Source organism: Herbaspirillum lusitanum (genome assembly GCF_026127345.1).
Taxonomy (GTDB): Bacteria; Pseudomonadota; Gammaproteobacteria; order Burkholderiales; family Burkholderiaceae_D; genus Herbaspirillum; species Herbaspirillum lusitanum.
In genome coordinates this window covers 226989-284252 of record NZ_QXFG01000008.1, presented here as the reverse complement: position 1 = coordinate 284252, position 57264 = coordinate 226989, and the positions used below count along the sequence as shown (strand labels likewise).

Annotated in this window: 57 protein-coding genes (2 of these 57 running past the window's edge); 15 read left to right on the top strand and 42 right to left on the bottom strand. The window is 58.4% G+C overall.

Annotated features, from left to right (window positions below; genetic code table 11):
* The 16 genes from DXT88_RS09785 to DXT88_RS09710 all read right to left on the bottom strand — a co-directional run.
* Window positions 1-731, bottom strand: the 5' portion of a protein-coding gene (locus tag DXT88_RS09785; RefSeq protein WP_265213042.1) for a protein-L-isoaspartate(D-aspartate) O-methyltransferase. 184 nt of this gene lie to the left of the window's left edge; the window shows 731 of its 915 coding nt (coding positions 1-731); it begins with the start codon at window positions 729-731; the stop codon falls past the left edge of the window.
* Window positions 728-1465: a 5'/3'-nucleotidase SurE gene (gene surE / locus DXT88_RS09780; protein WP_265213040.1), complete on the bottom strand. Its 738-nt coding sequence runs from the start codon at window positions 1463-1465 to the stop codon at window positions 728-730. The genes DXT88_RS09785 and surE overlap by 4 nt, the downstream gene beginning before the upstream one ends.
* Window positions 1466-1664: 199 nt before the next feature.
* Window positions 1665-3686 (bottom strand): ATP-dependent DNA helicase, encoded by a 2022-nt coding sequence (locus DXT88_RS09775; protein ID WP_265213038.1) that lies wholly within the window; start codon window positions 3684-3686, stop codon window positions 1665-1667.
* A gap of 152 nt (window positions 3687-3838) precedes the next feature.
* Window positions 3839-4045, bottom strand: coding sequence for a YdcH family protein (locus DXT88_RS09770; protein WP_081768826.1), 207 nt, complete (start codon window positions 4043-4045; stop codon window positions 3839-3841).
* Window positions 4046-4213: 168 nt separating this feature from the next.
* On the bottom strand, window positions 4214-4993 hold the full coding sequence (locus tag DXT88_RS09765) for a hypothetical protein (RefSeq protein WP_265213036.1): 780 nt from the start codon (window positions 4991-4993) through the stop codon (window positions 4214-4216).
* 17 nt (window positions 4994-5010) lie between these two features.
* Window positions 5011-6108: a cell division protein ZapE gene (gene zapE, locus DXT88_RS09760; protein ID WP_029363605.1), complete on the bottom strand. Its 1098-nt coding sequence runs from the start codon at window positions 6106-6108 to the stop codon at window positions 5011-5013.
* Window positions 6109-6256: 148 nt separating this feature from the next.
* Window positions 6257-7684, bottom strand: coding sequence for a dihydrolipoyl dehydrogenase (gene lpdA, locus DXT88_RS09755; RefSeq protein ID WP_265213032.1), 1428 nt, complete (start codon window positions 7682-7684; stop codon window positions 6257-6259).
* Window positions 7685-7904: 220 nt separating this feature from the next.
* Window positions 7905-9152 (bottom strand): 2-oxoglutarate dehydrogenase complex dihydrolipoyllysine-residue succinyltransferase, encoded by a 1248-nt coding sequence (odhB, locus tag DXT88_RS09750; RefSeq protein WP_265213030.1) that lies wholly within the window; start codon window positions 9150-9152, stop codon window positions 7905-7907.
* A 76-nt stretch (window positions 9153-9228) separates the two neighbouring features.
* On the bottom strand, window positions 9229-12093 hold the full coding sequence (locus DXT88_RS09745) for a 2-oxoglutarate dehydrogenase E1 component (RefSeq protein WP_265213028.1): 2865 nt from the start codon (window positions 12091-12093) through the stop codon (window positions 9229-9231).
* Window positions 12094-12425: 332 nt separating this feature from the next.
* The gene (gene gltA / locus DXT88_RS09740; RefSeq protein WP_016833002.1) at window positions 12426-13730 is read right to left on the bottom strand and encodes a citrate synthase; all 1305 of its coding nucleotides are present in this window, start codon (window positions 13728-13730) and stop codon (window positions 12426-12428) included.
* Window positions 13731-13928: 198 nt separating this feature from the next.
* Window positions 13929-14198: an FAD assembly factor SdhE gene (locus DXT88_RS09735; RefSeq protein WP_016833001.1), complete on the bottom strand. Its 270-nt coding sequence runs from the start codon at window positions 14196-14198 to the stop codon at window positions 13929-13931.
* Window positions 14199-14336: 138 nt separating this feature from the next.
* A complete protein-coding gene (locus tag DXT88_RS09730; RefSeq protein WP_016833000.1) occupies window positions 14337-15047 on the bottom strand; it encodes a succinate dehydrogenase iron-sulfur subunit in 711 nt (236 codons plus the stop codon).
* Window positions 15048-15058: 11 nt separating this feature from the next.
* Window positions 15059-16837: a succinate dehydrogenase flavoprotein subunit gene (gene sdhA / locus DXT88_RS09725; RefSeq protein WP_029363160.1), complete on the bottom strand. Its 1779-nt coding sequence runs from the start codon at window positions 16835-16837 to the stop codon at window positions 15059-15061.
* A 2-nt stretch (window positions 16838-16839) separates the two neighbouring features.
* On the bottom strand, window positions 16840-17205 hold the full coding sequence (gene sdhD / locus DXT88_RS09720) for a succinate dehydrogenase, hydrophobic membrane anchor protein (protein ID WP_029363159.1): 366 nt from the start codon (window positions 17203-17205) through the stop codon (window positions 16840-16842).
* Window positions 17206-17207: 2 nt separating this feature from the next.
* On the bottom strand, window positions 17208-17618 hold the full coding sequence (gene sdhC / locus DXT88_RS09715) for a succinate dehydrogenase, cytochrome b556 subunit (protein WP_265213023.1): 411 nt from the start codon (window positions 17616-17618) through the stop codon (window positions 17208-17210).
* A 142-nt stretch (window positions 17619-17760) separates the two neighbouring features.
* Window positions 17761-18546 carry a GntR family transcriptional regulator gene (locus tag DXT88_RS09710; RefSeq protein ID WP_265213021.1) on the bottom strand — a complete coding sequence of 262 codons (786 nt, stop codon included), beginning with the start codon at window positions 18544-18546 and terminating at the stop codon, window positions 17761-17763.
* A gap of 429 nt (window positions 18547-18975) precedes the next feature.
* On the opposite strand from DXT88_RS09710, the gene DXT88_RS09705 reads away from it, so the two are divergent.
* The 5 genes from DXT88_RS09705 (at window position 18976) to DXT88_RS09685 (ending at window position 25868) form a co-directional block, all read left to right on the top strand.
* Window positions 18976-19965, top strand: a complete 990-nt coding sequence (locus DXT88_RS09705; protein ID WP_016832996.1) for a malate dehydrogenase — start codon at window positions 18976-18978, stop codon at window positions 19963-19965.
* Window positions 19966-20032: 67 nt separating this feature from the next.
* Window positions 20033-21052, top strand: a complete 1020-nt coding sequence (locus DXT88_RS09700; protein WP_265213018.1) for an HpcH/HpaI aldolase/citrate lyase family protein — start codon at window positions 20033-20035, stop codon at window positions 21050-21052.
* 17 nt (window positions 21053-21069) lie between these two features.
* Window positions 21070-21588 (top strand): hypothetical protein, encoded by a 519-nt coding sequence (locus tag DXT88_RS09695; protein ID WP_265213015.1) that lies wholly within the window; start codon window positions 21070-21072, stop codon window positions 21586-21588.
* Between the two features lie 147 nt (window positions 21589-21735).
* The gene (acnA, locus tag DXT88_RS09690; RefSeq protein ID WP_265213013.1) at window positions 21736-24429 is read left to right on the top strand and encodes an aconitate hydratase AcnA; all 2694 of its coding nucleotides are present in this window, start codon (window positions 21736-21738) and stop codon (window positions 24427-24429) included.
* A gap of 212 nt (window positions 24430-24641) precedes the next feature.
* The gene (locus DXT88_RS09685; protein WP_265213012.1) at window positions 24642-25868 is read left to right on the top strand and encodes a DUF2863 family protein; all 1227 of its coding nucleotides are present in this window, start codon (window positions 24642-24644) and stop codon (window positions 25866-25868) included.
* Window positions 25869-26014: 146 nt separating this feature from the next.
* On the opposite strand, the gene DXT88_RS09680 is transcribed toward DXT88_RS09685, so the two are convergent.
* From DXT88_RS09680 to phaC, 15 genes are all read right to left on the bottom strand, one after another.
* Window positions 26015-26521: a chemotaxis protein CheW gene (locus DXT88_RS09680; RefSeq protein ID WP_016832990.1), complete on the bottom strand. Its 507-nt coding sequence runs from the start codon at window positions 26519-26521 to the stop codon at window positions 26015-26017.
* A 21-nt stretch (window positions 26522-26542) separates the two neighbouring features.
* Window positions 26543-28672 carry a chemotaxis protein CheA gene (gene cheA, locus DXT88_RS09675; RefSeq protein ID WP_265213010.1) on the bottom strand — a complete coding sequence of 710 codons (2130 nt, stop codon included), beginning with the start codon at window positions 28670-28672 and terminating at the stop codon, window positions 26543-26545.
* A gap of 55 nt (window positions 28673-28727) precedes the next feature.
* On the bottom strand, window positions 28728-29093 hold the full coding sequence (locus DXT88_RS09670; protein WP_029363157.1) for a response regulator: 366 nt from the start codon (window positions 29091-29093) through the stop codon (window positions 28728-28730).
* Between the two features lie 150 nt (window positions 29094-29243).
* Window positions 29244-29798, bottom strand: coding sequence for a hypothetical protein (locus tag DXT88_RS09665; protein WP_029363156.1), 555 nt, complete (start codon window positions 29796-29798; stop codon window positions 29244-29246).
* Window positions 29799-29842: 44 nt separating this feature from the next.
* Window positions 29843-30772 carry a flagellar motor protein MotB gene (gene motB, locus DXT88_RS09660; RefSeq protein ID WP_016832986.1) on the bottom strand — a complete coding sequence of 310 codons (930 nt, stop codon included), beginning with the start codon at window positions 30770-30772 and terminating at the stop codon, window positions 29843-29845.
* A gap of 33 nt (window positions 30773-30805) precedes the next feature.
* On the bottom strand, window positions 30806-31666 hold the full coding sequence (gene motA / locus DXT88_RS09655; RefSeq protein WP_265213007.1) for a flagellar motor stator protein MotA: 861 nt from the start codon (window positions 31664-31666) through the stop codon (window positions 30806-30808).
* A 174-nt stretch (window positions 31667-31840) separates the two neighbouring features.
* Window positions 31841-32617 (bottom strand): class I SAM-dependent methyltransferase, encoded by a 777-nt coding sequence (locus tag DXT88_RS09650; protein WP_265213006.1) that lies wholly within the window; start codon window positions 32615-32617, stop codon window positions 31841-31843.
* 65 nt (window positions 32618-32682) lie between these two features.
* A complete protein-coding gene (gene flhC, locus DXT88_RS09645; protein ID WP_265213005.1) occupies window positions 32683-33285 on the bottom strand; it encodes a flagellar transcriptional regulator FlhC in 603 nt (200 codons plus the stop codon).
* A gap of 127 nt (window positions 33286-33412) precedes the next feature.
* Window positions 33413-33730, bottom strand: a complete 318-nt coding sequence (flhD, locus tag DXT88_RS09640) for a flagellar transcriptional regulator FlhD (RefSeq protein WP_007876449.1) — start codon at window positions 33728-33730, stop codon at window positions 33413-33415.
* 470 nt (window positions 33731-34200) lie between these two features.
* The gene (locus tag DXT88_RS09635; RefSeq protein WP_265213002.1) at window positions 34201-35379 is read right to left on the bottom strand and encodes a cystathionine beta-lyase; all 1179 of its coding nucleotides are present in this window, start codon (window positions 35377-35379) and stop codon (window positions 34201-34203) included.
* Between the two features lie 73 nt (window positions 35380-35452).
* Window positions 35453-35917: a hypothetical protein gene (locus DXT88_RS09630; RefSeq protein ID WP_238533923.1), complete on the bottom strand. Its 465-nt coding sequence runs from the start codon at window positions 35915-35917 to the stop codon at window positions 35453-35455.
* On the bottom strand, window positions 35899-37275 hold the full coding sequence (gene rimO / locus DXT88_RS09625; protein ID WP_029363151.1) for a 30S ribosomal protein S12 methylthiotransferase RimO: 1377 nt from the start codon (window positions 37273-37275) through the stop codon (window positions 35899-35901). The genes DXT88_RS09630 and rimO overlap by 19 nt, the downstream gene beginning before the upstream one ends.
* A 108-nt stretch (window positions 37276-37383) precedes the next feature.
* Entirely contained in the window at window positions 37384-37941 is a 558-nt protein-coding gene (gene phaR / locus DXT88_RS09620) for a polyhydroxyalkanoate synthesis repressor PhaR (RefSeq protein ID WP_029363150.1), read from the bottom strand.
* Between the two features lie 172 nt (window positions 37942-38113).
* Window positions 38114-38854, bottom strand: a complete 741-nt coding sequence (locus DXT88_RS09615; RefSeq protein WP_016832978.1) for a 3-ketoacyl-ACP reductase — start codon at window positions 38852-38854, stop codon at window positions 38114-38116.
* A gap of 162 nt (window positions 38855-39016) precedes the next feature.
* Complete coding sequence (gene phaC, locus DXT88_RS09610; RefSeq protein ID WP_265212997.1) at window positions 39017-40768, bottom strand: class I poly(R)-hydroxyalkanoic acid synthase; 1752 nt, start codon at window positions 40766-40768, stop codon at window positions 39017-39019.
* 66 nt (window positions 40769-40834) lie between these two features.
* On the opposite strand from phaC, the gene DXT88_RS09605 reads away from it, so the two are divergent.
* Window positions 40835-41080 carry a hypothetical protein gene (locus DXT88_RS09605; protein ID WP_265212995.1) on the top strand — a complete coding sequence of 82 codons (246 nt, stop codon included), beginning with the start codon at window positions 40835-40837 and terminating at the stop codon, window positions 41078-41080.
* A gap of 100 nt (window positions 41081-41180) precedes the next feature.
* Here DXT88_RS09605 and DXT88_RS09600 read toward each other — a convergent pair whose 3' ends face one another.
* Both DXT88_RS09600 and DXT88_RS09595 read right to left on the bottom strand, forming a co-directional pair.
* Window positions 41181-41423 (bottom strand): hypothetical protein, encoded by a 243-nt coding sequence (locus DXT88_RS09600; RefSeq protein WP_265212993.1) that lies wholly within the window; start codon window positions 41421-41423, stop codon window positions 41181-41183.
* Complete coding sequence (locus DXT88_RS09595) at window positions 41414-42181, bottom strand: sulfite exporter TauE/SafE family protein (RefSeq protein ID WP_407649299.1); 768 nt, start codon at window positions 42179-42181, stop codon at window positions 41414-41416. Before DXT88_RS09595 ends, DXT88_RS09600 begins: the two co-directional genes overlap by 10 nt.
* Before the next feature lie 136 nt (window positions 42182-42317).
* On the opposite strand from DXT88_RS09595, the gene DXT88_RS09590 reads away from it, so the two are divergent.
* Window positions 42318-43223 carry a LysR substrate-binding domain-containing protein gene (locus DXT88_RS09590; protein WP_265212991.1) on the top strand — a complete coding sequence of 302 codons (906 nt, stop codon included), beginning with the start codon at window positions 42318-42320 and terminating at the stop codon, window positions 43221-43223.
* Here the strand turns inward: DXT88_RS09590 and pgeF are convergent.
* Together pgeF and DXT88_RS09580 are read right to left on the bottom strand one after the other, a co-directional pair.
* Window positions 43216-43965 (bottom strand): peptidoglycan editing factor PgeF, encoded by a 750-nt coding sequence (gene pgeF / locus DXT88_RS09585; protein WP_265212989.1) that lies wholly within the window; start codon window positions 43963-43965, stop codon window positions 43216-43218. The two genes, DXT88_RS09590 and pgeF, sit on opposite strands and share 8 nt — an antisense overlap.
* A gap of 6 nt (window positions 43966-43971) precedes the next feature.
* Window positions 43972-45030, bottom strand: a complete 1059-nt coding sequence (locus tag DXT88_RS09580) for an RluA family pseudouridine synthase (RefSeq protein WP_265212987.1) — start codon at window positions 45028-45030, stop codon at window positions 43972-43974.
* Between the two features lie 63 nt (window positions 45031-45093).
* Here DXT88_RS09580 and DXT88_RS09575 point away from each other — a divergent pair, with 63 nt between their 5' ends.
* Window positions 45094-45894 (top strand): outer membrane protein assembly factor BamD, encoded by an 801-nt coding sequence (locus DXT88_RS09575; protein ID WP_265212985.1) that lies wholly within the window; start codon window positions 45094-45096, stop codon window positions 45892-45894.
* 75 nt (window positions 45895-45969) lie between these two features.
* On the opposite strand, the gene yaaA is transcribed toward DXT88_RS09575, so the two are convergent.
* Window positions 45970-46746 (bottom strand): peroxide stress protein YaaA, encoded by a 777-nt coding sequence (yaaA, locus tag DXT88_RS09570; RefSeq protein ID WP_265212983.1) that lies wholly within the window; start codon window positions 46744-46746, stop codon window positions 45970-45972.
* Window positions 46747-47087: 341 nt separating this feature from the next.
* On the opposite strand from yaaA, the gene DXT88_RS09565 reads away from it, so the two are divergent.
* From DXT88_RS09565 to DXT88_RS09535, 7 genes are all read left to right on the top strand, one after another.
* The gene (locus DXT88_RS09565) at window positions 47088-48806 is read left to right on the top strand and encodes a methyl-accepting chemotaxis protein (protein WP_265212981.1); all 1719 of its coding nucleotides are present in this window, start codon (window positions 47088-47090) and stop codon (window positions 48804-48806) included.
* 317 nt (window positions 48807-49123) lie between these two features.
* Window positions 49124-49411 carry a hypothetical protein gene (locus tag DXT88_RS09560; protein ID WP_016832962.1) on the top strand — a complete coding sequence of 96 codons (288 nt, stop codon included), beginning with the start codon at window positions 49124-49126 and terminating at the stop codon, window positions 49409-49411.
* Window positions 49401-49937 (top strand): putative toxin-antitoxin system toxin component, PIN family, encoded by a 537-nt coding sequence (locus DXT88_RS09555; protein ID WP_265212978.1) that lies wholly within the window; start codon window positions 49401-49403, stop codon window positions 49935-49937. The genes DXT88_RS09560 and DXT88_RS09555 overlap by 11 nt, the downstream gene beginning before the upstream one ends.
* A gap of 115 nt (window positions 49938-50052) precedes the next feature.
* The gene (locus DXT88_RS09550) at window positions 50053-51213 is read left to right on the top strand and encodes a pyridoxal phosphate-dependent aminotransferase (protein WP_265212976.1); all 1161 of its coding nucleotides are present in this window, start codon (window positions 50053-50055) and stop codon (window positions 51211-51213) included.
* 28 nt (window positions 51214-51241) lie between these two features.
* On the top strand, window positions 51242-51949 hold the full coding sequence (locus DXT88_RS09545; protein WP_265212974.1) for an enoyl-CoA hydratase-related protein: 708 nt from the start codon (window positions 51242-51244) through the stop codon (window positions 51947-51949).
* 282 nt (window positions 51950-52231) lie between these two features.
* Window positions 52232-52924: a glutathione binding-like protein gene (locus DXT88_RS09540; protein ID WP_016832958.1), complete on the top strand. Its 693-nt coding sequence runs from the start codon at window positions 52232-52234 to the stop codon at window positions 52922-52924.
* A gap of 172 nt (window positions 52925-53096) precedes the next feature.
* A complete protein-coding gene (locus DXT88_RS09535; RefSeq protein ID WP_265212970.1) occupies window positions 53097-53840 on the top strand; it encodes an NAD-dependent epimerase/dehydratase family protein in 744 nt (247 codons plus the stop codon).
* Window positions 53841-53871: 31 nt separating this feature from the next.
* Here the strand turns inward: DXT88_RS09535 and DXT88_RS09530 are convergent, their stop codons facing one another.
* From DXT88_RS09530 to mfd, 6 genes are all read right to left on the bottom strand, one after another.
* Window positions 53872-54324 (bottom strand): MaoC family dehydratase, encoded by a 453-nt coding sequence (locus DXT88_RS09530; RefSeq protein WP_265212968.1) that lies wholly within the window; start codon window positions 54322-54324, stop codon window positions 53872-53874.
* A gap of 114 nt (window positions 54325-54438) precedes the next feature.
* A complete protein-coding gene (locus tag DXT88_RS09525) occupies window positions 54439-55089 on the bottom strand; it encodes a CoA transferase subunit B (RefSeq protein WP_265212967.1) in 651 nt (216 codons plus the stop codon).
* Window positions 55090-55101: 12 nt separating this feature from the next.
* Entirely contained in the window at window positions 55102-55806 is a 705-nt protein-coding gene (locus DXT88_RS09520; RefSeq protein ID WP_265212966.1) for a CoA transferase subunit A, read from the bottom strand.
* Window positions 55807-55908: 102 nt separating this feature from the next.
* Window positions 55909-56289 carry a DUF4870 family protein gene (locus tag DXT88_RS09515; protein ID WP_016833822.1) on the bottom strand — a complete coding sequence of 127 codons (381 nt, stop codon included), beginning with the start codon at window positions 56287-56289 and terminating at the stop codon, window positions 55909-55911.
* Between the two features lie 34 nt (window positions 56290-56323).
* Entirely contained in the window at window positions 56324-57166 is an 843-nt protein-coding gene (gene serB / locus DXT88_RS09510; RefSeq protein WP_265212963.1) for a phosphoserine phosphatase SerB, read from the bottom strand.
* A gap of 29 nt (window positions 57167-57195) precedes the next feature.
* Window positions 57196-57264: the end of a transcription-repair coupling factor gene (mfd, locus tag DXT88_RS09505; RefSeq protein WP_265212962.1), read on the bottom strand. 3387 nt of this gene lie beyond the right edge of the window; only the last 69 of its 3456 coding nucleotides appear in the window; the start codon falls outside the window, past its right edge — the gene reads right to left on this strand; it ends in the stop codon at window positions 57196-57198.

Sequence of the window (57264 nt, the reverse complement as noted above, 5' to 3'; positions counted from 1 at the left end):
GCCAGAATGATACCGTCGAACGGCGCCACCTGCGGCAGGCCTAGCATACCATCTCCGTAATGCAAGCGGATGTTGGCGATACGAAGCGGCCGCAAATTGGTCTTGGCCAGTTCATGCAAGGGCTTGATGCGTTCGATGGAGTACACCTCTTTGGCGACCAGCGACAGTACGGCCGCCTGATAGCCGCAGCCGGTGCCGATTTCCAGCACGCGCTCGAGCGCCTTGCCCTTGTTGTTGTCGCGCATGATCTCGATCATGCGCGCCACGATGTAGGGCTGGGAAATGGTCTGGTGATGTCCGATCGGCAACGAGGCGTCGATGTAGGCCTGGCTCGACAATCCCGGCTCCATGAACATGTGGCGCGGCACAGCCTCCATCGCCGCCAATACCTTTTGATCGCTGACGCCCTGCTTGGCCACGCGCGCCACCATGGCCTTGCGGACCGCTTCGGACACCAGCGGCGCCGAGCGATTGGCAGTGGCAATCGGCGTCGGCAATGCAGTGCGAGAGACGGGCGTGGCCGGCTTTCCGGCTGACGAGGATGGCGCCGGATGTTGTGCAGCGCGTGCGGCTTGCGCCTTCGCGGCCAGGCGACCGGAGTCCAGTGCAGCATTGCGCGTTGCCGTTTGCGGCGTCACCACGGTGCGCGCAGGTGCGCCGGAGGCGGCCTTGCCCTTCTCCACCACCACGGAGGACAAGGACAGCGGGAAGCGGCTGGATTTACCGGTCATGCGAGCGCCTTCTTCAGGTCGGCCAGCTGACTGGTGTGCGTCAAGTCAATCCGCAAGGGAGTGATCGACACGTGGCCGTTTGCGGTCGCATGGAAGTCGGTGCCTTCGCCGGCATCCTTGACGCCGCCCGGCGGGCCGATCCAGTAGATGTCCTTGCCGTGCGGATCGCGCATCTTGTAGACCGGCTCCGACATGTGGCGCTTGCCCAGTCGCGTCGCTACGCAGGACTTGAGTTCGGCATACGGCAGGTTGGGAATATTGACGTTCAGCAGGTACGGTTTGGCGATGGCGTCGAACTGGCGCTCGACCACTTCACGGGCAACGCGCGCGGCGCTGTCGAGATGCTCCCAGCCTTTGTGCAATTGCGAAAACGCGATGGCCGGGATGCCAAACAGGAAACCTTCGGTTGCCGCGGCAACCGTGCCGGAATACAAGGTATCGTCGCCCATGTTCTGGCCTTGGTTGATGCCGGAAACGATCAGGTCGGGACGGTCCGGCAGCAAACCGGTCAGCGCGACGTGCACGCAGTCGGACGGCGTGCCGTTGAGGTAGTAAAAGCCGTTGCCGGCACGCTCGACCCACAGAGGCCGATCCAGCGTCAGCGAGTTGGAACTGCCGGAGCGGTTGCTGTCGGGCGCGACCACGGTGATGTCGGCGATGGCGGACAAGACGTCGGCCAGCGCAATGATGCCCGGAGCCAGGTAACCGTCGTCGTTGCTGATGAGAATTTTCATCCCGCCATTTTACCCGAAGCGCCGGGCTCGATTCAGGGAGAAATACGACGCTTCAACGCAAAAATGGCGGCATTTCCGGCTTGTAGAAAAACGTATTTAGCGGGAGTAACGTCGGTCGGTTTCGCTGACGGTCTGACAGGCAAACGCCGCCAGGATCACGCGGTCGCGCGCCGACACGTCGACCAATTCCAGGCCATATTCAGCTTTCCTCGGCGGCAGCCAAGGCCGCACGGCGTGCAAAGAAATCTTCCACCATGCCGATTTCACGGGTGCGTTTGAACGGCGGCAGGCTTTGCCAGATGCGGCGGCCATAGCCCTTGGAGATCAGTCGCGGATCGCAGATCATCAGCACGCCGCGATCGGTCTCATCGCGGATCAGGCGACCGGCGCCCTGCTTCAGGTTGATGATCGCCGCCGGCAACTGGTGATGCACAAAACCATTGAGGCCCTTCTTCTCCAGCTCGGCAATACGTGCTGCCAACACCGGATCGTCAGGCGGGGAAAACGGCAACTTGTCGATGATCACCAGCGACAATGCATCGCCGCGCACGTCGACGCCTTCCCAGAAACTCTGGCTACCGATCAGCACGCCATTACCGGAGGCGCGAAAACGATCCAGCAATTCGGTGCGACCGGCTTCTCCCTGCACCATCAGAGGAAACGGCAGGCCGCGCTGTTCGAACTCTTCACGCAGGCGCTCCGCGGCGCGATTGACCGCACGGATCGTAGTGCACAGCAGGAACGTGCGCCCACCGGCGGCAATGATGGCAGGCAGCGCCGCATCGATCACGGCATCGGTGTACTCGTAGGAATTCGGCTGCGGCAGGTTGTTCGGCACGTAAAGCAAACCTTGCTGCTCATAGTCGAACGGGCTCGGCCACGATTTTGCCGGCTCGTCCCACAGCCCCATCTGCGAAGTGTAGTGATGGAAATCGTTTTTCACCGCCAGCGTAGCCGAGGTGAAAATCCACGTGCGCGGCACGCCTTCGCGTTGCTTGTTGAAAATCGGCGCGATCGACAGCGGCGTGCGATGCAGTTGCAGCGACGAGGTGAATGCCTCGACCCACAATACGTAGGTCTGCCCGTCTTCGCTGGCGGCCTTGTCTTGCGCGCCATTCCATTTTTCAAGCTGATGCGACAATTCAATTGCACGGGTGCGGCATTGCTCGATGGTCTCGGCGCGCTCGGCTTGTTTTTCAAGTACGGCGATCATGCCATCCATGTTGTCGCGCAGGGTCTCCAGCGCGGGGAAGAACACGCTTGACGGCGCAATCTGATTGACCGCCAGGCGCACGATATCTTCCGGGAAAGCCAGCCGCAGGTCGCGCGCCGCCTTCTCGACCGGCGCCACCACCTTGGCCCAGTCGGCGCCGTCACGTGCATGCGACAGGCCTTCGGCCAACACGTCGCGGCACAGTTCCAGCACCTGCGACGTCGACACGGTGTCGCCGAAGAACATGGTTGCGGTTTCCGGCAACTGATGCGCCTCGTCGAAAATCACGGTATTGGCAGTCGGCAGCAATTCGGCCACGCCCGTGTCCTTCAAAGCCACGTCGGCGAAGAACAAATGGTGATTGACCACGACCACGTCGGCCTGCTGCGCTTCCTTGCGCGCTTTCATGACGAAGCAATCCTGGTAGTACTGGCATTCGGCGCCGAAACAGGTGTCGCGCGTGGACGTCACGAGGTTCCAGATCAGCGCGTTTTCCGGCACCTTGGACAACTCGGCCTTGTCGCCCGAGGAAGTGGTTTTCATGAAGCGCGAAATCTCACGCAGGTAGCCGACATCGTCGCGCGACGTCATACGGCCGTTCTGCAGCGTGCGCTCGAGATGGAAATGGCAAACGTAGTTGGAACGTCCCTTCAACAGCGCCACCGAGACGGGCGCGCTCAAAGCCTTGCGCACGGTCGGGATGTCGCGCAGATAAAGCTGGTCCTGCAAGTTCTTGGTGCCGGTGGAGACGATTACCTTACCGCCCCACAGCAGCGCAGGGACCAGGTAGGCGAAGGTCTTGCCGGTGCCGGTGCCGGCTTCGGCGATCAAGGTGCTCTGACCGGCAATCGCTTCGGCAATGGCCTTGGCCATTTCGGTCTGGGCGTGGCGCGGACGATAACTGCCGACCTGCCCGCCCAGCGGACCGCCGGCGCCGAACAGTCGCTCAACCTCGGCATCATGGATACCCTGTGGAACGGATGCGGCGGTATCTTCGATGGAACTCACTGACTCATGCCTGTAAAGAGGTTAAACCTGAACTGAAAATGGGGGGATGCCATGCTGTCGCCAACGACGTTGCCGTCCCGGCAAGATCATGACAACGGGAATGGATGCTGCGAATGAAACCGATCAAAAGCGGCTGAAACGCACCATTGGATTCAGGCTGGAATATCGGGGATCAATTGCATTTTCAGCAACATGATGTGGTCCTTCAATTGCAACTTGCGCTTCTTCAAACGACGCAATTGTAATTCCTCATGACGCACTTCGCGTGAAAGCAGGTCGATCACGGCGTCCAGATCGCGGTGTTCCACTTCCAGTTCGATAATACGGCGCTGTATATCTTCGCGGTGCGTCATTGTCATGTCGGCTTCTTGGTGCAAAAACGGCTGGAGGTTGCAGCGGGTCGCAGATTGCAGATTGCGCGCCGCCGCTGCTAAAAAAGAACTGTACACAGTGTAATCCACCTGCCGCAGGTCAACAATCGTTGTCGGCTGCGCCGCTCGCTGCAAAAGCAAGCGACCGCGGCCGGACTACCTGGGCTGGTTCGGATCCGCAGCGGCCGGTCCGGAAGCCGGCGCCTGCTGTTGCTTGGCGGCACGCTCGCGATCTTTCTCCGCCTTGTTGGTCTCGACTTCCTTGCGATGCACTTCGGCCGCCTTGACCTTCTCCTGGTAGGCCTTTTCATTGGCCTGGCGTTGCGGTGCTTTGGCGGCATCTGCTGCCTGTTTCTCGCGCAGCTGCGCATCGTGCGCCTTCACGCGCGCATCTTCCTTGCCTTCGCTTTGCTGCTCGCGTTCCTTGACTTGTTGCTGCTTGGCTGCGCTCTCCTGCACCTTGCGCGCAGCGGCGGCGTCGCGCTCCTTTTGATCGGCGGCGCGGCGCGCAGAATCCTGCTCGTCCTTGACGCGCTGCTCGGCCAGCGATTTGTCACGATCATCGGCCTTGGCCTGGCGCTTGTAAGCATTGGCCTCGACTTCCACGTCACGCACCTGCTTGCCGGCAACGCGATTGCGTTCCTTGGCACCGTCCAGGCAAGCTGCCACAAAGAACTTCTTGTAGCAGTCGCGCTGTTCGGCGATGTATTGGTCTTCGATGATGAGGCGTTCCTTGTCAGCCTCCGCCAGGATCTCGTCGGCTTCGTCCGTCGAACGAATCGAACCCGACGGATAGCGCTCGTTGAATGCCGGCTTGCCGGGCGTCCCGTAAGGCGCCGGCTCGGCAGCGGCAAGCAGGGGCAGCGTCAGCCCGGCGACTGCCAGCATCAGCATTGCGGCTGGAACGCGGCAGGTCTTCTGAAGAAATGATTGCATGTAACCCTTATCCATAATCAAGCAAGCTTGTCGGCAGCGAGACGGCGTTCGGAATCCATGTACTCGCGCGATTGCATCTCAATGATACGTGAAACCGTGCGGTGGAATTCATTTGCCAGCATGCCTTCCGTATAGAGTTCTTCCGGCTCGACTTCGGCCGACATGATGAGCTTGACCTTGTGATCGTAGAACACATCGATCAACCAGGTGAAGCGACGCGCTTCCGACGACATCGCCGCGGACATGCGCGGGATGCCGGACAGGATCACGGTCTGGAAGCGACTGGCGATTTCGAGATAATCGTTCTGCGAACGCGGGCCTCCGCACAAGGTGGCGAAATCGAACCAGATGGCGCTGCCCGCGCGGCGCAAGGCGCGGATCTCCCGCGCTTCGATGTGCACGCGCGTGTCTTCGTCGGCGGTTTCGGCGACGGCGGCAAACGCCTCGCGCAACTCGCTGTCGGTGGCGGCATTGAGCGGCGTGTGGTAAATCCTGACCTGCTCCAGCGCGCGCTTGCGGTAATCGACGCCGGCATCGATGTTCATGACATCGAGTTTGCTGTTGAGCAGCTGTATGGTCGGCAGCATGCGGTCGCGATGCAGGCCGTCCGGATACAACGTGTCAGGCTTGTAGTTCGACGTCATGACGAAGGACACGCCATTGTCGAACAGGCCGCTTAACAGGTTGTACAGAATCATCGCATCGGCGATGTCGGAAACGTGGAATTCGTCGAAACAGATCAGCCGGTATTTCTTGGCGATGCGCTTGGCGACGTCGTCGAGCGGATTGGCGATGCCCTTCAGCTCGTCCAACTGGCGATGCACGTCGCGCATGAATTCGTGGAAGTGGACGCGCGTCTTGCGCACCACCGGCACCACCGAATAGAAACTGTCCATCAGGAAGGATTTGCCGCGACCCACGCCGCCCCACATGTACACGCCGCGCGGTACGTCGGGACGATTGATCAGGCGTTTGAAGCTGCTCGACCGTTGCGCTTTGAACGCCACCCATTCTTCATAGGCGCGCTGCAGGCGATCGATCGCACGCTGCTGCGCCTCGTCGGATTTGAAGCCACGCTCGCTTAGCGCGTGATCGTAGAATTCGCGGACATCCATGGTTGATCTTTATTTTAATGCGCTGCCTCCGGATGCCGGAGACGACTATTTATTACAGCCTAAATACTGCAGCCTAAAACAAAATGGGCGAGCCAGGCTCGCCCATCGGAGATGATCGGGGTTTACCGGTAATGGCAAACCCGTTTCATCAGAAGTTCAGCGCGCGCTTGTCCACTGCCAATGCCGCTTCCTTCGTTGCTTCGGACAACGATGGGTGAGCGTGGCAGATACGTGCGATGTCTTCGGCGGAAGCACGGAATTCCATCGCCACAACGGCTTCGGAAATCAGTTCCGACGCCATCGGACCGACGATGTGCACGCCCAGGATTTCGTCAGTCTTGGCATCAGCCAGGAACTTGACCATGCCCGATGTATCGCCCAGCGCACGCGCGCGACCGTTGGCCAGGAACGGGAAAGTGCCGGCTTTGTACGCAACGCCGTCAGCCTTCAGTTGCTGTTCGGTCTTGCCGACCCATGCGATTTCCGGCGAGGTGTAGATAACCCAGGGAATGGTGTTGAAGTTCACGTGACCGTGTTGACCGGCGATACGCTCGGCAACGGCAACGCCCTCTTCTTCCGCCTTGTGCGCCAGCATCGGGCCGCGCACCACGTCGCCCACTGCCCACACGTTCGGCAGGTTGGTCTTGCAATCGCCGTCGACGGCGATGAAGCCGCGTTCGTCCAGCTTCAGGCCGATGGCTTCAGCGTTCAGGCCGGTTGTGTTCGGGGTACGGCCGATCGAGATGATCAGCTTGTCGAACACGGCCTTTTGCGCGTTGCCCTTGTCGTCGGTGTAGTCGACGCTGACGTCCTTCTTGCCGGCCTTGATGTCGCCGATCTTGACGCCCAGGTTCACTGTCAGGCCTTGCTTGGCCAGCAGCTTTTGGGCTTCCTTGGCGATCTGTTCATCGACTGCGCCGAGGAAAGTCGGCAGCGCTTCTAGCACGGTGACTTCCGCGCCCAGGCGGCGCCAGACCGAGCCCATTTCCAGACCGATGACGCCGGCGCCGATGACGCCCAGCTTCTTCGGTACTTCGGTGATGGCCAATGCGCCGGTGTTCGACAGGATCAGTTCTTCGTCGAATGGTGCGCCCGGCAATGCACGCGCGTTGGAACCGGTCGCGACGATGACTTGCTTGGCGGTGATGGATTCTTCAGTGGCGCCGGCAACCTTGATTTCATAGCCGTTGGCGTCGCCCTTGACGAAGCTGCCGCGGCCGTGGAAGAAGGTGACCTTGTTCTTCTTGAACAGGTACAGGATGCCGTCGTTGTTCTGCTTGACGACGGTGTTCTTGCGACCCAGCATTTGCGGCAGGTTCAGGCTCAGGCCCTTGACGTCGATACCGTGATCCTTGAAAGCATGGCCGGCATGTTCATAGTGCTCGGACGATTGCAGCAGCGCCTTCGATGGAATGCAACCGACGTTGGTGCAAGTGCCGCCAGGTGCAGGACCGCCCTTTTCGTTTTTCCATTCGTCGATGCAGGCTGTGTTGAAGCCCAGTTGTGCTGCGCGGATTGCAGCGATGTAGCCGCCAGGGCCGCCGCCAATGACGACCACGTCAAAATTCTTGCTCATGTTTTATTCCTAATTCGTTGTGCGCGAGTCAGCAGACCCGCGGAGACAAAAAAAGCGCTGAACGCCGAAGCCTTCAGCGCTTAGCCGGCTCTGTGGGCCGTCGGGCAAGCGTAGCGAGCAATCCGAGGTCGTCGCGAGAAGCGCAGCCGTACGGATGTACGGCGAGCATCACAGCGGCGAGATCGGGTTGCGCAGTAGCTTGCCCGGCGGCCATGCTGGATTACAGGTCCAAGAGGAGGCGGGCTGGATCTTCCAGCGCTTCCTTGATCGCGACCAGGCTCAGGACGGCTTCGCGGCCATCGATGATGCGGTGATCGTAGGACAGTGCAAAGTAGTTCATCGGACGAATCACGATCTGGCCGTTTTCAACCACGGCGCGATCCTTGGTGGCGTGGATGCCCAGAATCGCCGATTGCGGCGGGTTGATGATCGGCGTCGACAGCATCGAACCGAAAGTACCGCCGTTGGACACGGTGAAGGTGCCGCCGGTCATTTCCTCGATCGACAGCTTGCCGTCCTTGGCCTTCTGACCGAATTCGCCGATCTTCTTTTCGATGTCGGCGATCGACAGTTGATCCGCGTCGCGCAGGACCGGAACCACCAGGCCGCGTGGCGAACCGACCGCAACGCCGATGTCGAAGTAACCGTGGTACACGATGTCGTTGCCGTCAACCGATGCATTGACGATCGGGTACTTCTTCAGTGCGTGGACCACTGCCTTGACGAAGAAGGACATGAAGCCCAGTTTGACGCCGTGTTCTTTTTCGAACTTGTCCTTGTACTTGGCGCGCAGGTCCAGCACAGGCTGCATGTTGACTTCATTGAAGGTCGTCAGGATCGCGTTGGTTGCTTGCGATTGCAGCAGACGCTCGGCCACGCGTGCGCGCAGGCGGCTCATCGGTACGCGTTCTTCCGGACGGTTTTCCAGGCTGGCCTTGCCTGGAGCGGCAACGGCTTGCAGTGCCGGTTTGGCGGCGGCGGCAGCTGGGGCAGCTGCCTTCGGTGCATTCAGGGAAGCCAGCACATCGCCCTTGGTGACGCGACCGTCCTTGCCGGTGCCGGACACTTGCGAGGTCGACATGTTGTTGTCGGCCAGGATCTTGGCGGCGGCAGGCATGGCGACATTGGACTTGTTGGCCAGCTCAGGAGCGGCAACCGGCGTCGGTTCGTTGGTGCTTTGCGGTGCGGGAGCAGCCTTGACTTCCAGCGGGCTCACTTGTGCGGAGGCGTCGGTGTCCAGGATCGCGATGACTTCACCCGCGACCACGGTCGAACCGTCGGCCTTGATGATCTGGGTGATGACGCCGGCTTCCGGCGCCGGCAATTCCAGCACGACCTTGTCGGTTTCGACGTCGATCAGGTTTTCGTCGCGTGCGACGGCTTCGCCCACTTTTTTATGCCATTGCAGCAGCGTGGCTTCTGCAACGGATTCTGATAATTGCGGGACTTTTACTTCGATTTGTGCCATGTAACTTCTCCGATTCGGGTTATTCAATAAACATCAGCGCGCATCGCCCTCGCAATGCACGCTGTGCAAGATCTGATTACTTGGTCAGGACAAAGCCTTTGAGCTTGGAAAACGCGGTGTCGATCAGCGCCTTTTGTTGCGCATAGTGCTTGTCGTAGTAACCGACCGCTGGCGATGCGCTGGCTGGACGACCTGCATACGCAAGCTTTTGACCGTCAGTCAGATTTTCAAAGATGTTGTGCTGGATTTGCAGCCATGCGCCCTGGTTTTGCGGCTCGTCCTGCGTCCAGACCAATTCCTGGAAGTTCGGGAATTGCTTGAGCGCAGCGGCGAACGCCTTGTGCGGGAACGGATACAGTTGTTCGACGCGGATGATTGCCGTGTCGGTCTGACCGCGTTCCTTGCGTGCATTGACGAGGTCGTAGTACACCTTGCCCGAGCAAGCGATGATGCGCTTGACCTTCTTGGCGTCGAGCTTGTCGTCCAGTTCCGGAATGACGGTCTGGAACGAACCCTTGGCCAGGTCGGACAGCGGCGAACCGGCATCCTTGTTGCGCAACAGCGACTTCGGCGTCAGGATGATCAGCGGCTTGCGGAACAGGCGGATCATCTGACGGCGCAGCAAGTGGAAAATCTGCGCAGCCGTAGTCGGCTGAACAACTTGCATGTTGTTGTCGGCGCACAGTTGGAGGTAACGCTCGAGACGCGCGGACGAGTGCTCAGGACCTTGGCCTTCGTAACCGTGCGGCAGCATTTGCACCAGACCGGAAGCACGACCCCACTTCACTTCGCCGGAGCTGATGAATTGGTCCATCACGACTTGCGCGCCATTGGCGAAGTCGCCGAACTGGGCTTCCCAGATCGTCAGCGTGTTCGGTTCGGCAGTCGAGTAACCGTATTCGAAACCGAGCACCGCTTCTTCCGACAGCACGGAATCGATGACGGTGTATGGCGCCTGGTTTTCTGCGACGTTTTGCAGAGGAATATAGGTGCCTGCATCCCAACGCTCACGGTTCTGATCATGCAGAACGGCGTGACGGTGGACGAAGGTGCCGCGGCCGGCATCCTGACCGGTCAGGCGGATGGCGTAACCGGACGCGACCAGCGACGCGTAGGCCAGATGCTCGCCCATGCCCCAGTCCAGATTCAGATCGCCACGACCCATTGCAGCGCGGTCGTTGATGACCTTTTCGACGAGCGCGTGGGCCTTGAAACCTTCCGGGATGGTGGTGATGCGTGTCGCCAGGCGCTTCAGTTCCGCCAGCGGGACTGCCGTGTCGGCAGCGTCGGTCCACTTGCGGTTCAGGAACGGCAGCCAGTCGACGGCGTACTTGCTCTTGAAGTTGGTGATGACCGGGTCGACAGTATGCTTGCCGCTATCCATCGCATCGCGGAAAGCCTTGACCATGACATCGCCGCCGTCGGCCGGGATGGTGCCTTGCGCCGCCAGTTTTTCAGCGTACAGCTTGCGTGTACCCGGATGTTGCGCGATCTTCTTGTACATCAGCGGCTGCGTCAGCGCCGGTGTATCTTGTTCGTTGTGACCCAGTTTGCGGAAGCAGATGATGTCGACAACGATGTCCTTCTTGAACTGCATGCGATAGTCGACCGCGATCTGCGTGGCGAACACGACGGCTTCAGGATCGTCGCCATTGACGTGCAGCACAGGCGCTTCGATCATCTTGACCACGTCCGAGCAGTACAGCGTCGAGCGCGAGTCGCGCGGATCCGACGTGGTGAAACCGATCTGGTTGTTGATCACGATATGCACGGTGCCGCCGGTGCCGTAGCCGCGCGTCTGCGCCAGATTCAGCGTTTCCATCACGACGCCCTGGCCGGCAAAAGCGGCATCGCCGTGGACCAGAATCGGCAGCACTTGCGAACCGTCCTTGTCGCCGCGACGATCCATACGCGCCTTGACCGAACCTTCAACCACAGGGTTGACGATTTCCAGGTGGGACGGGTTGAACGCCAGCGACAGGTGGACCGGGCCGCCCGGGGTGCTGATGTCGGAGGAGAAGCCTTGGTGGTACTTGACGTCGCCGGCCGGCAGGTCGTCGGCGTGATGGCCTTCGAACTCCGAGAACAGCTCTTGCGGCGTCTTGCCGAGGATATTGACGAGCACGTTCAGACGGCCGCGGTGGGCCATGCCGATAACGATTTCCTGCACGCCCTTTTCACCTGCGCGCTGGATGGTTTCATCCAGGGAGGCGATGAAGCTTTCGCCGCCTTCCAGCGAGAAACGCTTCTGGCCGACGTATTTGGTGTGGAGGTAACGCTCCAGGCCTTCAGCCGCGGTCAGGCGGTCGAGGATGTGTTTTTTCTTTTCAGCCGAGAATTGCGGCAGCGCGCGTGTCGGCTCCAAGCGTTCCTGGATCCAGCGCACTTCAGCCGGGTCGCTGATGTAGGTGAATTCGGCGCCGATCGAACGGCAGTACGTATCGCGCAACGATTGCAGCAGGTCGCGCAACGATGCGGTTTCGCCGCCGAAATACGTATTGCTGATGTTGAACACGATATCCATGTCGGAATCGCTGAAACCGTAGAAAGTCGGCTCGAGTTCAGGGATGCTTGGGCGCTCCTGGCGTTGCAGCGGATCCAGGTTGGCGAAGCGGGAACCCAGATCGCGATAGCCTGCAATCAGTTGGGTTGCAGCGACGCGCTTGCGGCCCATTTCGGTGTCGGCGGAAGCGACCACGGTGCGGATCGGACCTTGCTTGGCGCGCTCGGCGAACGAAGCGATTACCGGTGCATGGGCGACGTCAGGACGATTGGAACCATCAACTGCAGGCACGTGTTGCACCGCGTCGAAATAGGCACGCCAATTGTCTGGTACGGATCCGGGATTATTGAGGTACGCCTCGTACAGTTCTTCCAAGTACGGCGCATTCCCACCAAAGAGGTAGGAGTTGAGATTATATTGCTCGTAGAGCTGAGTCATATCTGGCTCACCTTTCTTCGCGTTTCGCGAGATTAGCGGGTTAATCTAACCTTCCGCGACACGGCCTGACCGGTTAGCGGATTGCACATCAAGTTGTGGGGAAGGACCATGTCTACCTGAACTTTTTTGAGTTATCCAGTCAGCATAGGCCGAATTATATATCCTTATTTCCAATAAAAAAGCGAATCCTTGAGATTCGCTTTTTTATTTGTGCCATTTGTTGCACTGGCGGAAGGCAAGGCCGAGACCTTTGCAGAACCGCTACACAACAAGCTGCAACGAGATGATGACAGCTTGATGACCGACCTTGCCGGACGGCCATCAAGCCGTTATCAGACGCGCTTGTCGATCGGCGAAACGTCGCGTTTCGCGGAGCCGACGAACAACTGGCGCGGACGACCGATTTTTTGTTCCGGATCGGAGATCATTTCGTTCCATTGAGCAATCCAGCCCACGGTACGCGCCATTGCAAAGATGCAGGTGAACATCGATGTCGGGATGCCCAGCGCGCGCTGAACGATACCCGAGTAGAAGTCGACGTTCGGATACAGCTTGCGGGACACGAAGTAGTCGTCTTCCAGCGCGATCTTTTCCAGCTCCATGGCCAGCTTGAACAATGGATCGTCGTGCAGGCCCAGTTCATTCAGCACTTCGTAGCAGGTTTCACGCATCAGCTTGGCGCGTGGATCGTAGTTCTTGTAGACGCGGTGACCGAAGCCCATCAGCTTGACGCCGGAGTTCTTGTCCTTCACCTGCTTGATGAACTCAGGGATGTTGTCGACCGAGCCGATGCCTTCCAGCATGGTCAATGCAGCTTCGTTGGCGCCGCCGTGAGCAGGACCCCACAGGCATGCGATGCCGGCGGCGATACATGCGAACGGATTCGCACCCGACGAACCGGCCAGACGGACGGTCGATGTCGAGGCGTTTTGCTCGTGGTCTGCGTGCAGGATCAGGATGCGGTCCAGCGCGCGCACCAGCACTTCGTTGACCTTGTATTCTTCGCATGGGTTCGCGAACATCATGCGCATGAAGTTGGCGCTGTACGACAGGTCGTTGCGCGGGTACACGAACGGTTGGCCGATGTTGTACTTGTACGCCATGGCGACCAGCGTCGGCAGCTTGGCGATCATGCGGATCGCGGAAACGTCGCGATGCACCGGATTGCTGATGTCCAGCGAGTCATGGTAGAACGCCGACAAGGCGCCGACCGAACCGGTCAGCACTGCCATCGGGTGAGCATCGCGACGGAAACCGCGGAAGAAGAAATTCATTTGCTCGTGAACCATGGTGTGCTGGGTCACTGTTTCGACGAATTCTTCCTTTTGCGTTGCAGTCGGCAGTTCGCCGTGCAGCAGCAGATAGCAGGTTTCCAGGAAGTCGCAGTTGACCGCCAGTTGCTCGATCGGGTAACCGCGGTACAGCAGCTCGCCCTTGTCGCCGTCGATGTAGGTGATCGATGAATTACATGCCGCTGTCGACATGAAGCCCGGGTCATAAGTGAATTTGCCGGTGGCGCCGTACAGCTTGCGGATGTCGATGACATCCGGACCGATGGTGCCCTTGTAGACGGGGAAATCCAGGGACGGCGTGCCATCCGAGAACGACAGGGTCGCTTTGATATCTGAGGTGGGCATAATTCTTCCTTCAGCTGTGATGATGAATCGTTAATCAAAAATCGCAAATCAACCGCTTTAGAGCCTGTTGCAAAATGAACTTCGCATCCTCGCCCACCTGCATGCACGATGCACGACGTCGCCAACTTCGCTTTGCAACAGCCTCTAATACAACGCCGGCCGCTTTTGAACCAATCTTGCCAGAACTCCGTGGAACGTTCAGGCGCTACGCAATTTTTTGAGCAAGGCGTGGACCTGGGGCAAGTCCACCGCTGCTTCAGGCTCCTTGCGCACAAGGAGCAAGTCCATCAGGTCGTTGTCGCCAAGATCCATCAGGCGGGAAAACGCGTCGACTTCGTCGTCGGTCATGCTCTCTTCATTGGCGTCGAGGTAACGCGTCAGGATGAGATCGTTTTCCAGCAATCCGCGACGGGCGCGCCAACGCAGGCGTGCACGTTTGGCGGGATCGTCTTGATGGCTTTGGGACATGGATTCAAATCACTTCTTAATCGGTGCTGACTTCATTCTTCCGGCCATACTGGCGGACCGGCACGGAAGGCAATCACTGGTGAAACATGGATAAAACCACGGGCGGAAGTCGCCTCCCGCCCGCTTGCTGCAAACTGCTTATACCGCGCGGCGAACCATCAGTTCCTTGATCTTGCCGATGGCTGCGTTCGGGTTCAGACCCTTCGGGCAGACATCGACGCAGTTCATGATGGAACGGCAACGGAACAGGCGATACGGATCTTCCAGATCGTCCAGGCGCTGGCCGGTCGCTTCGTCGCGGCTGTCCGCGATGAAACGGTAAGCCTGCAGCAGGCCGGCAGGACCGACGAACTTGTCCGGATTCCACCAGAACGACGGGCACGATGTCGAGCAGCATGCGCACAGGATGCACTCATACACGCCGTCAAGTTCTTCACGCTGTTCAGGCGATTGCAGACGCTCTTTTTCAGGAGGAATGCTGTCGTTGATCAGGTAAGGCTTGATCGAATCGTATTGCTTGAAGAAGTTGGTCATGTCCACGATCAGGTCGCGGATCACCGGCAAACCTGGCAACGGCTTCAGAACGATGGGCTCGCTCAGTTCGTTCAGGTTGGTGGTGCAGGCCAGGCCATTCTTGCCGTTGATGTTCATTGCGTCCGAACCGCACACGCCTTCACGGCATGAACGGCGCAGCGCCAGCGAATCGTCGACGTCGGACTTGATGCGTTGCAGGGCGTCCAGCAGCATCTTGTCGGTTGGCTTCAGCTCGACGGTCAGGTCTTGCATGTACGGCTTTTCGTCCTTGTCCGGATCGTAGCGGTAGATCTTGAATTTCAGAGTACGTGTCATGTTCTGACCTTTTAGAAAGTACGTGCTTTAGGTTTAAATGTTTCGACTGTCAACGGTTGCATGTTGACTGGCTTGTAGTCGAGACGATTCCCCTCGGAAAACCACAGCGTGTGCTTCAGCCATTCGACGTCGTCGCGCTTTTCGTAGTCGCGATGTGCGTGCGCGCCACGCGATTCTTTGCGGGCTGCTGCGGAAGTGATGGTTGCCTTGGCTGTTTCAATCAGATTGTCCAGCTCAAGCGCTTCGACGCGTGCAGTGTTGAAGACCTTGGACTTGTCCTTGAACGAGACGTGCTTGCGACGCTCGTCCAGTTCCATGATCTTGGCACGGCCTTCGTTCAGCAATTCATCGGTGCGGAACACGCCGCAGTAATGCTGCATCGTGGCGCGGATTGCATTGGCGACGTCCTGCACGCGCTCGGAACCGGTGCTGGTTTCCAGACGCGCGACACGTTCCATGGCGCGATCGGTTGCGTCGGATGGAATTGGCTTGTGGCTGCGATCCTGCAGACGGCTTTCAACGATGTGATTACCCGCTGCGCGACCGAACACCACCAGATCCAGCAGCGAGTTGGTGCCCAGACGATTGGCGCCGTGCACCGATACGCAGGCGCATTCGCCGATGGCGTACATGCCCTGCACCACTTCCTTGTATGAACCGTTCTTCGGTGCGACGACCTGACCGTATACGTTGGTCGGGATACCGCCCATCTGATAGTGAATGGTCGGCACGACAGGAATCGGTTCCTTGGTCGCATCAACGTTGGCAAACTTGTGCGCGATTTCCAGAATCGACGGCAGGCGCTTTTGAATCGTATCGGCGCCGATGTGACGCAGATCCAGCAGCACGTGATCCTTGTGCTGACCGACGCCGCGGCCTTCCTTGATTTCCTGGTCCATCGAGCGCGACACGAAGTCGCGCGGCGCCAGATCCTTCAGCGTCGGCGCATAGCGCTCCATGAAACGTTCGCCGTTGCTGTTGATCAGGATGCCGCCTTCGCCGCGCACGCCTTCGGTGATCAGCACGCCCGCGCCGGCCACGCCGGTCGGGTGGAACTGCCAGAATTCCATATCCTGCAGCGGCAGGCCTGCACGCGCCGCCATGCCCATGCCGTCGCCGGTATTGATGAAAGCATTGGTCGAAGCGGCCCAGATACGGCCTGCGCCGCCGGTTGCAAACAGCGTGGTCTTCGCGTGCAACATCATGATTTCGCCGGTTTCCATTTCCAGTGCAACCACGCCGATCACATCGCCTTCGTTGTCGCGGATGACATCAATCGCCATCCATTCAACGAAGAAGTGCGTCTTGGCGCGGACGTTGCGCTGATACAGCGTATGCAGCAGTGCATGACCGGTACGGTCAGCCGCAGCACAGGCGCGCGCCACCGGCTTTTCACCGAAGTTGGCGGAGTGGCCGCCGAACGGACGCTGATAAATGGTGCCGTCGGCATTGCGGTCGAAAGGCATGCCGAAGTGTTCCAGCTCGTAGACGGCCTTCGGTGCTTCGCGGCACATGAATTCGATGGCGTCCTGGTCACCCAGGTAGTCCGAACCCTTGACGGTGTCGAACATGTGCCAGTACCAGTTGTCTTCCGACATGTTGCCCAGCGACGCACCGATGCCGCCTTGAGCAGCGACCGTGTGCGAACGGGTCGGGAAAACCTTGGAAAGAACCGCGACGTTCAGACCGGCTTCCGCCAGTTGCAACGAAGCGCGCATGCCGGATCCGCCGGCGCCGACAATAACCGCATCAAAGCGGCGTGTAGGAATTGTGGATTTGATAGCTGCCACGATTACACTCTCCACAAAATCTGTGCCGCCCATCCGGCGCACACAACCAGCCACAGGATCGTGGCAACTTGCAAGACCAGGCGCACGGCGACCGGCTTGACGTAATCCATCCAGATATCACGCACGCCAATCCAGGCGTGATAGAACAAGGCCATGAAGGCTGCGAACGTCGCCATCTTGAACCACTGATGCGAGAACATTGCCGCCCAGCCGTCATAAGAAAAACCACTGGAAGTCAGGAAGCACACCAGCAGAACGACGGTGTACAAAGCCATGACGACGGCGGTAGCGCGTTGCGCCAGCCAGTCGCGCATGCCGTAATGAGCGCCCACGACGAGGCGCTTCGATCCGATATTATTGTTTGCCATTTTTAGAATGCTCCGAACAGTTTCAACGCCACCACGATCATCAGTGCGATGCTGACGACCAGAACGCCGGCCGACGATTTGCGCGCGCTGTCCTTGTCCAGACCGATGTGGTTGTCCATGACCAGGTGGCGGATGCCGGCACAGAAATGATGAAGGTATGCCCAGGACAGGGCGAGGACGACAAGCTTGACGAACCAGTTGGAGGCAAAGCCCTTCAGGTACTCGAAGGTGCCTTCGGAGAGCAGACTGTTATCCAGCAAATACAGGATGAACGGCAGCATCAGGAACAGGAACAGACCACTGACACGGTGCATGATCGACACCAGCGCAGCCAGTGGCATACGGTAACCAGCAATTTGGGTAATATTAATGTTACGAAATTGTGGCCGTGGTGGTTTAGCGGCTTCAGACATAACAAGGTTCTCCTCAGATTTAAAACAATCCCGCAATTTTCGCCGATTTCATGAACCTTCACCAACACTTATTCTGCTTCGCAGCAAATTAGGTATTTCAAAGTCGACGAACGGATGCGAGCAAAGGACATCCCCTGCAGGTTTAATTCAGTTCGCTCTGGTAGTGATAATTCAACGTCAAATACAAGCCGCGTCGCATCTCTACCGGCTTGTCGCCATAGGTGAAGGAAGCGCGGTCCACACTCAACAAAGGCGTTTGGGGCGGAACCCCCAGCAGTTCCGCAGACTCCGGATCCGCCCCCACGGCACGAATCTGCTCTTCAGCGCGAATCATGCGTGTCCCGAATTCGGTTTCAAAGAGGCCGTACAACGGCCCTTTATATTCCATCAGACGTTCCGCGGTCAGCCCCTTGAAAATAAGACCGGGCAACCAGATTTCTTCAAGTATGGTCGGAACGCCGTTAAATGATTTTACCCGTTTGATGAAGATCACGGAGTCGCCCGACTTTATGTCGAGCTGACGCGCCACTTCGGCCGGCGCACGCACGCGCTTGACTTCGATGATCTTGTTTTCGGCGCGCTGCGGAACGTCCGTATCCGCGGTCAACCGCAGGAAACGAAATTGCGCATGGGTTTCATGATGTGTGGCAACAAACGTGCCCTTTCCTTGCCGCCGCACCACCAGATTTTCAGCAGCCAGCTCGTCGATCGCCTTGCGCACGGTCCCCTGGCTCACCTTGAAACGGTTGCCGAGTTCGACTTCGCTGGGGATCAGTTCGCCCGGCTTCCACTCGCCCGATTCCAGACGCTGCGTGATCAAGGCCTTGATTTGCTGATAGAGGGGGCTGAAGGTAGGCGCTGCTCCGGCAACACTGGTGCCCACGCTTTGCGCGTCGCTGTTATTCGAATTGGGCAGGCTGGAGCTCATAACCCCAAATTTGACCACAAAAACCCTGTTCGCGTCCAGTGAAAAGTATTTAATAAGATGTCTTATATAAGACATAAGATAGCGATTGACAGACCACAAAGGCAGGCCTACACTCGCGGGCATATTCAGAGACGAGCAGGTTTTTTGGTCATGCTTGCAGCGCAATGTATCAGGACTGCGCGATGTGCGTCGTACCGGTTCGCGAATGTCGAATTGTCGGGACGGCAAAACAACTGACTGACTGCGCTTTCGACGGTATGATTACAGTCTCTTGAAAGAATACGAAGTAATTGCCGGCGTCTTTCCGCGACCGGCGAGGAGTTGGGAAGCACTTCCAGGACTTGTTTCAGCGCGTTTGCAACATGTTTTGCGAGCGCCTCCCGATTCCGGCAGTATTGAACGCTTTCTATCACCACTTTGGAGATTCACATGGCTAAAGCCCCCAAGCGTGTTGCCGTTACTGGCGCCGCCGGTCAAATCGGTTACTCACTCCTCTTCCGCATTGCTAACGGCGACCTGCTCGGCAAAGACCAGCCAGTGATCCTGCAGTTGCTGGAAATCCCCGACGAAAAAGCACAAAAAGCCCTGAAGGGCGTCATCATGGAAATCGATGACTGTGCATTCCCGTTGCTGGCCGGCGTGACCGCGCACAGCGACCCGCTGACAGCATTCAAGGATGCCGACATCGCTCTGCTGGTTGGCGCCCGCCCACGTGGCCCAGGCATGGAACGCAAGGATCTGCTGGAAGCCAACGCACAAATTTTCACCGTGCAAGGCAAGGCGCTGGACGCAGTTGCTTCGCGCGACGTCAAGGTTCTGGTGGTCGGCAATCCAGCCAACACCAATGCTTACATCGCCATGAAGTCGGCGCCGAATCTGCCGGCCAAGAACTTCACCGCCATGCTGCGCCTGGACCACAACCGCGCGCTGTCGCAGGTTGCAGCCAAGATCGGCCAACCGGTTTCGGCGATCGAAAAGCTGTGCGTCTGGGGCAATCACTCGCCGACCATGTACGCCGACTACCGTTTTGCGACAGCCAACGGCAAGGCCGTCAAGGACCTGATCAACGACCAGGTCTGGAACAAGGACACCTTCCTGCCGACAGTCGGCAAGCGCGGCGCAGCGATCATCGAAGCACGCGGCCTGTCCTCGGCAGCATCGGCAGCCAACGCAGCGATCGATCACGTGCATGACTGGATCCTCGGCACCAACGGCAAGTGGACCACCATGGGTGTTCCATCGGACGGCTCCTACGGCATCCCTGAAGGCACCATGTTCGGCTTCCCGGTCACCACCGAGAACGGCGAATACAAGATCGTCCAAGGCCTCGAAATCGACGAATTCTCCCAAGAGCGCATCAACATCACGCTCAAGGAATTGTCGGAAGAGCGCGAAGGCGTCAAACACCTGGTCGGCTAATTGACCAGCGCGCGGCGGGCTTTCACAGCCGCCGCGTCATTTTGCATACATTCGGAATTCAGCAGCAATGCATCCCACCCAGGTCTTGTTCCCAGGCACCCGACAACCGGTCTTACTACCGGTCTGCGACCATTACGCCGGCTCTGAAAAGCTGATGCGCAAGTCGATCGCCCTGCAGCAAGAGCTCGGCCCGGTTTTTGATATCACCCTCGACTGCGAAGACGGCGCCAGCGCCGGCAACGAAGCCGAACACGCGCAACTGGTTGGCTCCTTGATCGCCGGCGACGACAATCGCTTCGGCCGCATCGGCGCCCGCGTGCATGACGTGACCAGCCCCTTTTTTGAACAAGACGTCGCGACGATCTGCGCTAGTGCCGCCCTGCGGCTGGCTTACCTGATGCTGCCCAAGGCGGACGGCCTGGCCGATGTGCAACAAGCCCTCGCCGCCATCGCTCGCCACACCAGTGCCGCCGGTCGCCGCATGCCGCCGCTGCACGTACTGATCGAAACCCACGGCGCGCTGGAAGACGTCCGCTTGATCGCGGCGCTGCCGCAGGTCGAATCGCTGTCCTTCGGCGTGATGGACTTCGTGTCGGCGCACTATGGCGCCATTCCGGGTGCGGCGATGCGCTCGCCCGGCCAGTTCACGCACCCGCTGGTGACGCGCGCCAAACTGGAAATTTCCGCCGCCTGCCATGCGCACGGCAAAGTGCCGTCGCATAACGTCACCACCGAGATCCAGGATGCTGCGGTGGTCACCGGCGACGCCGGCCGCGCGGCGCAGGAGTTCGGCTATACCCGGATGTGGAGCATCCATCCAAACCAGATCAAAGCAATCGTGCAAACCCTGTCCCCCGCCAATGATGAAATCGATGCAGCGGCACAAATCCTGCTTAGCGCCAGGGACGTGCAGTGGGGCCCGATACAGCATGGCGGTACATTGCATGACCGTGCCAGCTACCGTTATTACTGGAGTATTTTGCAGCGCGCCCATGCCGGCGGCGCTGCCCTGCCTGCGGAAGTCGCAGCCTGGTTTGCAGAAACCGGCACGACCGCTGCACCGATTTCAACCACCCTGCAACATTGAACATTAACTGACGCACGATGAAAAAATACCTGACCGCCCTGACTCTCGCAAGCGCCCTCTGCGCCATCGGCATGCCATCTGCATTCGCCGAGACCGGTGCGCCTGCGGCAACCGCCACCAAGAAGCAACCAGCCAAGAAAAAAGCAGCGCATCCCAAAGCTGCCGCCGTGGCCGCCAAGCCCGCTGAAAAAATGGCACTCTCTTCGGACGCTGACGACGACGAAAACGAGCCGGAAATCGGCGGCACCAAGTCTGCCGACTTCCACTGCGAAATGGGCAACAAGCTGACCATTTACAAGAACGACGACGATGACAAGCACATCGCCATCCGCTGGAACAAACGTATCAATCGCCTGACCCGCGTGACCACCACCACCGGCGCCAACCGTTTCGAAAACCGCAAGGTCGGCCTGGTCTGGATCGGCATCCCGGCCAAGGGCATTCTGCTGGATTCCAAGAAGGGTCAGCAACTGGCGAACGAATGCAAGAACGCAGAATCGGCGACTGCAGAAGCGCCGGCAGCCCCGAAAAGCTAAGCAGCAAACAGGTAACAAGATTCAGCGCAAATTCAGAACGAATTCAGCACGAATCGAGAAGTAATGCAGTCCCGTATTTGCAACGAAACCAAGCTTCGTAGCGCTAACAAAGTATTTACACCATCCGTAATCTAAGGAGAAGAGGCCATGTCCCGCAACACATTGAACACCCTAAAGGAATTCAGCATTTCCGGTTCCAAGAAAGGCAAGTTCTACTCACTGCCCGCCCTGGAAAAGAAACTCGGGATCAACATCTCCCGTCTGCCAGTGTCGATCCGTATCGTGCTGGAATCCGTCCTGCGCAACTGCGACGGTCAGAAAGTCACTGAAGAGCACGTCAAGCAATTGGCAAGCTGGAGCGCCAAGGGCGCTCGTGTCGATGAAATTCCGTTCGTAGTTGCCCGCGTCGTGCTGCAGGACTTTACCGGCGTTCCTCTGCTGGCCGACCTGGCCGCGATGCGCAACGTCGCCAAGAAGCTGGGCAAGAATCCAAAGAACATCGAGCCGCTGGTGCCGGTGGATCTGGTTGTCGATCACTCGGTGCAGATCGACCATTATCGCGAAAAGAAAGCGCTCGACCTGAACATGAAGCTGGAATTCGAGCGCAACAACGAGCGCTACCAGTTCATGAAATGGGGCATGCAAGCATTCGACACCTTCGGCGTCGTGCCTCCGGGCTTCGGCATCGTCCACCAGGTGAACCTGGAATACCTGGCGCGCGGCGTGCACAACAAGACCGGCGTCTACTATCCCGACACACTGGTCGGTACTGACTCGCACACCACCATGATCAACGGTATCGGCGTGGTCGGCTGGGGCGTGGGCGGCATCGAGGCGGAAGCCGGCATGCTAGGCCAACCGGTTTACTTCCTGACACCTGACGTGGTCGGCGTGAACCTGACCGGCGCGCTGCGCGAAGGCTGCACCGCAACCGATCTGGTGCTGACCATCACCGAACTGCTGCGCAAGACCAAGGTCGTGGGCAAGTTCGTCGAGTTCTTCGGCGAAGGCACCAAGTCGCTTTCGCTGACCGACCGCGCCACGATCGCCAACATGGCGCCTGAATACGGCGCCACCATGGGCTTCTTCCCGGTCGACGAAGCAACCATCGACTACTTCAAGGGCACCGGCCGCACCAAGGCGGAAATCGACGCGTTTGAATCCTACTTCAAGGCACAGAACCTGTTCGGTATTCCAAAGGCCGGCGACATCGACTACACCAACGAAGTGTCGCTGGATCTGGGCACCGTTGCACCGTCGCTGGCGGGTCCGAAGCGTCCGCAGGATCGTATCGAAATCGGCAACGTCAAGTCGACTTTCGCCGATCTGTTCGCCAAGCCTGTCGCCGAAAATGGCTTCAACAAGAAGGTCGAAGATCTGACAAAGACATACACCAACGCCGACGGCGTCGATGTCAAGAACGGCGACGTGCTGATCGCAGCGATCACATCCTGCACCAACACATCGAACCCAAGCGTGCTGCTGGCAGCCGGCCTGCTGGCCAAGAAGGCTGTTGAAGCCGGCCTGAAGGTTGCTCCGCACATCAAGACTTCGCTGGCGCCTGGATCGCGCGTCGTGACCAAGTACCTGGAAGCAGCCGGCCTGTTGGGCTATCTGGAAAAACTGGGCTTTGGCGTGACCGCTTACGGTTGCACCACTTGCATCGGCAACGCCGGCGACCTGACACCAGCAATGAACGAAGCGATCGTCAAGAACGACATCGTGGCTTCCGCGGTGCTGTCCGGCAACCGTAACTTCGAAGCGCGTATCCATGCGAACATCCGCTCGAACTTCCTGGCATCGCCTCCGCTGGTCGTAGCTTACGCCATCGCCGGCAACATGAACGTCGACCTGATGACGCAACCGGTCGGCAAGGGCAAGGGCGGCAAGGAAATTTTCCTGGGCGACATCTGGCCGACTTCGCAAGAAATCGAAAAACTGTTGAAGTTCGCGATGAACGCCAAAGTGTTCAAAGAGAACTACGCCGACGTCAAGGGCGCCCCAGGCAAGCTGTGGGAAGCCATCAAGGGCGTCGCTGCAGGTCAGGTCTACAACTGGCCGACTTCGACTTACATCGCAGAACCACCGTTCTTCGAAAACTTCACCGAAGTGCCGACAGCGGCAGCAACCGGCATCAGCGGCGCGCGCGCTCTGGGCGTGTTCGGCGACTCGATCACCACCGACCATATCTCCCCGGCCGGTTCGATCAAGGATTCGAGCCCAGCAGGCAAGTGGCTGCAAGCCAACGGCGTGCTGAAGGCGGACTTCAACTCCTACGGCTCGCGCCGCGGCAACCATGAAATCATGATGCGCGGCACATTCGCCAACGTGCGCATCAAGAATCTGATGGTGCCGGGCGTTGAAGGCGGCGTGACGGTTCACCAGCCAAGCGGTGAACAGATGGCGATCTATGATGCAGCCATGAAGTATGTCAACGACGGCGTCCCAACCATGGTATTCGGCGGCGAAGAGTACGGTACGGGCTCCTCGCGCGACTGGGCTGCCAAGGGCACTCAACTGCTGGGCGTGAAGGCTGTGATCACCCGCTCCTTCGAACGTATCCACCGCTCGAACCTGGTCGGCATGGGCGTGTTGCCGCTGCAATTCATCGGCAACGACAGCGTCCAGACTCTGGGCATCACAGGCGAAGAAACTTTCGACCTGAAGGGCCTGGAAGGCGAGATCAAGCCGCAACAGGAAGCAACTCTGGTGATCCATCGCAAGAACGGTGAAACCAAGGAAGTCAAACTGCTGCTGCGCATCGATACGCCGATCGAAGTGGACTACTACAAGCACGGCGGTATCCTGCCGTTCGTTCTGCGTCAACTGCTGGCGGCTTGATCGGCTCCCTGCAAAGACGTCCCGCGTTGCGGGCACGCAGCAAATAAAAAACGCCGGTTTCGACCGGCGTTTTTTTTGCGCGCGCTGCAGGGCACGCTGTAAAGCACACCATGAACGGTATTGGCGAACCGGCATGCCCGTCAGCAATACCCGGCCCGATGTCGAATCAACTACAATAGACATTCTCATCATTTGATTGTCAATATTTCATCATGCGCCGCCCCGCCAAACGCTCTTCCTCCAGGTTATCCGCTGAAAGCCAGCGCCTGGTCAATTCATCACAAGCGGTTGCCGGTTCTACCAGTCGTCTCGAAGAAAGAGCCTGGGAACGCACCCTTGATCTGCAACTACACAAGCAGCTGAAAAGCAATCATCAGGGCATGATCGACGTCGCCCTCGACCACCTTTTCAAATCCGATCTGGACGGTTACGACGTCCTGGTGGAAGCGGTCGAAGCAAACAGCGAAGCCTGCGCTCTCGATTACGACGGCAAGGTCTACAGCGTGCAATTGCTGGCATTGCCGGTGCTGGCCTGGACGCGTTTCAGCATCGCTTCCGGCAACTTGCCGAGCGAAGTGCGCGACGGCTTGTTCGCCCATCTGCATGCGCACGTGCTGGCCGACAACGTCCATCTGGCATTGGCGCCGGCCTTGTATGCGATCGAACAGCTGCCGCGCCATCATGCCGACGTCTTCGCGATGACGCAGCGCATGGGCCAGGCCGCGCTCAAGCAAAGCATGCCGCAGCTGTCGCTGGAGCAAACGCCGACCGCGCCCTTCCTGGCCGATACGCGTTACCTGATCGCCGCAGTCGCCGTGCCGACCGGCGCGCCGATATTTCGCTGGCAAATGGATGAACATGGCTCGGTTGTGCACGAACGGGAGACGGCACTCAAAGCATGGACTACCCAGGCCACGCCGCTGTTGACCCGCTTCCTGCCCGGCTGCAATGTCGAGTTGCTGCTGCCGCAACCGTATTATTTCGCTTGCCGCGAAGCGGACAAACGTATCCGCCCTGCCGCCATTCGTGCGGCCGATCACTACCTGACCCAGACGCTGGGCGTAGCCTCGTCGGAACTGCACGCCAACATCGGCAGTTTTTGCGAGAACATCAACGGCCAGATCGACGAGTACCGCATCGGCTTCAGCCTCGGCAACGACGACGGTATCGTGTACGGCATCGTATGGCCGCTGTATGAGCAGGAAGATGGCGATGAAGTGCGCGATCTGTCCGCGCCGGACAGTGCGCAGACGCCGATGGAAGAAATCCTGGGAGTATTGCGCGACTGCGGGATCGTGCAAATCAAACTGCACGAGGAGCGCTATACGATGGAGTTCTGCGACGATTGCGGCACACCGCTATTCCCGGCGCCCGATGGCGATCTGGTGCATGCCGAAATGCCGGAAGATGCACCGGCATCGACCGAACACTTCCACTAAGCTCTCTTTCCCCGCCTGCCGATGAGCGTCCGAGGCGCTTGTCGGCACGGCCTGCCACACACCATTTCGCGATCCAAAAGAAAACGGGCTCCTGCCGCAGAGCCATGCGGCAGGAGCCCGTTTCCGGACTTGATGCTTGAAGCGGCTTAAGCTGCCAGCTTCTCGATCAGGCCCATGTCGGCGCTGGACATCAGCTTGTCGATGTCGACCAGAATCAGCATGCGCTCATCCAGTGTGCCCAGACCGATCAGGTAGTCGGAGTCGAAAGTTGTGCCCATTTCCGGCGCCGGCTTGATTTGCTCAGGCGATAAGGTGATCACGTCGGACACGCTGTCCACCACCATGCCGACCACACGGCCGGAAATGTTCAGGATGATGACAACGGTGAATTGATCGTAGGTCGGTTCGCCGAGCTGGAACTTGATGCGCATGTCGACGATAGGGACAATGATGCCGCGCAGATTGACGACGCCCTTGATGAATTCCGGCGAATTGGCGATACGGGTCACGGCTTCGTAGCCGCGGATTTCCTGAACTTTCAGGATGTCGATGCCGTATTCTTCCTTGCCGAGCGTGAAGGCCAGGAACTCATTCCCGGCGCTGTCGGACTTCTCGCCGAAGCCGGAAATATTTTTCGAAATGGTGTCAGACATGATAATGGCCCTTATAAAAAATCAGGAAAATACAGATTCGTCGTTCAATTGCCGGCTTGATCGTAACAATGCGGCAACGTCGATAATCAAGGCTACGCCTCCGTCACCCAGAATAGTAGCACCAGAAATCCCTGCAACCTTACGATAATTGGATTCCAGGTTCTTGACAACAATTTGCTGCTGGCCGATCAGGTCATCGACGAACAATGCAGCTTTCTTGCCATCCGATTCCAGGATTACCACCAGCCCCTGCGACGGATCGGTGAATGTCGGCTCGATATTGAAAATTTGATACAGCGGAATCAGCGGCAGATATTCGCCACGGACTTTGATGACCTTGCCCTGACCGCTGATTTCCTTGACGTCCTGCGTCGCCGGTTGCAGCGACTCGACCACATAGCCGAGCGGCAGGATATAAATCTCGTGACCGATCCGGATCGACATGCCGTCCAGGATCGCCAGCGTCAGCGGCAGCGAGATCGAAATCGTGGTGCCGAAACCCTTGCTGGAGCGAATATCGACAGCGCCGCCCATCGCCAGGATGTTGCGCTTGACGACATCCATGCCGACACCACGGCCGGACACATCGGTGACCTGCTCCGCAGTCGAAAAGCCCGGCTCGAAAATCAATTGCCAGACGTCGCCGTCACTGAGGTTATCGGACACCGCCATGCCTTGCTGCTTGGCCTTGGCCAGAATCTTGTCACGGTTGAGACCGCCGCCGTCGTCGGTGACTTCAATGATGATGTTGCCGCCTTGGTGTTCGGCCGACAGCGACAGCGTGCCGTAATCGGTCTTGCCTGCTGCCAGGCGCGTTTCTGGAATTTCGATGCCGTGATCGACACTGTTGCGCACCAGATGGGTAAGCGGATCGACGATGCGTTCGATCAGGCCCTTATCCAGTTCCGTGGCGGCACCATGGGTGACGAATTCGACACGCTTGCCGAGTTTGGCGGCCAGATCGCGCACCATGCGCGGGAAGCGCGAGAACACGTAATCCATCGGCATCATGCGGATCGACATTACGGATTCCTGCAAGTCGCGCGTATTGCGAGTCAGCTGGCTGACACTGTTGAGCAGATGCTCATACAGCATCGGATCCAGTGAGCCGGTACGCTGCTCAATCATGGCCTGCGTGATCACCAACTCACCCACCAGGTTGATCAATTGATCGACTTTTTCGATGCCGACGCGAATCGACTGCGATTCATGCACGGCTGCCGGCTTCTCGCCCTTGGCTTTCTTTTCGCCGCCTTCCGTCACGGCCAGGGCCGGAGGATCGTCGTCAGTGTGTACGGCAGCTTCTGCCGCCTGGTTGGCCTTATCGGTCTCGCCTTGCGGAACAAACGGCTCGAAGAAACCATAGCCGCGTTCTTTATCCGTTGCATTCACCGGCACAAACGGCGCGAAGAAACCATAGCCGCGCTCTTCGTCGGTTGCATCTTGCGGCACGAACGGTGCGAAGAAACCGTAGCCCTGCTCTTCTTCTTTGGAACGTCCGGCGACTGCTTGTGAAATCTTCAGGTCATCCGTGTTCACCAGGAAGGAACAGATTTCGACGATGCTGTCGGCGGCCTTGGCGGTGTCCAGGATGAACACGCAGTGATCGCCTTCAGCGTCGGCTTTTTCAATTTTTCCGAGCAAACCGAGTTCTTGCTGCAAGGCCTCGATGTCGCGCTCGGCCAACTTCGGCAATTCAATACGATACCGGCTGACGCCGCCCGGGCCGACCAGCGGCTGCGCGCCCTTGGCTTTTTTGCCGGCGCCTTCGGACAGCGACTGCAACAGCTTGCGTACGTCGGCTGCCGCATTCAGATCGACGGTCGCGCCATGGCGATGACCGTCCAGCATGGATTTGATAACGTCTTTGGCGGCCAGGAAAGCGTCGACGTGCTGACTTGTCAGCGCCATTTCATGTTGGCGGATGCGGTCAAGCAGCGACTCCAGCACGTGGGTCACTTCGGTAATGTCGTTCAGGCCGAATGTGGCCGAACCGCCTTTGATGGAATGCGCGGCGCGGAAGATCGCGTTCAGATCTTCGTCGTCGGGATCCGACACATTAACGGCCAGCAGGAGCTTTTCCATTTCCGCGAGGCCTTCCTCCGCCTCGTCGAAAAACACCTGGAAAAACTGGCTCATATCAATGGTCATGATTGGGCTCCGTCATGGATGCTGTAGGTCTGTCTTTTATCGTTGATTTTCGACACTAGCCGATGACTTTTTTAACCACTTCGGTCAAACGCTGCGGATCGAACGGTTTGACCAGCCAGCCGTTGGCGCCGGCAGCCTTGCCTTTGGCCTTCATCTCATCGCTGAACTCAGTGGTCAGCATCAGAATAGGCACGCGTTGATAGCTCGTAAGCGCACGCAGGGAACGGATCAGCGTCAGGCCATCCATGCGCGGCATGTTCTGATCGGTCAGCACCAAGTCGAAAGTCTGCAACTTCGCCTTGTCCAGCGCCTCTTGCCCGTCCACCGCTTCGGTGACTTGATAGCCGGCTGCTTTCAGGCTGAACACCACCATCTGGCGCAATGACCCCGAGTCGTCTACCGCAAGAATTGTTTTAGACATCATTACTCCCTGTTCTTCATTTACGGCCATGAGTTGTTCGAACTCATTATGCCGCATCCATTATCAAAAAATTACTATTGTGCGATTGATTCAATCCATCTTCAAATCACCTAAGAGCCTCGCCGAATCTGCATATCGAGGCGACTTTGCTTAGAACAATTCGATGTCGCCGCTTTCCATGCGCGTTTGCCGTACTGTTTTCCACAGGCCATTTTCAAGCGCGGTCAGGCGTTCTTCCATCGACTCGACCGTGTTCTTGAGCAGACTCTCGAGCATCTCAGCCGATTGCGTGGAATCGGGCATAATCTCAAAGCTGTTCGCACTGAGCACACCCAGCGCATCGCGCAAGCCAATCACACGACGCACAATACGCTCCAGCAACTGGCTGGTCATGTCCTGGAATTGCAAGCCTGTCACTGCAGCGTTGACGTGCACCGTAATGTCATCCTGCATGACCTTGAGGCGAGCGATGTCCTCAGCGGACAAAGTACCGTTGCCGGCCATGACCACTTCAAGTTCCTTTTGCTGCGCGAGGACAGCGGTGTGCAACTCCATGAAACTTGACCCTAGCTTCTCGATCGCTTCGCCGAGCAGGATATTGGTCTGGACCAGATCCGTCTCGACTTCAGTCAGTTGCCTGCTTCCACCGCTTGCCGTATCGAGCAGCAAGCGCTTGAGCTCTTGCAGCATTTTGGGTGTCGACATTCAGAGCCCTCCTTCTCAATTGGGCCGGGTGTTTAAAATCCGTTTTAATTCTTGGCCGGTTCGCTCAAACCATCTTTTACTTCAGCTTCCGACGACACATCGAGTGAAGACGATCCACCATTCTGCACCAACTCTTCCGCCTTCTTGTTCATCACGATGATGCTGATGCGGCGATTGATCGGGTTGAAGGGATCCTCCTTGTCCAGCAGCACGGCGGACGACAGGCCCACCACGCGCAATACCTTCGATTCATCCATGCCGCCGGAAATCAACTCACGACGCGACGCATTGGCGCGATCGGCGGACAACTCCCAATTGCTGTAGCCCTTTTCACCGCTCGAATACGGTGTCGCGTCAGTGTGACCGGACAGGCTGATCTTGTTCGGCACATCATTGAGCGTTTTGCCGATCTCGCGCAGGATTTCACGCGTATAGGGCTGCAGCTGAGCGCTGGCCAGTGCGAACATCGGACGGTTCTTTTCGTCCACGATCTGGATGCGCAAACCTTCAGATGTAATATCGATCAGCAGCTGATTCTTGAATTGCTTTAAGGTCGGGCTGCTGTCGATGGCGGTCTCGATGCGCTTTTTCAACTCATCCAGACGAGCGCGTTCGGCCTTTTCCAGTTCGGCCTGGGCAGCCCGCACGCTGCGCTTGCTGGTAATATCGTTCTCGCCCTTGCGCAACTGCCCTTCCTGGCGCGTCAGATCCTTGCCCCCGCCGGGCAACACGGTATTCGCGTCACCGCTGCCGGAACCGCCGGCCATCGCGACTTTGAGGGGGGTTTTGAAATATTCCGCAATACCGTTCAGATCGCCCTTCGCGGTCGATCCCAACAGCCACATCAACAGGAAGAACGCCATCATCGCCGTCACGAAGTCGGCATAGGCGATCTTCCAGGCGCCGCCGTGATGACCGCCGCCGCCCTTCTTGATGCGTTTTACAATAATGGGACGTAGCCCTTCGTCGGCCATGCCTTACTCCTGCTGATGACTGGTCATATCGGGTTACTTGCTTTTTGCCTGTTTGACGTGTTCTTCCAGTTCCAGGAAGGACGGACGCTCCGTCGAGAACAGGACCTTGCGACCGAATTCGATCGACAAAGCAGGTGCGTAACCATTCAGACTGGCGAGCAAAGTGACTTTGACGCATTGATAAATCTTGGTCGACTCATGCAGCTTTTGCTCCAGCAAGCTCGACAACGGGCCTACGAAACCGTACGCCAGCAGAATACCGAGGAAGGTACCTACCAACGCATGCGCAATCAGCATACCCAGTTCGGACGGCGGGATACCCACCGACTCCATCGTATGCACCACCCCCATCACCGCCGCCACGATACCGAACGCCGGCATGCCGTCGCCAAGCTTGGCGATGCAATGCACCGGGATTTCGCCTTCGTGATGATGAGTTTCGATTTCGTTGTCCATCAGATTTTCGATCTGGAACGCATCCATGTTCCCCGACACCATGAGGCGCAGGTAATCGGTCATGAATTCGATCAGGTGATGGTCAGCGAGAACGCCGGGATATTTGCTGAAAATCGGGCTCGACTCAGGTTCCTCGATGTCGCCTTCGATCGACATCAAACCTTCTTTGCGAGATTTGGTCAGGATTTCAAACAACAACGACATCAGCTCCATGTACAGAGCCTTGGTATAGGTCGAGCCTTTGAAAACAGTCGGCAGCGCCTTCAGCGTAGCCTTGATGGCCTTGGTGTTATTACCGACAAGGAAAGCGCCCCCCGCTGCTCCGCCGATCATCAGCAACTCAATCGGCTGAAATAACGCCCCGAGATGCCCCCCTGCCATTGCAAATCCGCCGAAGACGGACAACATGACGATTACATATCCAATTATGACTAACAAGTGCCTACTCCCGTCCCAGTGGCGTTCAGTGTTTTTACCTGCTATCAGGTTACATGCAATCCCATCAACCAAATGATGGAATACATGACCGAAAGCGGGCTTTCATTTTCAATTACGACACCAAAGATAAAAACTTGATAACGTGCGGAGAATGTAACACAGCTCTTTTTTGTTTCACATACGCCAACCATACAAAGCCGGCCCATTTTCTTTCGGATGCACGACGACATCCGGTTGCACACCTTCGATGACGAATTCATAGCTCAGCAACAGCGTCCCCGGACGCATTTCCGCTCGCGCCTTTTGCCATAATGCCGTCATCGCCGCAGGCGACAGATAAGCGAAGATCGCATCGTAGTCGCGAAAATCCAGGCGCGTATAGTCGCCGCGTACAAAAGCGCCGCGACTGCGAGTAAGCAAGGCGCGTACCTGGCTTACCAGCCAAGGCAACGGCGCCAGCTCGATGCCGGTGAAACGACTATCGGTGCGCAATCTGGACAGATAAAGAACGGCACCGCCCAACCCGCTGCCGATATCGATCACGCGCAGGGGCTGGTCAGCCGGCAACAAAGCAGCCACCGCATCCCAAGTCGACTGCCCGGACGGATAGAACGGCACCTGGCTGCGGAACGTCGACCAGAACAACAGCAGCAAAAAGAGGAAAACCGCGAGGAACAGCACCGGCGGCAAATGAAGGGAATTCACCAGCACGGCGGCCGGCGGAAAGAAAAACAGGATCGGCCCCCACCATGAAGCCATGCGGCGCAGATAAGCGATGCCGGCGGCCAAAGCGCCATGCAGGAAAGCGAAAGGAATGGGAGAAATAGCGACGCCGAACAGCAGTTCGACGGTCTGTGCGGCCAGTAAAGCGAGGACCAGTGCTGCACAAAGAATGAACAACGCTTGAACTGCAGGTGCCTGCAGAACGGGTCTGCGCTGTCCCAACGTCATCTCGGCCTCCAAGCCTGCATCAAAAGCCGATTATTGTAACGCGACAGTATTCAGAATGATCCGTGTCAGGCAATAGCGGCGACCAGTTGCGCTTCAAGCGCAGCTGCGGCTGCAGCAGCGATGGCAGGCGCGGCAATCGCGTCCTTGGCCTTCTTGGTTTTGCCGGCGCGAGATGGCATATGGCATAGGCCGCACAGGTAATCCTGATGCAGATCCAGGCGATGTACGACAAAATGACCGCGGCATTTGCTGCACGGGGTGGTCGTCAGCATCTTGCTTTCGAAGAAGCGCACCAGCGTCCAGGCACGTGTCAGCGACAACACGGACTCGTCGCCGTCGGCGATCTGACCGGCCTGCTCAAGATACAGCTTGTAGGCTTTCATCACGGCTTCAATGCCGGAGATCTTGGCGTACTCAACCAGGTATTTATGGATATTGATGAACAAAGATGAATGGATATTCGGCTGCCAGGTGATGAACCAGTCTGTGGAGAATGGCAGCATGCCCTTCGGCGGCGAAACACCTTTCAACTCCTTGTAGAGCTTGAGCAGGCGCTCACGCGACAGGGAAGTTTCAGACTCCAGCAATTGAAGACGCGCCCCCAGATTAATCAACTCTATGGCCAATTGAATCTCTTGTGATTCAGTAATCACGCTTTTCTTAGCCATGAACACACCCCCGATATTTTTTAATTACAACTAAACTTCTTTGCCAACCTGATTGACGCTTAACGTCGAATCATTCTCCCGGGTTGACCGAGTCAACCCAAACATACCACGGAGGATGAGTGCAGTGTCAGGAAATTTGTTCGACCGGCTGACAGGCCATCAAAATCGCTGCATGGGATTGGGCCAGGCCCTTGTCTTTGTTGTAATTGGTCAGCATGCCGAGGATTGCACCGTCGTCGAAGCGGAATCGCGTCAACATCATGTTGGTGCCGGCAAGTTTCAGAATTTGTGCGTTGCTCAGACCTTGAATCATGTCTGCTATCTCGTCGCTGATACCAAGACGGAATATGGCGGTTGCCTTGTCGGATCGGATCATTTGCTGAGCCAACATCAAATAACTAAGATTTGCATCACGAATTTCAGCCATCATGTCATTGGTATTCATTTAACCCCCACCTCAAAATCAATTTACACCCGGTTACTTTTTCTTACCGGTGAGGCTGATTCTGAGGGGGTGTTGAAAGGCAGGAAATTAGTGGATGTCGGTATTTTTCGTCGGTTCCGACCCAAGACATACATAGGATTTTGTCTTACAAAAACATTGCAAAGTTTTCTAAAAAATCAAGATGTTTTTCTAAAGCCCGCACCCACATTGGGTTTGGAAGACGATAGAATTTTCATTTTTAAAAAATTTCCGCAAGGAAATCACAATGAAAATTAAATTTTTATTAATATTTCTTGCGATTGAAAATCGTCCTGTTTTCCTACTTTGTTGTCGCCAAACGACTATAAAAAGTCGAAAAAACTTCAAATTTCAGACTTTGCAACAAGAACCCTCGAGAAAACTCCTTAACTTTTACAAATACTTACCTTCAAGGCCAAATTTGGCGGCCTTGATATCAAGGCGACAAAAACCTACTTCGCAGCATGCAGCGCATCCAAGCTTTGTGCGATGTCGGCGATCAAATCTTCGGCCGCTTCCAATCCGATATTGAAGCGAACCAGTCCGCCCTTCTCCGTCCAGCTCTTACGCATGGTTTGCATACGATAAGGTACGCACAGACTGTGGGCGCCGCCCCAACTGAAGCCGATCTTGAATAGCGCCAAGCCGTCGACGAAACGATCGATTTGCGCTTCGCTGAATCCTTCATCAAAAATCACTGAGAACAAACCACCTGCGCCAGTGAAATCACGCTGCCAGAGTTCATGTCCCGGGCAGTCCGGTAATGCCGGGTGCAAGACTTTGACGATCTCGGGCCGCTGCTTGAGCCAAGCGGCCACTTTGCGCGCAGCGGCATCGTGCGCATCGAAACGCAGTCGCATCGAGGGCAGGCTGCGCAGCACCATATAGACATCGTCCATGCCCACGCCGAAACCCAGCCGCATATGCGCCAGTTCGATCTTGTGGTTGAGCTCATCGTCGCATGTGATCACGGCGCCCATGAGGACGTCCGAACCGCCGGACTGATATTTGGTTAGCGCCTGCATAACGATATCAACGCCATGATCGAAAGCACGGAACGCCAGTCCGGCTGACCAGGTATTGTCCATCGCCACCGGCACACCGCGAGCACGCGCCGCCCGGCAAATGGCCGGCACGTCGGAAACTTCCATGGACACCGATCCCGGTGCTTCGGTCCAGATCAGGCGGGTGTTGTCCTGGATCAGCCCAGCGATGCCGGCGCCGATCAGAGGATCGTAAAACCGTGCCGTAATGCCGAAGTCTCGCTCCAGCCAGACAACCTGGTCGCGGTTCGGGCCGTAGACGTTATCAGGCAACAGCACGTCGTCGCCGGACTTGAGCAACGCGAGGTTAACCATGGCAATGGCGGCAAGACCGCTGGGAACGATGCGGCAATGACGACCGCCTTCGATTTCAGCAAGACGCGCTTCCAGGGTGAACGTGGTCGGCGTACCGTGCAACCCGTAGGTGTAGCCGCTCTTCTCTTTCCAGTTGCGCGCTCGCATGGCTGCGACATTGGGAAACAGCACCGTGGACGCGTGGTTGATGGCCACCGGCAAGGCGCCGAAGTTGTCGGGCGCGGCGTACTTACTGTGAATCAGGCTGGTCTGAGGGGTATATTTTTCTGCCACGAATAACCTCGAATGAATTCTGGTTGGAAAGACGCAGCACCGCCAGGAATCATCCTGCTTGCGCCACAGGCGCTTAAGGTGCGCCGACTTTGAGCGAAAACGGTTTGGTGACGGAGCCGTCGAGCGTGGACCAGGTCCCGCTGAGCAGACCGTTTTTGAAGCTGCCTTCCCACTGGCCGGACACGTCCTTGCCGTTGTGGGATTCTTCCATCATCAGGTCGTTCTGATCGACTTCGCCAGCCAGCAATATCTGCGCGCTCTGGCCGAACACAAAATATTTCCCCTCCAGGCCGTCTTCGTCCGCCTTTGGCTTTACGCTGAGTTGAACCTGTGCATCGCCGAGCGTGCCGCGCAGCACTGCCGGCTTGCTCAGCATCTCCTGCAGACTGCCAGGAGTTGCTCCTGCAGGCGACGCTGCCGTCGTGGTTACTGCAGCCCCGGCTACAGCTTGCTGCGCCTGAGTGCAAATGGTAAAGCCGGACAACACAAACAACAGCAACAATCTTGAAACGCCAGCCATCATTGCGCCGCCGCCCACAAATCGTGCGCATCCGCAGCGGTGACGACGACATCGACGAACTCGCCGACCACGAGCTTTTTATGCGGTTCGAACGGCGGCTTGACGTAGACCACGCCGTCGATTTCAGGCGCATCTGCAGACGAGCGTCCGATGCCGCCGCTACGATCAATCTCATCAATCAGCACCCGCAAGGTTTTCCCGACTTTCGCTTGCAGACGTTTTTTGGAAATCTCTTCCTGCAATTGCATGACGCGCCCCCGGCGCTCTTCACGGACTTCTTCCGGCACCGGGTTGTCGAGCAGATTCGCGGTCGCACCTTCCACGGGGGAATAGGCGAAGCAACCCAGGCGGTCGATTTCGGCTTCCTTGAGGAAGTCGAGCAGGTATTCGAACTCGGCTTCGGTTTCGCCCGGGAAACCGGCAATGAAGGTGGAGCGAATGGTCAGATCAGGACACATCTTGCGCCAAGCCTGGATGCGTTCAATGTTCTTCTCGCCGCTGGCCGGACGTTTCATGCGCTTGAGCACATCCGGATGGGCGTGCTGCAGTGGCACATCCAGGTATGGCAACACGTGGCCCTGCGCCATGAACGGGATGATCTGGTCCACATGCGGATAGGGATAGACATAATGCAGGCGCACCCAGGCGCCATAGCGGCTGGCCAGTTCGCCGAGCGCTTCGACCAATTGCGTCATGTGGGTCTTGACCGGCTTGCCGTTCCAGAACCCCGTGCGGAACTTGACGTCGACGCCATAAGCGCTGGTGTCCTGCGAAATGACCAGCAATTCCTTGACGCCGGCATTGAACAGGTTTTCGGCTTCCAGCATGATGTCGGCGATCGGCCGGGACACCAGGTCGCCGCGCATGGACGGGATGATGCAGAAGCTGCAGCGATGATTGCAACCTTCGGAAATCTTCAGGTAAGCGAAATGCTTGGGCGTGAGCTTCACGCCCTGCGCCGGCACAAGGTCCAGGAAGGGAGCATGCGGCTTGGGCAAATGCTTGTGTACTGCCTGCATGACTTCGCCGACGGCGTGCGGGCCGGTGACTTCGAGTACCTTGGGATGGATTTTCTGGATCAGGTCGTCGCCGTCGCCGTCTTTTTTGGCGCCGAGGCAGCCGGTGACGATAACTCTGCCGTTTTCGCTCAACGCCTCGCCGATCGCATCCAGCGACTCCTGCACGGCAGCGTCGATGAAGCCGCAGGTATTGACGATGACCAGATCGGCGCCATCATAGGACTTGGCGGTATCGTAGCCTTCGGCGCGCAGTTGCGTGAGGATTTGTTCGGAGTCCACCAGCGCCTTGGGGCAACCGAGTGAAACGAAGCCGACCTTGGGGGCTACCTGGGGTACGACGGGAGAAGCATTGGACATGACGGATGGACTAAAAAGGTAAAAAAACGGAGTTCAGGACGAAGCCGCTATTGTACCCTTTGGCAGGCGGGGCAGCCGTAAAACGGCACACCCGCCTTGACAGAATGACTACTTCTTGGTCGGATCGGTGGGAACGAACGGGAAAGTCCCGAACATGTTCTTGGTCTGGCTCTGCATCTGCTCCTGCATCTGGACGAACAGGGTCTTGCTCTGTTCGATGTAGTTGCTCATCATGCCTTGCATCATCGGCCCCTGCACATTCATGAATTGCGCCCACATTTCCGGGCTGAACGGCTTGCCTTCATAGAAGCCCTTGGAGTTTTCCGTCAGCTTGTTCTGAATGTCGATAAACGCCTGGATGTTCTTTTCCAGGTAAGAACCCATCATGCCCTGCATGGCGTGGCCGTAGTAGCGAATAATCTGCGACAACGCCGCGCTGGAGAACATCGGCGCACCATGCGACTCTTCTTCCAGGATGATTTGCAGCAGAATACTGCGCGTCAGATCGTCGCCGTTCTTGGCGTCGACGACAGCAAATTCCTCGTCGTCGAGGACCAGCTGCTTCACGTCGGTCAACGTAATGTAAGAACTTGTTTGGGTATCGTACAGGCGGCGATTTGGATATTTTTTAATTAAACGCTCGCCTGATTTTTTTGCACTTGTCATCTGAAATTCCAGTCTGTTTTCAGCTATATAAGCGGACCCCTGTTTTTAGATTGAAGTCGGTCCGCTGGCGTAACGCATTATAGGCGGGAAACTACGCATGCATACAAGTACGCAGTTTCCCGTAAATACAAGTCGACAAATCGGAAAAATGCATCCCGATTCCCGGCCGCGGTTAACCCATGTGCAGGCCGCCATTCAGCGAAAAGTCGGAACCGGTGGCGTAACCACCTTCATCCGAAGCAATCCAGGCGATGATGGAGGCGATTTCTTCCGGCTCCGCCAGACGCTTGACCGGAATGCCGGCGACGATTTTCTCCAATACTTCAGGGCGAATCGCGCGCACCATGTCGGTGCCCACATATCCTGGCGACACGGTGTTCACCGTCACGCCCTTGGTGGCGACTTCCTGCGCCAGCGCCATGGTGAAACCATGAATGCCGGCCTTCGCAGTCGAATAATTGGTCTGGCCGAACTGACCTTTCTGCCCATTGACCGATGAAATATTAATGATGCGTCCCCAGTTGCGGTCCACCATGCCCTCGATAACCTGTTTGGTCACGTTGAACAGCGAATTCAGGTTGGTGTCGATGACCGCGTCCCAGTCGGACTTGCTCATCTTGCGGAACTGGCCGTCACGGGTGATGCCGGCATTGTTGACCAGCACGTCAACCTCGCCGATCTCTGCCCGTACTTTGTCAAACGCGGCCTTGGTCGACTCCCAGTCGGCAACATTGCCTTCGGACGCGTGGACGTCGAAACCCTGCTCGCGCATGGAAGCCAGCCATTTGTCTTTACGGGCAGAATTGGGGCCGCAACCGGCGACTACCGTGTAGCCGTCTTTGGCCAGACGTGCGCAAATCGGGGTACCGATGCCCCCCATGCCGCCGGTCACATATGCGATACGTTTTACCATGGTCCTGCCTCCTATTTGTGTCGGGTGGATAAGTTCCGGGGATGACGACGACTGCTATTTCACGTTGCCGTGCATGCAGACATCTTTATGAAATCGCATCCCGTTCTTGCTGCTTGTTGCTTGCTGCCAGCTACTTTTACTGCCTGTTGATCTTCGCAAACCCTATTCGGCTCTGACTTTGACGTACCTGCCCGGCGCCGGTTCAATCGCCTTGTATTTAGCATTGCCGGCCTTCTTCGGTGCCGCAACCTGCTTGCCGGCGTGCTTGGCAAGGAAATCCGACCATTCCGTCCACCAGCTGCCGGGATGTTCCACTGCGCCGGCAAACCATGCTTCGGGATCAGTTCCGATCTTGTCGTTGGTCCAGTAGCTGCGTTTCTTTTTCGCCGGCGGGTTGATCACGCCGGCAATGTGTCCGGAAGCGCCCAACACGAAACGATTGTTTGCCGGCTTTTTGGCGTTGAGGATGGCCGTCGACGCATAGGCTGAAGCCCAAGGCACGATGTGATCCTCGCGCGAAGCGTAAATGAACGCGGGCATGTTGAGCTTGTAGAGATCGATCTTCTCGCCTGCGATGGTCAGCTTGCCCGGGTCCTTGAGCGCGTTTTCCAGGTACATATGCCGCAGGTAATAGCAGAACATCGGCCCCGGCAAATTGGTGCTGTCGGCATTCCAGTAAAGCAGATCGAATGCTTGCGGCGTTTCGCCCTTGAGATAGTTTGACTCGACGTAATTCCATAGCAGATCATTCGGCCGCAGGCTCGAAAACGCCGAGGCGAAATCGCGTCCCGACATCAGTCCGCTTTTGCCGATCATCTGCTCGCGCATGCCGATCTGAACGTCGTCGATATAAACATCGATCGCGCCGGTATCGAGGAAATTCAGGAACGCCGTCAGCAGCGTCAGGCTGGCTACCGGCTCTTCGCCACGTGCAGCCAGCACCGCCAGCGCGCACGAAAGAATGGTGCCGCCCACGCAGAAGCCGAGCGCGTTGATCTTGTCTTGCCCGGAGATTTCTTGCGCCACATGGATCGCGTTCACAACCGCGTCGTCGACGTACTGATCCCAGGTCGCCGTCTCCATCGAGGCATCGGCATTGCGCCAGGAAATCAGGAAAACCGTATTGCCCTGCTCCACCGCATAACGCACCAGCGAGTTCTGCGGCTGCAGATCAAGGATGTAAAACTTGTTGATGCAAGGAGGCACGATCAGCAGCGGACGCGCGTGTACCGTTTTGGTCAGCGGCGCGTATTGGATGAGCTGAAACAGTTCGTTTTCGAACACCACCGAACCTGCGGTCGTGGCGACATCCCTGCCGACTTCAAAAGCAGTTTCATCGGTTTGCGAAACCCGGCCTTTTTGCAGGTCCGCAAACAATTGTGCAATTCCGCGCGTCAGGCTTTCACCATGCGTGTCGATGATTTTTTGCTGCGCTTCGGGATTGGTCGCCAGGAAGTTCGCCGGCGACAACGCATCGATCATTTGCTGCATCGCAAAACGAAGCTTCTGCTTGACCTTGTCCGTCGATTGGACCGCATCGACCATGGAAGTCAGAAAGCGTGCATTGAGCTGGTAGGCCGCCGCATGAAAGGCAAAGAACGGATTCGACTGCCATGCCGGCGCAGACATGCGGCGGTCGGTGACGGCGGGAATCTGGGAGTTTACTGCGGTCTGCCACAGGCTCGCGAACTGGTCGGCGTAGTCTTGCTGCAACCGGACGACGTCGGCAGGATCAAGCGTGGCGCCAAGCTCGCCGAGCTGCTTCTGGATCGACTGCACGTCAAGCTGGCCGACAGCCGGCGATTGCCATTGCGGCCATGTCTGCCACGATTGTTGCCACGTCTTGGGATCAGATAACTGGCTGAGCCATGCTGAAACAACGGGAGGGACGCTTTGCGGGTTCTGCGTATTCATGCTCGCTTCTACAATTTTCGCGTATTGTTACGGTTTGTCGCTCAGTCTGTGAAACCAGAAACCACAATGTACATCGTCGCAATCGCATGGTTATATGTCGTCTTCATGATGTCGATTACCGAACAGTCGGTCACTGCAGGAATCATGACGTTTTTCCTGTACGGCGTATTTCCCTTGACAATTGTTTTATACCTGATGGGTACACCGCAACGCAAGCGGAATCGTCAAATCCGGGAAAAATCGAAAGCGGTGCGCGAGGCAGGACAAGGCCCGGAAAACGAGACCGTGCAGGATCGGAAAAACGAGTCCTGACACGCAATGAGAAATTCGCCGCCATACCGACATGAGGCGCGAGAATTACACGGCAGCGCAAAACCGCCAATAGAAGAAATACGAAAGTTGGAGATCGTGTTCAGCTACGCGTAAATGGCATATTCGCCGCATGCAGCGCAAGGAATTCCATTAGCGCGTCCTCGATACCGTTGCTGCGCCAGCGCGGCACAACATAGATGATCGCAGCGCCGGTCCGCCCATCCATCCGCAGGGCGCAATTTTCCACATCAAGCGCACCGACGATTTCCAGTCCAAGCCTGGCGTAAACGCGCAAGCCATCCGTACGCGTTTCGACGTCGAACTGCAAATTCGTCAGCGCCATAGATGTGAGCTCAGGTGCAGTCCCAGCAGCAGCAAACCGATGAAGAAGCAGCGGCGAAACAGCACTGCCGAGATCTTCCCGCGCAACCACTGTCCGATGAACATGCCGCCCAGCGCCGGCGCCAGCGCCATCGCCGAAATCGCCGCGCCTTCCATCTGCAACGCGCCGCCTTGCGCAAGTCCGGCCGCCATGGCAATCGTCGACACCGTGAATGACAAACCCAACGCTTGAATGAGTTCGTCTTTTTCCAGGTTGAGCGCCTGCAGATACGGCACCGCAGGAATCACGAATACCGCCGTCGCTGCAGTGACAAATCCAGTGGTCAGACCGATCAGCGGCGACAGATATTTTTCGCTGCCGGCATTGACCGAAAATTTCACTGCCGCCAATCCCGACACGGCATACACGACCAGCGCCACGCCGAGAAAAACCGTCGCGCGCCCGCCTGCGTCGGTCGCCAAAACACTGGCGCCCAGCAGAGTACCGACAAAGATCCCCAACAGCATCAGCCAGAGCCGGCGCAACAGCCACATGAAGCGTCCGCCGGCCAGCAATTGCCAGACATTGGTCACCAGTGAAGGCACGATCAGAAGCGCCGCCGCCTGCAACGGCGGCATAAACAAACCCAGCAAGCCCACTGCAACGGTCGGCAAACCCAGTCCGACCACGCCTTTGACGAAACCTGCCAGCAGAAAGATGGCGGCAACGGCGGACAGCAACATGAAATGGGCGGCATCAAAAGACAAGCTGGTCGGCACGGCGGCTCCTCGGGATTCATTCAACAATGCGCCAAGTCTGCCAGCTATCGTCATGCGGGAAAATCTGGGATACACTGAGCCAGCCTTCGTTGCTGCCGAAGGCTGGCCCGCCAACTCCATCCGTAAATCCGCCATCATGAGCACACGTCTTGACCTGAGCGACCTGCGGCTATTTCTGCATGTCGCGGAAACCGGCAGCATCACCGCCGGCGCCGATCGTTCGCATCTCGCGCTGGCATCCGCCAGTGCGCGCATCCGCAGCATGGAAGACGCACTCGGCGTGGCCTTGCTGCTGCGCGAACGGCGCGGCGTGCGACTGACCGAAGCCGGACGCGCTCTGCTGCACCACGCCCGCACCGTGCACCAGCAAATGGATCGGCTGCGCGACGAGCTCAGCGAGTATGCGCACGGCCTCAAAGGCCACATCCGCCTGCTCGGCAACACTGCGGCCATCAGCGAATTCCTGCCTGATGCGCTGGGAACATTCCTGGCGCAAAACCCGTATATCGACATCGATCTGGAAGAACGGCTCAGCCACGAAATCGTCCAGGCCATCGTCGACGGCGTCGCCGACATCGGCATCGTCGCCGACTCAGCACCGACCGGCCCGCTGCAAACCATTCCCTTCCGTCAGGACCGGCTGGTCGCAGTGCTGCCACGCAAGCACGCACTGGCGCGCCGCAAGACGTTGCAATTCGCGGAACTCGCGGACAAGAATTTTATTGGACTGAGCAACGGCAGCGCGCTGCAGGAGCATCTGGCCGGTCATGCGCTGCGCGCCGGCAAACGCCTGCAATATCGCGTCAGGCTGCGCAGCTTCGATGGCATCTGCCGGATGGTGGAACGCGAAGTGGGCATTGCCGTGATTCCCGAAACAGCGGCTTTGCGCTGCAAGCAAACCATGGAAATCAACTCCATACCGCTCAGCGATGCATGGGCGAAACGGCAGTTGCTGATTTGCGTGAGAAGTCGCGAGGAGTTGCCGGGACATACCCGGCAGTTACTGGAACAATTGACGGGACCGGATGTGGCGGCTACCTGAGCCAGATAAGCGAAGCCATGCGGCCGGTCTGCTTGTCGCGCCGATACGAATAGAACCGCTTGTCGCTGACGGTGCAGAAGCTGCCGCCCGCAACCCGCCGCACGCCAACCTGCTCCAGCCGCTGGCGCGCCAGCTGGTAGATGTCCGCCAGGAATTTTCCTTCGCGTCCGGCGATGGCCGCGAACGCTGAACGGCTTGCGGGATCGTGCGCGGCAAACGCCTCGAGTACATCCTGACCGACTTCAAATTGCTGAGGACCGATGGCAGGTCCCAGCCAAGCGCTGATTTCGCCGGCGCCGCGGCCGCGCATGGCGGACACGGTGTTTTCCAGCACGCCGCCGGCCAATCCGCGCCAGCCTGCATGCGCTGCGCCGACCACGCTACCGGCAACATCGCACAGCAATACCGGCAGGCAATCCGCCGTCATCATGACGCACACCGCTCCGGGCTCACTGGCAATGCAGGCGTCGGCATCAGGCGCACCCTGCACCTGCACCGCATCAGCGACATTGACGCCATGCACCTGCGTCAACCAGGAAGGTTCAGCGGGCAGAATACTGCGCAATAATGCGCGATTGCGCTGCACATGCGCAGGCTCGTCTTGCACATGCACTCCCAGATTCAAGCCGCCCCCACCTTGTCCGTCGCCATACGGACCCTGGCTGAAGCCGCCGCTGCGCAATGTCGACAACGCGCCGACGTTGGCAGGAATACCGGTCCAGTCGGGAATCAGCAGTTCCATGCGATCCTAGTCCTCGAGCGCCGCCAAGGATTTCACGTCGATACCGGCGCGTTCCAGCAATTCGGTGAAATCCTCCGGCAAGCCGACTTCCCATTCCACCTGCTTGCCGGTGGCCGGATGGATCAGGCCAAGTTTCCAGGCTTGCAAAGCCTGCCGCGGGAAGAAAGGCATCAAGTGCGACTTGCCGTACAAGGCATCGCCGACCAAGGCGAAACCGAGAGACTGCATATGGACGCGGATCTGATGCGTGCGCCCCGTTTCCAACTGGCAACGCATCAGGCTGACGGCGCGGCCGTCGAGCGCGCCCACGGCAGCGCGGCGATAGTGCGTGACCGCCGGCTTGGCCGTCATGCTCTCGGAAACCGCCATCTTGATGCGGTCGCGCGGATGGCGCGCCATCGCCGCATCGATCGTGCCGGACAACTGCGGCATGCCCCAGACCAGCGCCAGATATTGGCGTTTGACGGTGCGCGCCTGCAACTGGCGCACCAGGTCGGTCTGCGCCGCCAGCGTCTTGGCCACCACCATGAGGCCGCTGGTGTCCTTGTCCAAACGATGGACGATGCCCGCGCGCGGTACGCCGGCCAGCGCCGGACAGTGATGTAATAAACCGTTAAGAAGCGTGCCCGACCAGTTGCCGGCCGCCGGATGAACCACCAGCCCGGCCGGCTTGTCGATCACCATGATGGCCTTGTCTTCATGGAGGATGCTCAAGTCCATCGGCTCCGGCTGGAAGGCGTTGTCTTCGGGCGCGGCCTGCGGTGTAATGATCACAGTTTCATCGCCAAGCACCGTCATTTTGGTGCGGGCGGGATTGCCGTCGACAGTGACGTGACCGCCTTCTATCCATTGCTGGATGCGGCTGCGCGAGTATTGCGGCACCAGTCCCGACAAGACTTTGTCGAGCCGGACGCCGCAAGCGTCATCGGTCAGCTTCAGGGTTATGGGTTCGGCACCATCGGTAAATTCCTCGACGACTTCATCGAGTGAATCATCTCCCTCGGGTATTTCAACAGGTTCGGTTGCAAATGCTTTAACAACCTTAGGGGGAGTGGTACGTGACATCAGCTATAATCAGTGGATTGAAATTTCTTGTTTCTTTGCACCCGCTCAAACTGCTCATACGTCATGCAAAAAATCTTATTGAAGTTGCTTACCGTCGCATTCATCCTTTCATTGTCGGCTTGTGGCTTGCTACCGGAACAGAAAGACGAGACGATTGGCTGGTCTGCGTCCAAATTATACTCGGAAGCCAAGGACGAGCTGACCGCCGGCGGTTACGAGAAGTCAATCAAGTACTTTGAAAAGCTCGAATCGCGCTATCCGTTCGGCACCTATGCGCAACAGGCGCAGATGGACATCGCCTACGCGTACTACCGCCTGAACGACCAGCCGCAGGGCCTGGCGGCGGTTGACCGCTTCATCAAGCTGCATCCGAACCATCCCAATGTCGACTACATGTACTACTTGCGCGGACTGATCAATTTCAATGATCGGACCAGCATCTTCGACACTTTCACCGATCAGGACAATACCGAGCGCGATCCCAAGGCAGTGCGCGACGCCTTCGACTCGTTCAAGTTGCTGGCCGAGCGCTTCCCGGACAGCACCTACACGCCGGACGCCCTGCTGCGCATGAAATACCTGGTCAATTCGATGGCGCAATACGACGTCCACGTGGCCAACTACTACCTCCGCCGCGGCGCCTATGTCTCAGCCGTCAACCGCGCCCAGGCTGCGGTGAAGGAATATCCTGATGCGCCGGCCGTTGAAGAAGCCTTGTTCATCATGATGCGCGCCTATGAAGCCATGGGCCAGAAACAACTGCGCGACGACACCGAGCGCGTGATCCAGGCAACTTATCCGAACAGCCCCTACTACACCGGCGGCCCCAAGGCCAAAGACAAGCCATGGTGGAAGATCTGGTAAGCACAGCGCCACCGTACTCATGAAAAAGCCCCGCAATGCGGGGCTTTTTCATTGCGCGGATAGTCGTCGGCGCGCTTATTCAGCCATGCGCCGGCGGAACACCCATGAGGTTTCGCTGGACGCGGATTCATCGAACGCGTAACCGTCGAGATCGAAGTTCTTCAGCTTTTCCGGCTGGTTCACGCCCTTCAGCGCCGCGTAGCGCGCCATCAGGCCGCGTGCGCGCTTGGCGTAGAAGGAAATGATCTTGTACTTGCCGCCCTTCCAGTCTTCGAACACGGGCGAAATCACCTTGGCTTCGAGCACTTTCGGCTTGACCACCTTGAAATACTCTTCCGACGCCAGGTTCACCAGCACCTTGGACTTGTGCCCTGCCAACTCACCGTTGAGCGCCTTGGTGACGTCTTCGCCCCAGAACGCGTACAAATCCTTGCCATGCGGGTTTGGCAGCCTGGTGCCCATTTCCAGGCGATACGGCTGCATCAGATCCAGTGGTCGCAGCGCGCCATACAGGCCGGACAGAATACGCACGTGCGACTGCACGTAATTCAGTTGCTTGACGGAAAGCGAAGCCGCATCCAGGCCTTCGTAGACGTCGCCATTGAAGGCCAGCACCGCCTGCTTGCTGTTCTTGCTGGTGAACTTGCGTGACCACGAAGCGAAGCGATCGGCATTGAGGGTCGCCAACTGGTCCGAAATTCCCATCAGCGTGGCGATCTGCGCCGGCGACTTTTGCTTCAGGATCTCAATCAGTTCTGCGGAACGTGCAACAAAATCGGGCTTGGTGTGGATGTCGGTGGTTGCGGGGGTGTCGTAGTCGAGGGATTTGGCGGGCGATAAAACAATCAGCATAGAGGGTCCTGTTAATTTTTTCGACATCATACCGAAAGCGTCGCCAGTCGTCCTCGGGAGCGCATTCATTGACGCAAAAGCGAGTGGTGTGCACTGTCGGTCGCTACCGTCGACGCCCGCGGCGAGCCGGTGTTGCTATTCCGCCAAAGCCGAAACTATTCCTCCCCGCCCGCTGAACTTTTTCATAGAATGAATGTTCATGCCATGCGCGGCATGGCCATACAACGACAATAACTCAAGCCCCTCCCGATACGGAATTTGCACCAATAACAAGCAGTGAACATTGCATTGCCGCGGCGAGATCAACGATCAGCCGTCACATCCATCGACACGGAGGCTCTATGAAATGGTTCTATGATTTGCAAATTTCCAAAAAGCTGTTGATTTCCTTCATCCTGGTGCTGGCGCTGACCAGCGCGCTCGGCGCCTTCGCCATCGTCCAACTCGGCAAGGTCAACCAGGCCTCCACCGACATTGCGGGCAACTGGCTGCCCAGCGTCAGAACCTCCCTGGAGCTGAAGATCCTGCTGATACGCATCCGTTCCGTCCAGCTGCAGCACGTGCTCTCCTCCACTGAAGCCGATTTTGCGGCCAACGAAAAACTGCTCGACGACATGGTCCCGGCCATGAAAAAGAAACTCGCCGACTATGAAAAGCTGATCGACACCGACATCGAAAAAGCCGTCTACCCCCAACTGGTGAAAAACTTCGACGCCTTCCTGGCGTGGCAAAAGAAGATTCTCGACCTCTCGCGCCAGGACAAGAATGAGGAAGCGCGCGAAGTCATCATGAAAGACGCCACACCGATCTACCTGGCGATGTTCGCCAATACCGACAAGCTCGTCGCCGCCAATCAGGAAGGCGCCGACCTCGCCGACAAATCCGCCGAAGCCACCTATGATTCTTCGCGCATCATGATCGTCGCCATGCTGGCGGCCTGCATCGCGCTCGGCATGCTCATGGCGATATGGGTTGCGCGCATCGTCTCAAATCCGCTGCGCCTCGCGGTGAATGTGGCGCAGCGCGTCGCCGACGGCGACCTCACTGCCGACATTCGCCCATCCAGCAAGGATGAGACCGGGCAGTTGATGACTTCGCTCAAGGCCATGAACGACAGTCTGTTCAAGATCGTCAGCCAGGTGCGCCAGGGCACCGACACCATCGCCACCGCTTCCAATGAAATCGCGGTCGGCAACCTCGACCTGTCCAGCCGCACCGAGCAGCAGGCCAGCTCGCTGGAAGAAACCGCTTCATCCATGGAGGAACTCACCTCCACCGTCAAGCAAAACGCCGACAACGCGCGCCAGGCCAATCAGTTGGCGGTGTCGGCTTCGGAAGTCGCGATCCAGGGCGGCAGCGTGGTGGAACAAGTGGTCGACACCATGGGTTCGATCAACGATTCGTCGAAGAAAATCGTCGACATCATCAGCGTCATTGACGGCATCGCCTTCCAGACCAACATCCTCGCATTGAATGCAGCGGTCGAAGCGGCCCGCGCCGGCGAGCAGGGCCGCGGCTTCGCGGTCGTGGCCAGCGAAGTGCGCAGCCTGGCGCAGCGTTCGGCTTCCGCCGCGAAGGAGATCAAAGCGCTGATCGACGACTCGGTGGAAAAAGTCGACGTCGGCAGCAAGCTGGTGGCGCAAGCCGGCTCCACCATGACCGAAGTGGTCAGCAGCGTCAAACGCGTGACCGACATCGTCGGTGAAATCACCGCGGCCAGCCAGGAGCAAAGCGCCGGCATCGAAGAAGTCAACCAGGCCATCACGCAGATGGACGAAGTCACCCAGCAGAACGCCGCGCTGGTCGAAGAAGCTGCCGCCGCTGCGCAATCACTGCAGGACCAGGCTGCAAAACTGGCGGAAATCGTCAGCGTGTTCAAACTCGACGACGCGCAGGCAAAGCCCTCGCCGGTTTCCGTGGTCAGCGCAAGCCGGCCGCGGCCGCCGGTGTTTGCCGAGGCAGCAGTCCCTGCCCGCCTGCCGGCGCAAAAAGCCGCAGCGGCTCCGCGCCAGATCAAACAGGCGACAGCCGACGACGGCAACTCCTGGGAACAGTTCTGAAGCTCGCCGCAGCGACTCCTCCGCCTCCTCTATCTTCAGCCGTCTGGCCTGCCCTGCAAGCCGCGTCAGTCCGACGCGGCTTTTTTATCGCCGCCGTCTTGCATGTAGAGCAACAGGCGGTGAACAGGCTGGTGAAAAGCGCGGTATTGCATCATTTCCGCCTGAGCAAAACAAGCCTACATGGATTAGTATCTGGGGTATGGAGCAACGCAGGATGAGGACATCGCCCACGCCCCCGACAGATGCAACAGAAAACCGTCGGCGGCATCAAGGACGAGAGCGCGCCCTGCATGATCCGACACTGACCAGGAGGAGATATGAAACGCGACAAAGCTCTGATGACTGACATCCTCACAACACTGTCCACTTTCGGCACCAGCTACGGCGACATTGAGAAGATCCAGACCAATCTCGCCACCCAGAACACCCCGCCCGAGCTGATCCAGCATCATCTGCGGCTGTTGCATGATCGCGGCCTCGTTGCAGTCGACATCCACCAGTTCTGGCGTCTCACCGATCAGGGCTACGACGTAGTCGAAAACGGCGGCAATCTTGCCGACTCCCCTTCTGACACCACCAGGAAAGCCCGCGGTTTTGACAATTAGCATCATCACTTCCCCCGACGGCGCAACGCCCGCCACTGCCGTTGCCACTGCCACTGCTGCCGCTGCCATCACTCCGCGCCGTATTGTTCGTATCGTTCTCGACACCAACGTCTGCCTCGACCTGTTCGTCTTCCGCGATCCGCGCTGGTCGCTGTTGCTGCAAGCCATGCGCGAACGTCGCGTCGAGGCCGTCACGCGCGAGGACTGCCGCATGGAATGGCTGGTGGTGCTGAATTATCCGCACCTGCCGCTCAAGGAAGAAGACAAGCCGGCCATCCGCGCCGAATTCGACAGCCTGATCACCTGCCTGCCCAATGCCGCAGTCAATACTTTCGGCCTGCCGGTCTGCACCGATCCGGATGATCAGAAATTCCTCGAACTGGCGCTGCAATCAGAAGCTGGCGTGCTGATCACCAAAGACAAGGCCTTGCTCAAGCTAGCCAAAAAGACCGCGCGAAAAAACATGTTCGCCATCATGACGCCGCAAGGCTGGCACGCTGCCATGACGGAAGAAATCGCGACATAGCGCTGCACGAACCGACGGACTGCCACGTCAGCGCCGTCGATTTGCACCAAGCGAGTGCCGCCGCTGGAAATCCGGCTAAAATGCTTTCTTTCCGCTTTCTTCCAGATTCATCTCCATGAGCCAGCCAGCCAACATCGTCTCCAAACTGCCCCGGGTCGGCACCACCATTTTCACCGTCATGTCTGCGCTTGCGAGCGAGAAAGGCGCGGTCAATCTGGGCCAGGGGTTTCCCGATTTCGATTGCGATCCGGCCCTGGTCGACGCCGTCACGAGCGCCATGAAAACCGGCCTGAATCAATACCCGCCGATGGCTGGCGTGCCGCTGTTGCGCGAGGCGATTGCGCAAAAAATCAAGACGCTGCACGGCCACACCTATGACGCGCTGAACGAAATCACCGTCACCGCCGGCGCCACGCAAGGCATCCTGACCTCGATCCTGTGCGCCGTGCATGCCGGCGACGAAGTGATCGTGATCGAACCGGCCTACGACTGCTACGTACCCGCCATCGAGCTGGCCGGCGGCGTCCCGGTGTTCGTCCAGATGACGGTCAGCAGCGACGGCTACAGCGTGCCCTGGGACAAGGTCGCCGCCGCCGTCACCAACAAGACGCGCCTGATCATGGTCAACACGCCGCACAACCCGACCGGCTCCATCCTCAAGAAGACCGATATCAACGCGCTGGCCGACATCGTGCGCGGCACCGACATCCTGATCCTGTCCGACGAAGTCTACGAACACATGGTCTACGACGGCCAGGCGCACGAATCGCTGTGCCGCCATCCTGAGCTGGCGCCGCGCACCTTCATCAACTCCAGCTTCGGCAAGACCTACCACGTCACCGGCTGGAAAATCGGTTTCGTCGCTGCACCCGCCGCGCTGACCGCGGAGTTCCGCAAGGTGCACCAGTTCAACGTCTTCACCGTCAATACGCCGGTGCAATACGGCATCGCCGAGTACATGAAGAATCCCGCGCCTTACGTCGAGTTGCCTGCCTTCTACCAGCGCAAGCGCGACCTGTTCCGCGACGGCCTGAAGAACACCCGCTTCAAGCTGCTGCCGTCGGACGGCACCTACTTCCAGTGCGTCGAGTACGGCGCGATCTCGGATTTATCGGAAGCGGAATTCTCCAAGTGGCTGACCACGGAAATCGGCGTCGCCGCGATCCCCGTCTCGGCCTTCTACAACACGCCCAAGGAATCGGGCATCGTGCGCTTCTGCTTCGCAAAAAAAGACGAGACGCTGCGCCTGGCGCTGGATCGCCTGGCCAAGCTGTAAGCCGTCGCAACAATAACAATACCCACTCATGACAGCCGAACTCAAAGCAAGCCGCAACGACGCCACACTGATCCTCACCTTCGCCAATCCCGGCCAGCGCAACGCCGTCGACAGCAATGTCCTGGCGGCGGCGATCGAGACCCTGTCCAAGGCTGAACGCGACGACTCCGTGCGCGCATTGGTGCTGACCGGCGCCGAGCGCGACTTCTGCGGCGGCGTTGAAGTGGGCAAGGATCTGGCGACGCAGATCGCCGCACTGGAAGCCCTGCAGAATCTGATCGACATGTTGCGCAGCTTTCCCAAGCCGGTGATCGCTGCAGTCGAAGGCGTGGCGCTCGACGCCGGCTTTTCGCTGGCGCTGGGCTGCGACCTGATCGTGGCGGGACAGAATGCCGCATTCGGCATTTCCCCGTCCCAGGTCGGCACCTGGGCCGTCGGCGGCGCCGGCTGGTTCCTGCCCAAATCCCTGCCGCCGCAATGGGTGGCCGAAATCCTGTTGGACGCCGCACCGTTGCCGGCAGCGCGACTGCATGGCGCCGGCATCATCAACCGCCTGACATCCGACGGCGACGCACTGGACAAGGCGCTGGCCTGGGGCGAACAGTTGGCAACAACCACACCCGCCGCCTTCGAACAGTTCAAAACATTACTCGCCAGCGCTTCCAGCACGACACTGACGGAATATTTCTCGCTGGAAAGGCATGCTTTGCTGACCAAGCGTCCCGGCGCAATCTGATCCGACCGCGATAACACTAGCTGTAACCGGGGTGGAAGCGTAGTGCGACTGCCCGCAGTTCTTCCCCCTCCTTCTTTCGCCAGGGCTGCATTGTCTTCATCGGGTCAGGAGAACATGTCGCGCAAGAAATAGGTTTCCGGGACGGTCTCGGAAACGCCTCGTCTTCTGCGCGTTTGCAATGCTTCGGCTACACTAGCCCGGCACTTCTCCTGAAGTTTCCAGAGAAGATCCGCTCTCCGCTTGCGATTGTTTTCATCACCATTTCGCCCCATAAGGAAGACCATGATTGACGTATACAGCTGGGCCACGCCCAACGGCCACAAGGTCCACATCATGCTGGAAGAACTCGGCCTGGACTATCGTGCGCACGCCATTGACATCGGTGCCGGCGACCAGTTTGCCGACGCATTTCTGAAGATTTCGCCGAACAATAAGATCCCCGCGATTGTGGATTCGGACGGTCCGGACGGCGAGCCGATTTCACTGTTCGAATCAGGCGCGATCCTGATTTACCTGGCCGGCAAAACCGGCAAGCTGCTCGGCAACACTGACCGCGAAAGATTCAACGTCCTGCAATGGGTGATGTTCCAGATGGGCGGCCTCGGCCCCATGCTCGGCCAGGCCCACCATTTCCGCATCTATGCGCCGGAAAAGATCGAGTACGCCGTCAATCGCTATTCCAATGAAGCCAAGCGTCTGTACGGCGTGCTCGACAAACAATTGTCCAAGACCGCCTACCTGGCCGGCGACGAATACACCATTGCCGACATCGCCAGCTTCCCGTGGACGCGCTCGTGGAAGAACCAGGGCATCGAATTGAGCGAGTATCCCAACGTGCAACGCTGGTTCGACGCCATCAACGAACGTCCGGCCGTACAACGCGGCGTCACCGTCCTGGCCGACAAGCGCAAGGCGCTGACCGACGACAAGGCGCGCGACATCTTGTTCGGCAACTCGCAATACAAGAAGCGCTGATCCGTCCGTTTTATCCTTCGCCGGGCGGCCTCTCGCGTTGCCCGGCATTTCTGGCCATTTCCTGCAGCATCATTTCCAGCCTGATCTTGGCCTAGTCCTTTCAGATTTTTTTGGATCTTTTTGCCAGACGTGGGCGCTCATACACTTGTGACATCAACCACAAGGAAAGATGATGAGCGAAACGATATTTCTGGCCGGCGCAACCGGCGCCATCGGCACCGTGCTGATTCCATTGCTGCGCGATGCGGGCTACACCGTCTACGGCGGCACGCGACGCCAGGCGCGCGCCAATGCCCTGCGCGAACTGGGGGCAGTTCCGGTGATGATCGACGTGTTCGACGCCGACGCGCTCAAGTCGGAACTGATCCGTATCGCGCCATCCGTCGTCATTCATCAATTGACCGACCTGCCCCGCCTGCCAGACCCGCAAGCGCTGGCGCAAGCCGCCGTCGGCAACGCCCGCGTACGCAGCGAAGGCACGCGCAACCTGGTCGCCGCCGCGCTGGCCGCCGGCGCCGCGCGCCTGATCGCGCAAAGCATCGCCTGGGCCTATGCGCCGGGAGACACACCTTATCCGGAAGAACACCCGCTGGACATCGATGCAGAAGGTCTGCGCCGCATCAGCGTCGACGGTGTGGTCGCGCTGGAGACACAGGTATTGCAAACACCCGGATTGAATGGCACCGTGCTGCGCTATGGCCAGTTGTACGGCCCCGGCACCTGGGCCGGCGAACCGCAAGGTTCCAGCCCGGTGCATGTCGCCGCTGCAGCGCAAGCGGCCCTGCTTGCGCTGCAGAACAACGCGTCGGGCGTGTTCAACATCACGGAAGACAACACCGCCGCAAGCAATCAGAAAGCCCGTCGCACACTCGGCTGGAATCCCGCTTTCCGTTCGCCGTATGGTGTCCGATCGTGAACTTGCCGGGTCAATTGCGGCCTTTACGCTATCAATAGCGACGCACGATGAACTCGGCGACGCAGACCGGTTTTTCGGCGTCTTCACGTTCCATGGTGATTTCCCACACCACTTGGGCGCCGCCGGGAATCTCCTCCACCGACTGCAGCACGATGCGTCCGCGCACCTTGCTGCCGACCGGCAGCGGCGACGGAAAGCGCACGCGGTTGAGGCCGTAGTTGAGCAGCATCTTGACGTTGCCCATGGAGATGCACTGTCCCATGATTTTGGGCAGCAGGCCCAGCGTCAGGAAGCCATGCGCGACGGTGCCGCCGAACGGCAGTTCGCGCTTGCTGCGCTCGACGTCGACGTGGATCCACTGATGATCGCCGGTGGCGTCGGCGAACAGGTTGACCTGCTCTTGCGTGACCTCGATCCAGTCGCTGACCGCCACTTCCTGGCCGGCCAGTTCGTGCAGTGCTTCAATGCTTGCTATCTCGCGCATACCTGTCCTTGATGATTCGTTGTCGGGTTGATTCTGCTTAATTCGGATTAACCAAGATTCGTAAAAAAGCGCCGGATGATTGCTCAGCCGGCGCCCTGTTTGCTGCACTTTTCTTTATACCGCGCTGACGTCCAGCACTGCTTCGGTATTCGCGATCACGTCTTCCTTGCTCACGCCGGTGGCCAGCTCGATCAGCTTCAGACCTTGCGGCGTCACGTCGATCACGCCGAGATCGGTGATGATGCGATTGACCACGCCCACGCCGGTCAGCGGCAGGTTGCATTGCTTCAGGATCTTTTGCGAGATGCTGCCATCCTTGCCCTTGGCCACGTGCTCCATCAGCACCACCACGCGACCGACACCGGCCACCAGGTCCATCGCGCCGCCCATGCCCTTGACCATCTTGCCCGGGATCATCCAGTTGGCCAGGTCGCCTTGTTGCGACACCTGCATCGCACCCAGGATCGCGATGTTGATCTTGCCGCCGCGGATCATGCCGAAGGAGTCGGCCGACGCGAAGAAGGACGAGCCGGGAATGGTCGTCACGGTTTGCTTGCCGGCGTTGATCAGGTCGGCGTCGACCTTGTCTTCGGTCGGGAACGGGCCGATGCCGAGCAGGCCGTTTTCCGACTGCAGCCAGACTTCAATATCCTTGGGAACGTGATTCGCCACCAGGGTCGGCAAGCCGATGCCGAGGTTGACGTAAAAACCGTCCTGCAATTCCTTGGCTGCGCGCGCAGCCATTTCGTCTCTGGTCCATGCCATTTCATGATCTCCTTATTTCGCCGCAGCCGAAACCGTGCGTTGTTCGATGCGCTTTTCCGACGTGGCGTTGACCACGATGCGGTGCACGAAAATGCCGGCGGTATGGATCTGGTCCGGGTCGAGCTCGCCGACTTCAACCAGTTCCTCGACTTCGACCACGGTGATCTTGCCGGCCATGGCGACGTTGGGGTTGAAGTTGCGCGCGGTCTTGTTGAAGACCAGGTTGCCGGCACGGTCAGCCTTGTGCGCCTTGACCAGCGAGACGTCGGCCACCAGCGAGCGTTCCATGACGTACTTGGCGCCGTCGAACTCGCGGATTTCCTTGCCTTCGGCGACCAAGGTGCCGACACCGGTCTTGGTGAAGAACGCCGGGATGCCGGCGCCGCCGGCGCGCAGCTTTTCCGCCAGCGTGCCTTGCGGGGTGAATTCGAGTTCCAGTTCGCCGGCCAGGTACTGGCGTTCGAACTCCTTGTTTTCGCCGACGTAGGAAGCGATCATTTTCTTGATCTGGCGCGTGGTCAGCAGCTGGCCGAGACCGAAACCATCGACCCCGGCGTTGTTCGAAATCGCCGTGAGGTTCTGCACGCCGGAGTCGCGCAAGGCCGCAATCAGCGCTTCAGGAATGCCGCACAGGCCGAAGCCGCCGACGGCAATCGTCTGGCCGTCCTTGACGATGTCGGATAACGCGCTGGACGCGTCGGGATAGACTTTATTCATGCTGTCGCCTCTCTTTTCATTATTTCCAGTTGCTGATGGTGCTAAAAACTTGCCGGCTCATTCTAATCCATCTCCATGACGGCAGCTTGACACCTCGGCCGGTCAAACCGGCATCGCCTTGTTGTCGTTGAGGTCGAGCCAGCCCTTGATGATGCGGTAGGCTTTCCAGATCCACGCCAGCGACCAGATCAGCACCGCCAGCGGAATGCCGATCAGGGTGATCCATGCCAGGCCGCCCGCGAACATCCAGAACAGATACCACCAGAACGAGCGAATCTGCCAGCGATGGTGGCTGTAGACGAAGGTGTCGGCGGCATCGCCGCGCTTGATGTAGTTGACGATCAGCGGCAGCCACGACAGCATGCCCAGCGACAGCACCAGGCTCAGTCCGTGGAAGATGTACAGCCACCACGCGAGGTCCTTGGCCGATTGCAGCCTGGCATCGAACACCAGTTCCTGATTTCCTTGACTTGTCGCGTCCATGCTTTTCTCCCGGGTTGTTTGCAGATGCGTGTGATTACGCCAGTATGTTCAAGATGCCGTCCAGACCCACAAAGTTCAATGCCACGCTTGCCTGCGCGCGCACCACCGGCTTGGCGCGGAAGGCCACCGAAAGTCCGCTGACGCCCATCATCGCCAGGTCGTTGGCGCCGTCGCCCATGACGATGGCTTGCGACGGCGGCACGCCCAGTTCGGCACAGACGCGCTCCACCGTCAGGCGTTTTTCCTCGGCGTTGACGATGCCGCCGACCACTTTTCCGGTCAGCTTGCCGTCGACGATTTCGAGTTCGTTGGAATGCGTGTAGTCGAGATTGAGGCGGCTCTTCATGCGGTCGGTGAAGAAGGTAAAACCGCCCGACACCAGCAAGGTCTTGAGGCCGGCGGCCTGGACTGCCTGCAACATCTTTTCTGCCCCCAGGGACAATTGCAGGCGTTCGTCGTAGACGCGCTGCAAGGCGCCGGCGTCGAGGCCCTTGAGCAAGGCGACGCGACGCGTCAGGCTTTCGTTGAACTCGATTTCGCCGCGCATGGCGGCTTCGGTGATTTCGGACACCTGCGGCTTCAAGCCTTGCATGTCGGCGATCTCGTCGATGCATTCGATCGTGATCAGCGTCGAGTCCATGTCCATTGCCACCAGCTTGAAATCCTTGAGCGTGCGGCCCGCTTCGACGAGGGCGTAGTCGACTTGCCGCGCCAGGCAGGCAGCATCGATTTGCGTCTTGAGCGCAGCGCTCAAGACCACGTCTTCGCAACGCCAGGCGTGTGCTCCCAGATCAACGACGCGCTGCGGCTGCGCCAGCGCGATGATGGCCTCGACGTCGGCGAGGTTGGTGTTCAATCCCTGTAAGGTCAGATTCATGGTGCGTCTTCTTCGTATTTGAAAATGTGTCAGCCGACCAGCGAACGCATGGTTGCCTTGATTTGTGTCACGCGTGCATTGAGGTCGGGCATGTTGGC

What these genes read in the sequence shown, in the direction of transcription:
- cheA (WP_265213010.1), bottom strand. Translation starts at nt 28,672, where the DNA reads ATGACCATTGATATGAGCCAGTTTTTCCAGGTGTTTTTCGACGAGGCG.
- DXT88_RS09670 (WP_029363157.1), bottom strand. Translation starts at nt 29,093, where the DNA reads ATGTCTAAAACAATTCTTGCGGTAGACGACTCGGGGTCATTGCGCCAG.
- DXT88_RS09590 (WP_265212991.1), top strand. Translation starts at nt 42,318, where the DNA reads ATGAGCACACGTCTTGACCTGAGCGACCTGCGGCTATTTCTGCATGTC.
- DXT88_RS09520 (WP_265212966.1), bottom strand. Translation starts at nt 55,806, where the DNA reads ATGAATAAAGTCTATCCCGACGCGTCCAGCGCGTTATCCGACATCGTC.
- DXT88_RS09535 (WP_265212970.1), top strand. Translation starts at nt 53,097, where the DNA reads ATGAGCGAAACGATATTTCTGGCCGGCGCAACCGGCGCCATCGGCACC.
- sdhC (WP_265213023.1), bottom strand. Translation starts at nt 17,618, where the DNA reads ATGTCTGAAGCCGCTAAACCACCACGGCCACAATTTCGTAACATTAAT.
- DXT88_RS09705 (WP_016832996.1), top strand. Translation starts at nt 18,976, where the DNA reads ATGGCTAAAGCCCCCAAGCGTGTTGCCGTTACTGGCGCCGCCGGTCAA.
- DXT88_RS09565 (WP_265212981.1), top strand. Translation starts at nt 47,088, where the DNA reads ATGAAATGGTTCTATGATTTGCAAATTTCCAAAAAGCTGTTGATTTCC.
- lpdA (WP_265213032.1), bottom strand. Translation starts at nt 7,684, where the DNA reads ATGAGCAAGAATTTTGACGTGGTCGTCATTGGCGGCGGCCCTGGCGGC.
- DXT88_RS09575 (WP_265212985.1), top strand. Translation starts at nt 45,094, where the DNA reads ATGCAAAAAATCTTATTGAAGTTGCTTACCGTCGCATTCATCCTTTCA.
- surE (WP_265213040.1), bottom strand. Translation starts at nt 1,465, where the DNA reads ATGAAAATTCTCATCAGCAACGACGACGGTTACCTGGCTCCGGGCATC.
- DXT88_RS09730 (WP_016833000.1), bottom strand. Translation starts at nt 15,047, where the DNA reads ATGACACGTACTCTGAAATTCAAGATCTACCGCTACGATCCGGACAAG.
- DXT88_RS09515 (WP_016833822.1), bottom strand. Translation starts at nt 56,289, where the DNA reads ATGGACGCGACAAGTCAAGGAAATCAGGAACTGGTGTTCGATGCCAGG.
- DXT88_RS09540 (WP_016832958.1), top strand. Translation starts at nt 52,232, where the DNA reads ATGATTGACGTATACAGCTGGGCCACGCCCAACGGCCACAAGGTCCAC.
- gltA (WP_016833002.1), bottom strand. Translation starts at nt 13,730, where the DNA reads ATGCCCACCTCAGATATCAAAGCGACCCTGTCGTTCTCGGATGGCACG.
- odhB (WP_265213030.1), bottom strand. Translation starts at nt 9,152, where the DNA reads ATGGCACAAATCGAAGTAAAAGTCCCGCAATTATCAGAATCCGTTGCA.
- sdhD (WP_029363159.1), bottom strand. Translation starts at nt 17,205, where the DNA reads ATGGCAAACAATAATATCGGATCGAAGCGCCTCGTCGTGGGCGCTCAT.
- DXT88_RS09745 (WP_265213028.1), bottom strand. Translation starts at nt 12,093, where the DNA reads ATGACTCAGCTCTACGAGCAATATAATCTCAACTCCTACCTCTTTGGT.
- DXT88_RS09765 (WP_265213036.1), bottom strand. Translation starts at nt 4,993, where the DNA reads ATGCAATCATTTCTTCAGAAGACCTGCCGCGTTCCAGCCGCAATGCTG.
- DXT88_RS09600 (WP_265212993.1), bottom strand. Translation starts at nt 41,423, where the DNA reads ATGGCGCTGACGAATTTGCAGTTCGACGTCGAAACGCGTACGGATGGC.
- DXT88_RS09615 (WP_016832978.1), bottom strand. Translation starts at nt 38,854, where the DNA reads ATGGTAAAACGTATCGCATATGTGACCGGCGGCATGGGGGGCATCGGT.
- phaC (WP_265212997.1), bottom strand. Translation starts at nt 40,768, where the DNA reads ATGAATACGCAGAACCCGCAAAGCGTCCCTCCCGTTGTTTCAGCATGG.
- DXT88_RS09560 (WP_016832962.1), top strand. Translation starts at nt 49,124, where the DNA reads ATGAAACGCGACAAAGCTCTGATGACTGACATCCTCACAACACTGTCC.
- motB (WP_016832986.1), bottom strand. Translation starts at nt 30,772, where the DNA reads ATGGCCGACGAAGGGCTACGTCCCATTATTGTAAAACGCATCAAGAAG.
- DXT88_RS09545 (WP_265212974.1), top strand. Translation starts at nt 51,242, where the DNA reads ATGACAGCCGAACTCAAAGCAAGCCGCAACGACGCCACACTGATCCTC.
- DXT88_RS09665 (WP_029363156.1), bottom strand. Translation starts at nt 29,798, where the DNA reads ATGTCGACACCCAAAATGCTGCAAGAGCTCAAGCGCTTGCTGCTCGAT.
- pgeF (WP_265212989.1), bottom strand. Translation starts at nt 43,965, where the DNA reads ATGGAACTGCTGATTCCCGACTGGACCGGTATTCCTGCCAACGTCGGC.
- zapE (WP_029363605.1), bottom strand. Translation starts at nt 6,108, where the DNA reads ATGGATGTCCGCGAATTCTACGATCACGCGCTAAGCGAGCGTGGCTTC.
- DXT88_RS09580 (WP_265212987.1), bottom strand. Translation starts at nt 45,030, where the DNA reads ATGTCACGTACCACTCCCCCTAAGGTTGTTAAAGCATTTGCAACCGAA.
- DXT88_RS09695 (WP_265213015.1), top strand. Translation starts at nt 21,070, where the DNA reads ATGAAAAAATACCTGACCGCCCTGACTCTCGCAAGCGCCCTCTGCGCC.
- acnA (WP_265213013.1), top strand. Translation starts at nt 21,736, where the DNA reads ATGTCCCGCAACACATTGAACACCCTAAAGGAATTCAGCATTTCCGGT.
- DXT88_RS09650 (WP_265213006.1), bottom strand. Translation starts at nt 32,617, where the DNA reads ATGACGTTGGGACAGCGCAGACCCGTTCTGCAGGCACCTGCAGTTCAA.
- DXT88_RS09530 (WP_265212968.1), bottom strand. Translation starts at nt 54,324, where the DNA reads ATGCGCGAGATAGCAAGCATTGAAGCACTGCACGAACTGGCCGGCCAG.
- serB (WP_265212963.1), bottom strand. Translation starts at nt 57,166, where the DNA reads ATGAATCTGACCTTACAGGGATTGAACACCAACCTCGCCGACGTCGAG.
- yaaA (WP_265212983.1), bottom strand. Translation starts at nt 46,746, where the DNA reads ATGCTGATTGTTTTATCGCCCGCCAAATCCCTCGACTACGACACCCCC.
- flhC (WP_265213005.1), bottom strand. Translation starts at nt 33,285, where the DNA reads ATGGCTAAGAAAAGCGTGATTACTGAATCACAAGAGATTCAATTGGCC.
- rimO (WP_029363151.1), bottom strand. Translation starts at nt 37,275, where the DNA reads ATGTCCAATGCTTCTCCCGTCGTACCCCAGGTAGCCCCCAAGGTCGGC.
- DXT88_RS09735 (WP_016833001.1), bottom strand. Translation starts at nt 14,198, where the DNA reads ATGTCCCAAAGCCATCAAGACGATCCCGCCAAACGTGCACGCCTGCGT.
- DXT88_RS09710 (WP_265213021.1), bottom strand. Translation starts at nt 18,546, where the DNA reads ATGAGCTCCAGCCTGCCCAATTCGAATAACAGCGACGCGCAAAGCGTG.
- DXT88_RS09680 (WP_016832990.1), bottom strand. Translation starts at nt 26,521, where the DNA reads ATGTCTGACACCATTTCGAAAAATATTTCCGGCTTCGGCGAGAAGTCC.
- DXT88_RS09525 (WP_265212967.1), bottom strand. Translation starts at nt 55,089, where the DNA reads ATGGCATGGACCAGAGACGAAATGGCTGCGCGCGCAGCCAAGGAATTG.
- DXT88_RS09550 (WP_265212976.1), top strand. Translation starts at nt 50,053, where the DNA reads ATGAGCCAGCCAGCCAACATCGTCTCCAAACTGCCCCGGGTCGGCACC.
- DXT88_RS09685 (WP_265213012.1), top strand. Translation starts at nt 24,642, where the DNA reads ATGCGCCGCCCCGCCAAACGCTCTTCCTCCAGGTTATCCGCTGAAAGC.
- DXT88_RS09700 (WP_265213018.1), top strand. Translation starts at nt 20,033, where the DNA reads ATGCATCCCACCCAGGTCTTGTTCCCAGGCACCCGACAACCGGTCTTA.
- DXT88_RS09605 (WP_265212995.1), top strand. Translation starts at nt 40,835, where the DNA reads ATGTACATCGTCGCAATCGCATGGTTATATGTCGTCTTCATGATGTCG.
- phaR (WP_029363150.1), bottom strand. Translation starts at nt 37,941, where the DNA reads ATGACAAGTGCAAAAAAATCAGGCGAGCGTTTAATTAAAAAATATCCA.
- flhD (WP_007876449.1), bottom strand. Translation starts at nt 33,730, where the DNA reads ATGAATACCAATGACATGATGGCTGAAATTCGTGATGCAAATCTTAGT.
- DXT88_RS09770 (WP_081768826.1), bottom strand. Translation starts at nt 4,045, where the DNA reads ATGACAATGACGCACCGCGAAGATATACAGCGCCGTATTATCGAACTG.